The organism is Pseudomonas sp. TE9122, from assembly GCF_056278925.1.
Map to the genome: position 1 here is coordinate 1 of NZ_JBWBQI010000001.1, position 57,248 is coordinate 57,248.

General features: G+C 61.2%; 48 protein-coding genes, 1 pseudogene and 1 riboswitch (1 of these 50 running past the window's edge). Of the genes and pseudogenes, 36 read left to right on the forward strand and 13 right to left on the reverse strand.

From position 1 onward, the window contains the following. Positions 1-923 (reverse strand): annotated as a pseudogene (aceE, locus tag ACZ9BE_RS00005) (pyruvate dehydrogenase (acetyl-transferring), homodimeric type); the annotation flags it as partial. A 262-nt stretch (positions 924-1,185) separates the two neighbouring features. On the opposite strand from aceE, the gene ACZ9BE_RS00010 reads away from it, so the two are divergent. The 18 genes from ACZ9BE_RS00010 (at position 1,186) to ACZ9BE_RS00095 (ending at position 21,306) form a co-directional block, all read left to right on the forward strand. Next, positions 1,186-1,311, forward strand: a complete 126-nt coding sequence (locus ACZ9BE_RS00010) for a hypothetical protein (protein ID WP_256584330.1) — start codon at positions 1,186-1,188, stop codon at positions 1,309-1,311. Next, positions 1,308-4,247: a bifunctional [glutamate--ammonia ligase]-adenylyl-L-tyrosine phosphorylase/[glutamate--ammonia-ligase] adenylyltransferase gene (gene glnE, locus ACZ9BE_RS00015; RefSeq protein WP_095180994.1), complete on the forward strand. Its 2,940-nt coding sequence runs from the start codon at positions 1,308-1,310 to the stop codon at positions 4,245-4,247. Before ACZ9BE_RS00010 ends, glnE begins: the two co-directional genes overlap by 4 nt. 326 nt (positions 4,248-4,573) lie before the next feature. Then, on the forward strand, positions 4,574-5,608 hold the full coding sequence (waaF, locus tag ACZ9BE_RS00020) for a lipopolysaccharide heptosyltransferase II (protein ID WP_236168154.1): 1,035 nt from the start codon (positions 4,574-4,576) through the stop codon (positions 5,606-5,608). A gap of 1 nt (position 5,609) precedes the next feature. Beyond that, positions 5,610-6,671 carry a lipopolysaccharide heptosyltransferase I gene (waaC, locus tag ACZ9BE_RS00025; protein WP_476248774.1) on the forward strand — a complete coding sequence of 354 codons (1,062 nt, stop codon included), beginning with the start codon at positions 5,610-5,612 and terminating at the stop codon, positions 6,669-6,671. Further along, entirely contained in the window at positions 6,671-7,792 is a 1,122-nt protein-coding gene (locus tag ACZ9BE_RS00030) for a glycosyltransferase family 4 protein (protein ID WP_310219249.1), read from the forward strand. Before waaC ends, ACZ9BE_RS00030 begins: the two co-directional genes overlap by 1 nt. Then, entirely contained in the window at positions 7,792-8,598 is an 807-nt protein-coding gene (rfaP, locus tag ACZ9BE_RS00035) for a lipopolysaccharide core heptose(I) kinase RfaP (RefSeq protein WP_056787471.1), read from the forward strand. Before ACZ9BE_RS00030 ends, rfaP begins: the two co-directional genes overlap by 1 nt. Continuing rightward, positions 8,598-9,332: a lipopolysaccharide kinase InaA family protein gene (locus tag ACZ9BE_RS00040; RefSeq protein WP_041477623.1), complete on the forward strand. Its 735-nt coding sequence runs from the start codon at positions 8,598-8,600 to the stop codon at positions 9,330-9,332. Before rfaP ends, ACZ9BE_RS00040 begins: the two co-directional genes overlap by 1 nt. Then, entirely contained in the window at positions 9,329-10,081 is a 753-nt protein-coding gene (locus tag ACZ9BE_RS00045; protein ID WP_252885202.1) for a lipopolysaccharide kinase InaA family protein, read from the forward strand. The genes ACZ9BE_RS00040 and ACZ9BE_RS00045 overlap by 4 nt, the downstream gene beginning before the upstream one ends. Beyond that, positions 10,081-11,532: a lipopolysaccharide kinase InaA family protein gene (locus ACZ9BE_RS00050; RefSeq protein WP_476248775.1), complete on the forward strand. Its 1,452-nt coding sequence runs from the start codon at positions 10,081-10,083 to the stop codon at positions 11,530-11,532. The genes ACZ9BE_RS00045 and ACZ9BE_RS00050 overlap by 1 nt, the downstream gene beginning before the upstream one ends. 180 nt (positions 11,533-11,712) lie before the next feature. Next, positions 11,713-12,042, forward strand: coding sequence for a YceK/YidQ family lipoprotein (locus tag ACZ9BE_RS00055; protein WP_476248776.1), 330 nt, complete (start codon positions 11,713-11,715; stop codon positions 12,040-12,042). Beyond that, complete coding sequence (locus ACZ9BE_RS00060; protein ID WP_256808331.1) at positions 12,002-12,901, forward strand: DUF3800 domain-containing protein; 900 nt, start codon at positions 12,002-12,004, stop codon at positions 12,899-12,901. The genes ACZ9BE_RS00055 and ACZ9BE_RS00060 overlap by 41 nt, the downstream gene beginning before the upstream one ends. Positions 12,902-13,126: 225 nt before the next feature. After that, positions 13,127-14,884 (forward strand): carbamoyltransferase family protein, encoded by a 1,758-nt coding sequence (locus ACZ9BE_RS00065; RefSeq protein WP_056787479.1) that lies wholly within the window; start codon positions 13,127-13,129, stop codon positions 14,882-14,884. Further along, a complete protein-coding gene (locus tag ACZ9BE_RS00070) occupies positions 14,868-15,998 on the forward strand; it encodes a glycosyltransferase (protein ID WP_252887211.1) in 1,131 nt (376 codons plus the stop codon). Before ACZ9BE_RS00065 ends, ACZ9BE_RS00070 begins: the two co-directional genes overlap by 17 nt. Then, complete coding sequence (locus ACZ9BE_RS00075; protein WP_476248777.1) at positions 15,998-16,894, forward strand: antimicrobial resistance protein Mig-14; 897 nt, start codon at positions 15,998-16,000, stop codon at positions 16,892-16,894. The genes ACZ9BE_RS00070 and ACZ9BE_RS00075 overlap by 1 nt, the downstream gene beginning before the upstream one ends. Before the next feature lie 8 nt (positions 16,895-16,902). Further along, the gene (locus ACZ9BE_RS00080; protein WP_252887944.1) at positions 16,903-18,303 is read left to right on the forward strand and encodes a PIG-L deacetylase family protein; all 1,401 of its coding nucleotides are present in this window, start codon (positions 16,903-16,905) and stop codon (positions 18,301-18,303) included. Between the two features lie 81 nt (positions 18,304-18,384). Next, positions 18,385-19,341, forward strand: a complete 957-nt coding sequence (locus ACZ9BE_RS00085) for a glycosyltransferase (RefSeq protein WP_095180987.1) — start codon at positions 18,385-18,387, stop codon at positions 19,339-19,341. Positions 19,342-19,395: 54 nt separating this feature from the next. Then, the gene (locus ACZ9BE_RS00090) at positions 19,396-20,157 is read left to right on the forward strand and encodes a glycosyltransferase family 2 protein (protein WP_252887212.1); all 762 of its coding nucleotides are present in this window, start codon (positions 19,396-19,398) and stop codon (positions 20,155-20,157) included. Between the two features lie 54 nt (positions 20,158-20,211). After that, on the forward strand, positions 20,212-21,306 hold the full coding sequence (locus tag ACZ9BE_RS00095) for a glycosyltransferase (RefSeq protein ID WP_252887213.1): 1,095 nt from the start codon (positions 20,212-20,214) through the stop codon (positions 21,304-21,306). Here ACZ9BE_RS00095 and ACZ9BE_RS00100 read toward each other — a convergent pair. Then, positions 21,301-21,867 (reverse strand): lipopolysaccharide kinase InaA family protein, encoded by a 567-nt coding sequence (locus ACZ9BE_RS00100; RefSeq protein ID WP_224787295.1) that lies wholly within the window; start codon positions 21,865-21,867, stop codon positions 21,301-21,303. The genes ACZ9BE_RS00095 and ACZ9BE_RS00100 overlap by 6 nt on opposite strands. Positions 21,868-22,017: 150 nt before the next feature. On the opposite strand from ACZ9BE_RS00100, the gene ACZ9BE_RS00105 reads away from it, so the two are divergent. The 3 genes from ACZ9BE_RS00105 to hldE all read left to right on the forward strand — a co-directional run bounded on the left by ACZ9BE_RS00105 (position 22,018) and on the right by hldE (position 26,532). After that, positions 22,018-23,190 (forward strand): O-antigen ligase family protein, encoded by a 1,173-nt coding sequence (locus ACZ9BE_RS00105; protein WP_095180985.1) that lies wholly within the window; start codon positions 22,018-22,020, stop codon positions 23,188-23,190. Between the two features lie 15 nt (positions 23,191-23,205). Next, entirely contained in the window at positions 23,206-25,011 is a 1,806-nt protein-coding gene (gene msbA, locus ACZ9BE_RS00110; protein ID WP_016771984.1) for a lipid A export permease/ATP-binding protein MsbA, read from the forward strand. A gap of 99 nt (positions 25,012-25,110) precedes the next feature. Further along, positions 25,111-26,532 (forward strand): bifunctional D-glycero-beta-D-manno-heptose-7-phosphate kinase/D-glycero-beta-D-manno-heptose 1-phosphate adenylyltransferase HldE, encoded by a 1,422-nt coding sequence (gene hldE, locus ACZ9BE_RS00115; protein WP_476248778.1) that lies wholly within the window; start codon positions 25,111-25,113, stop codon positions 26,530-26,532. Positions 26,533-26,616: 84 nt separating this feature from the next. Here hldE and ACZ9BE_RS00120 read toward each other — a convergent pair whose 3' ends face one another. The 4 genes from ACZ9BE_RS00120 to ACZ9BE_RS00135 all read right to left on the reverse strand — a co-directional run bounded on the left by ACZ9BE_RS00120 (position 26,617) and on the right by ACZ9BE_RS00135 (position 30,137). Next, positions 26,617-27,585, reverse strand: a complete 969-nt coding sequence (locus tag ACZ9BE_RS00120) for a hypothetical protein (RefSeq protein ID WP_056787497.1) — start codon at positions 27,583-27,585, stop codon at positions 26,617-26,619. A 32-nt stretch (positions 27,586-27,617) separates the two neighbouring features. Beyond that, on the reverse strand, positions 27,618-28,430 hold the full coding sequence (locus ACZ9BE_RS00125) for an aldo/keto reductase (RefSeq protein ID WP_476248779.1): 813 nt from the start codon (positions 28,428-28,430) through the stop codon (positions 27,618-27,620). After that, positions 28,427-29,602 carry an NAD(P)/FAD-dependent oxidoreductase gene (locus ACZ9BE_RS00130; protein ID WP_476248780.1) on the reverse strand — a complete coding sequence of 392 codons (1,176 nt, stop codon included), beginning with the start codon at positions 29,600-29,602 and terminating at the stop codon, positions 28,427-28,429. Before ACZ9BE_RS00130 ends, ACZ9BE_RS00125 begins: the two co-directional genes overlap by 4 nt. Positions 29,603-29,804: 202 nt before the next feature. Then, complete coding sequence (locus tag ACZ9BE_RS00135; protein ID WP_150638310.1) at positions 29,805-30,137, reverse strand: DMT family transporter; 333 nt, start codon at positions 30,135-30,137, stop codon at positions 29,805-29,807. Between the two features lie 107 nt (positions 30,138-30,244). Here ACZ9BE_RS00135 and ACZ9BE_RS00140 point away from each other — a divergent pair, with 107 nt between their 5' ends. After that, positions 30,245-31,141, forward strand: a complete 897-nt coding sequence (locus ACZ9BE_RS00140; protein ID WP_095180982.1) for a LysR family transcriptional regulator — start codon at positions 30,245-30,247, stop codon at positions 31,139-31,141. An 11-nt stretch (positions 31,142-31,152) separates the two neighbouring features. Continuing rightward, on the forward strand, positions 31,153-32,427 hold the full coding sequence (gene waaA, locus ACZ9BE_RS00145) for a lipid IV(A) 3-deoxy-D-manno-octulosonic acid transferase (RefSeq protein ID WP_476248781.1): 1,275 nt from the start codon (positions 31,153-31,155) through the stop codon (positions 32,425-32,427). 91 nt (positions 32,428-32,518) lie between these two features. Here waaA and ACZ9BE_RS00150 read toward each other — a convergent pair whose 3' ends face one another. Beyond that, entirely contained in the window at positions 32,519-33,952 is a 1,434-nt protein-coding gene (locus tag ACZ9BE_RS00150; RefSeq protein ID WP_122707700.1) for a TolC family outer membrane protein, read from the reverse strand. Positions 33,953-34,156: 204 nt separating this feature from the next. Continuing rightward, positions 34,157-34,262: riboswitch (TPP riboswitch) on the forward strand. Positions 34,263-34,407: 145 nt separating this feature from the next. Here ACZ9BE_RS00150 and thiC point away from each other — a divergent pair. Both thiC and cytX read left to right on the forward strand, forming a co-directional pair. Then, positions 34,408-36,297 (forward strand): phosphomethylpyrimidine synthase ThiC, encoded by a 1,890-nt coding sequence (gene thiC / locus ACZ9BE_RS00155; RefSeq protein WP_476248782.1) that lies wholly within the window; start codon positions 34,408-34,410, stop codon positions 36,295-36,297. Positions 36,298-36,437: 140 nt separating this feature from the next. After that, the gene (gene cytX / locus ACZ9BE_RS00160; RefSeq protein ID WP_056787515.1) at positions 36,438-37,730 is read left to right on the forward strand and encodes a putative hydroxymethylpyrimidine transporter CytX; all 1,293 of its coding nucleotides are present in this window, start codon (positions 36,438-36,440) and stop codon (positions 37,728-37,730) included. Here cytX and ACZ9BE_RS00165 read toward each other — a convergent pair. After that, positions 37,699-38,445 carry an RsiV family protein gene (locus tag ACZ9BE_RS00165; RefSeq protein WP_016771974.1) on the reverse strand — a complete coding sequence of 249 codons (747 nt, stop codon included), beginning with the start codon at positions 38,443-38,445 and terminating at the stop codon, positions 37,699-37,701. The two genes, cytX and ACZ9BE_RS00165, sit on opposite strands and share 32 nt — an antisense overlap. 227 nt (positions 38,446-38,672) lie before the next feature. On the opposite strand from ACZ9BE_RS00165, the gene ACZ9BE_RS00170 reads away from it, so the two are divergent. From ACZ9BE_RS00170 to ACZ9BE_RS00210, 9 genes are all read left to right on the forward strand, one after another. Then, positions 38,673-39,290 (forward strand): NUDIX domain-containing protein, encoded by a 618-nt coding sequence (locus ACZ9BE_RS00170; RefSeq protein ID WP_024011344.1) that lies wholly within the window; start codon positions 38,673-38,675, stop codon positions 39,288-39,290. Beyond that, positions 39,281-39,733 (forward strand): DUF1249 domain-containing protein, encoded by a 453-nt coding sequence (locus ACZ9BE_RS00175; RefSeq protein ID WP_016771972.1) that lies wholly within the window; start codon positions 39,281-39,283, stop codon positions 39,731-39,733. The genes ACZ9BE_RS00170 and ACZ9BE_RS00175 overlap by 10 nt, the downstream gene beginning before the upstream one ends. A 97-nt stretch (positions 39,734-39,830) precedes the next feature. Further along, a complete protein-coding gene (gene cpdA, locus ACZ9BE_RS00180) occupies positions 39,831-40,646 on the forward strand; it encodes a 3',5'-cyclic-AMP phosphodiesterase (RefSeq protein WP_476248783.1) in 816 nt (271 codons plus the stop codon). Positions 40,647-40,936: 290 nt separating this feature from the next. Further along, on the forward strand, positions 40,937-41,545 hold the full coding sequence (locus ACZ9BE_RS00185) for a YqiA/YcfP family alpha/beta fold hydrolase (protein ID WP_095180976.1): 609 nt from the start codon (positions 40,937-40,939) through the stop codon (positions 41,543-41,545). A gap of 41 nt (positions 41,546-41,586) precedes the next feature. Beyond that, on the forward strand, positions 41,587-43,494 hold the full coding sequence (parE, locus tag ACZ9BE_RS00190; protein ID WP_095180975.1) for a DNA topoisomerase IV subunit B: 1,908 nt from the start codon (positions 41,587-41,589) through the stop codon (positions 43,492-43,494). Then, a complete protein-coding gene (locus ACZ9BE_RS00195; protein WP_310219223.1) occupies positions 43,494-44,483 on the forward strand; it encodes an esterase-like activity of phytase family protein in 990 nt (329 codons plus the stop codon). Before parE ends, ACZ9BE_RS00195 begins: the two co-directional genes overlap by 1 nt. Then, the gene (locus ACZ9BE_RS00200; RefSeq protein WP_476248784.1) at positions 44,480-45,004 is read left to right on the forward strand and encodes a retropepsin-like aspartic protease family protein; all 525 of its coding nucleotides are present in this window, start codon (positions 44,480-44,482) and stop codon (positions 45,002-45,004) included. Before ACZ9BE_RS00195 ends, ACZ9BE_RS00200 begins: the two co-directional genes overlap by 4 nt. Positions 45,005-45,011: 7 nt before the next feature. Continuing rightward, entirely contained in the window at positions 45,012-47,276 is a 2,265-nt protein-coding gene (parC, locus tag ACZ9BE_RS00205; protein ID WP_476248785.1) for a DNA topoisomerase IV subunit A, read from the forward strand. Between the two features lie 185 nt (positions 47,277-47,461). Continuing rightward, entirely contained in the window at positions 47,462-48,172 is a 711-nt protein-coding gene (locus ACZ9BE_RS00210) for a PqiC family protein (protein WP_024011350.1), read from the forward strand. Positions 48,173-48,403: 231 nt separating this feature from the next. On the opposite strand, the gene ACZ9BE_RS00215 is transcribed toward ACZ9BE_RS00210, so the two are convergent. Next, entirely contained in the window at positions 48,404-49,915 is a 1,512-nt protein-coding gene (locus ACZ9BE_RS00215) for an AhpA/YtjB family protein (protein WP_095180973.1), read from the reverse strand. Between the two features lie 134 nt (positions 49,916-50,049). Here ACZ9BE_RS00215 and serB point away from each other — a divergent pair, with 134 nt between their 5' ends. Further along, positions 50,050-51,264: a phosphoserine phosphatase SerB gene (gene serB / locus ACZ9BE_RS00220; RefSeq protein ID WP_041477650.1), complete on the forward strand. Its 1,215-nt coding sequence runs from the start codon at positions 50,050-50,052 to the stop codon at positions 51,262-51,264. 103 nt (positions 51,265-51,367) lie between these two features. Here serB and ACZ9BE_RS00225 read toward each other — a convergent pair whose 3' ends face one another. From ACZ9BE_RS00225 to ACZ9BE_RS00240, 4 genes are all read right to left on the reverse strand, one after another. Beyond that, positions 51,368-53,116: a molecular chaperone gene (locus ACZ9BE_RS00225; protein ID WP_476248786.1), complete on the reverse strand. Its 1,749-nt coding sequence runs from the start codon at positions 53,114-53,116 to the stop codon at positions 51,368-51,370. Between the two features lie 66 nt (positions 53,117-53,182). Then, positions 53,183-54,043 (reverse strand): archaetidylserine decarboxylase, encoded by an 861-nt coding sequence (asd, locus tag ACZ9BE_RS00230; RefSeq protein WP_024011354.1) that lies wholly within the window; start codon positions 54,041-54,043, stop codon positions 53,183-53,185. An 18-nt stretch (positions 54,044-54,061) separates the two neighbouring features. Continuing rightward, positions 54,062-54,877 carry a thiosulfate sulfurtransferase gene (rhdA, locus tag ACZ9BE_RS00235; RefSeq protein WP_476248787.1) on the reverse strand — a complete coding sequence of 272 codons (816 nt, stop codon included), beginning with the start codon at positions 54,875-54,877 and terminating at the stop codon, positions 54,062-54,064. Between the two features lie 42 nt (positions 54,878-54,919). Further along, positions 54,920-56,458 carry an HDOD domain-containing protein gene (locus tag ACZ9BE_RS00240; RefSeq protein ID WP_150638291.1) on the reverse strand — a complete coding sequence of 513 codons (1,539 nt, stop codon included), beginning with the start codon at positions 56,456-56,458 and terminating at the stop codon, positions 54,920-54,922. A 166-nt stretch (positions 56,459-56,624) separates the two neighbouring features. Here ACZ9BE_RS00240 and motA point away from each other — a divergent pair, with 166 nt between their 5' ends. Then, positions 56,625-57,248, forward strand: the 5' portion of a protein-coding gene (gene motA / locus ACZ9BE_RS00245) for a flagellar motor stator protein MotA (protein WP_024011357.1). The gene runs 228 nt beyond the window's last position; only the first 624 of its 852 coding nucleotides appear in the window; its start codon is at positions 56,625-56,627; the stop codon falls past the right edge of the window.

Here is a 57,248-nt window from a genome sequence, read left to right on the forward strand (position 1 = left end):
CGGCGTTGCAGGATGCCGTCGACGTCTTTGGCCAGCAGCGGGTCCCAGAAACGGCCCCAGATGACTTTGGTCACGTTCCACTGCGCACCACGGAACACGCCTTCGAGTTCCTGGATGATCTTGCCGTTGCCGCGAACCGGGCCGTCGAGGCGCTGCAGGTTGCAGTTGATGACGAAGATCAGGTTGTCCAGCTTCTCGCGGCCGGCCAGGGAGATCGCGCCCAGGGATTCCGGCTCGTCGCACTCGCCGTCGCCCAGGAAGCACCAGACTTTCTGTTTGCCCGGCTGGATGAAACCGCGGTGCTCCAGGTACTTCATGAAGCGCGCCTGGTAGATCGCCTGGATCGGACCCAGACCCATCGATACGGTCGGGAACTGCCAGAAGTCAGGCATCAGCCAAGGGTGCGGATAGGACGACAGGCCTTGACCATCGACTTCCTGACGGAAGTTGTTCATCTGGTCTTCGGTGATGCGGCCTTCCATGAATGCGCGGGCGTAAACGCCTGGCGAGGTGTGGCCCTGGAAGTAGATCAGGTCGCCGCCATGTTCGTCGGTCGGGGCCTGGAAGAAATAGTTGAAGCCGATGTCATACAGGGTCGCACTGGAAGCGAAGCTGGAGATGTGACCACCCAGGTCCGAATCTCGCAGGTTCGTGCGCATTACCATGGCCATCGCGTTCCAGCGTACCAGCGAGCGAATGCGGCGTTCCATGAACAGGTCGCCAGGCATGCGTGCTTCGTGGGTAACGGGGATCGTGTTGCGGTAAGGCGTGGTGATCGCGTAAGGGAGCTGCGAGCCGCTGCGGGTCGCGAGTTCGCCCATACGGGTCATCAGATAGTGAGCACGGTCTTCGCCTTCTTTGTCGAGAACCGATTCCAGGGCGTCCAGCCATTCCTGGGTTTCGACGGGATCGAGGTCTTGCATGGCTTGCTCCAGGGCGGAAAGGCTTCCAGAATCGGTTGCCTGAGTTTGCGACTGGCCTTGTGGGCAGACGATTTAAAATTCTTGGATTGCCGACAGGTTGTTCCGGCGGCGTGTAGTTTTACTACAAATCTTCCGGCATTTCAGCCTTTCGAATGTATAGACGAGTAGTAAAACTACAGATGAAAGGCTTGTGGCCTCCGACTGCGTTGTGAGAATAATCGTTAAGGCGGGTCGATTTCCATCCGAATAAGGTGAAAGTTTGATGCTGGATGCCAAAGAAGAAGAAATTTCAGCTATTTCTAACTTTTGTTCGACAGTCCTTCACGTAGCGGGTTTTCATCATTCACTACAAGCGGCCCTTATTACGCCGATCAAGGATAGACCATGACCCTGCCCGTGCTTGCCGAACTGCCCGCCATTCTCCTGCCGTTGGTCAGCCGATCCGAGCAGTCGTTCCGTACGTCCGTCGCCGCCCTTGAAGACGATCACGGCCTGTCGAACTGGACGTCGGAGCGCTGGGCGCAATTCGCCCGCGTCAGCGCCGCCAGCGAATTTGTCATTGAACAGAGCATTCGTGACCCTTTGATGTTGCTGTCGCTGGTGGCGTCCGGCGAACTTGATCGGGCGTTCGCGCCCGGCGAACTGTGCGCACAGATCGCCGCCGCCGTGAACTGCGCGCAGAGCGAAGACGAAGTCGGCCGCGCCTTGCGCCGTCAGCGTGCACGGCATCAGGTGCGGATCATCTGGCGCGACCTGACCCGTCAGGCCGATCTGGTGCAGACCTGCCGTGACCTCTCGGACATGGCCGACGCCACCATCGATCAGGCTTATCAATGGCTGTACAGCCGCCATTGCGAGCAATTCGGCACACCCACCGGCCGGCGCAGCGGTGAGCCGCAGCAGATGGTCATTCTCGGCATGGGCAAGCTCGGCGCGGTCGAGCTGAATCTGTCTTCCGACATCGACCTGATCTTCGCCTACCCCGAAGGCGGCGAAACCGTCGGCGTGAAACGCTCGCTGGATAATCAGGAATTCTTCATCCGCCTCGGCCAGCGTCTGATCAAGGCCCTCGATCCGATGACCGTCGACGGCTTCGTGTTTCGCGTCGACATGCGCCTGCGCCCCTACGGATCGTCCGGCGCGCTGGTGCTCAGCTTCAATGCGCTGGAGCAGTATTACCAGGATCAGGGCCGCGACTGGGAACGCTACGCGATGATCAAGGCGCGGGTGGTGGCTGGCGATCAGGTTGCCGGCGCGCAGTTGCTCGACATGCTGCGGCCGTTCGTCTACCGCCGTTACCTGGATTTTTCGGCGATCGAAGCGCTGCGCACCATGAAGCAGCTGATCCAGCAGGAAGTGCGGCGCAAAGGCATGGCCGACAACATCAAGCTCGGCTCCGGCGGCATTCGTGAAGTCGAGTTCATCGCTCAGGCCTTTCAGTTGATCCACGGTGGCCGCGATCTGAGCCTGCAACAGCGTCCTCTATTAAAGGTGCTGAGCACGCTGGAAGGGCAGGGCTATCTGCCGCCGGCGGTGGTCAGTGAACTGCGCGAGGGTTACGAGTTTCTGCGTTACACCGAACATGCCATTCAAGCGATTGCCGACCGTCAGACGCAGATGCTGCCGGACAGCGCGCAGGATCAGGCGCGGATCGCCTTCATGCTGGGTTTCGCCGATTGGCCGGCGTTCCACCAACAGCTGATGTACTGGCGCGGGCGCGTAGCCTGGCATTTCGCCCAGGTGATCGCCGATCCCGACGAAGAAGAGGGCGGCGAAAGCGAAGTGGTGGTCGGTGGCGAATGGCTGCCGCTGTGGGAGGAAGAACAGGACGAAGAGGCCGCGTGCCGACAGTTGCAGGAGGGAGGTTTCGTCGATGCCGGCAAAGCCCTGAAAGCGCTGGCCGGTTTGCGTGGCAGTCCGCAATTGCGCGCGATGCAGCGGCTGGGGCGCGAGCGTCTCGATGCTTTTATTCCGCGACTGCTCGCGCAAGCGGTGGAGCATGAAAATCCCGATCTGGTGCTCGAGCGCGTGCTGCCGCTGGTGGAGGCGGTGGCGCGGCGTTCGGCGTATCTGGTTTTGCTCACGGAAAACCCCGGCGCGCTGCGCCGCCTGCTGACTTTGTGTGCGGCGAGCCCGTGGATTGCCGAGCAGATCACGCGCTTCCCGCTGCTGCTCGACGAATTGCTTAACGAGGGCCGGCTGTTCAAGCCGCCGCTGGCGCCGGAACTGGCGGCCGAGTTGCGCGAACGCCTGACGCGAATTCCCGAAGACGACCTCGAGCAGCAAATGGAAGCCCTGCGCCATTTCAAACTGGCGCACCGCTTGCGCGTCGCCGCCTCGGAAATCGCCGGCAGTCTGCCGTTGATGAAAGTCAGCGATTACCTGACCTGGCTGGCCGAGGCGATTCTCGAACAAGTGCTGGCCCTGGCCTGGCGGCAGACCGTGGCCAAGTACGGCACGCCGCTGCGCACCGACGGCACGCTGTGCGATCCCGGCTTCATCATTGTCGGTTATGGCAAAGTCGGCGGTATCGAATTGGGGCATGGTTCCGATCTGGATCTGGTGTTCATCCATGACGGCGATCCGCAGGCGGAAACCGACGGGCCGAAATCCATCGACGGCGCGCAGTTCTTCACGCGCCTGGGGCAGCGGATCATTCATCTGCTCACAGCGCAGACCAATTCCGGCCAGCTGTATGAAGTGGATATGCGCCTGCGGCCGTCCGGCGCTTCCGGGCTGTTGGTGAGCTCCCTCGGCGCATTCGCGCGCTATCAGGAAAACGAAGCCTGGACGTGGGAGCATCAGGCCTTGGTGCGCGCGCGCGTGCTGGTGGGCAGTCAGGATGTTGGCCAGGCTTTTGAAAAAGTCCGCGCGCAGGTGTTGGGCAAACCACGGGATCTGGCCAAACTGCAACAGGAAGTCAGCGAGATGCGCGCCAAGATGCGCGATAACCTCGGCACCCGCAGCACCGCAGCCGGCACGGCGGCGAATGCGTTCGACGCGGGCGTGCCGTTCGACCTCAAGCAGGACGCCGGAGGTATCGTCGATATTGAATTTATGGTGCAATACGCGGCCCTGGCGTGGTCGCACAGCCATCCGCCGCTGCTGCGCTGGACCGATAACATCCGCATTCTGGAAGAGCTGGAACACGAAGGGCTGATGCCCGCAGAAGATGCCAGTCTGTTGCGCGAGGCCTACAAAGCCTATCGCTCCGCCGCCCACCGGCAGGCCTTGCAGAAGGACGCCGGGGTGATACCGGGCGACCAGTTTGCCGACGAACGCCGGCAGGTTTTGCGGATCTGGAAAGAGATGGGGCTAAGCTGAAAGCGGTTTATGCAGCACCCAATACCCTGTGGGAGCGAGCTTGCTCGCGAAGGCGGAGTGTCAGACGACACCGATGTCGGATGTGATGGCCCCTTCGCGAGCAAGCTCGCTCCCACAGTGATCTGCGCTGAAATGCAGATGTTGAAACAGATGCAAAACCCTGTGGGAGCTGGCTTGCCAGCGATAGCGGAGTATCAGACGACAATAATGTTGAATGTGAAGACCCCATCGCGGGCAAGCCCGCTCCCACAGTAGATCTACAGTGTTTGTAGAATTCTCGAGGCGGGGAGGCGTAAATGCCTCCCCGGTTCGTTTTTGGAAACCACATGAATATTCTGATCGTTGGGCCCAGTTGGGTCGGTGACATGGTGATGGCGCAGACACTGTTTCAGTGTCTCAAGCAGCGCCACCCACAGTGCGAAATCGACGTGCTGGCCCCCGAGTGGAGCCGGCCGATCCTTGAGCGCATGCCCGAGGTACGCAAGGCCTTGAGCTTCCCGCTCGGCCATGGCGCGCTGGAACTGGCGACGCGCCGGCGCATCGGCAAATCTCTGCGCGGTCAGTACGATCAGGCGATCCTGCTGCCCAACTCGCTGAAGTCGGCGCTGGTGCCGTTTTTCGCCGGCATCCCGAAACGCACTGGCTGGCGCGGCGAATTCCGCTATGGCCTGCTCAACGACGTGCGCACTCTCGACAAAGAACGCTACCCGCTGATGATCGAGCGCTTCATGGCCTTGGCCTATGAAGCCAACGCCGAGCTGCCGAAGCCGTACCCGCGCCCGAGTCTGCAAATCGACCCGGTGACCCGCGAGGCGGCACTGGTCAAGTTCGGCCTGAGCCTCGATCGCCCGGTCCTGGCCCTGTGCCCCGGCGCCGAGTTTGGCGAATCCAAGCGCTGGCCGTCCGAGCATTACGCCAAGGTCGCCGAAGCGCGCATCCGCGAAGGCTGGCAGGTGTGGCTGTTCGGCTCGAAAAACGATCACGCTGTCGGTGAAGATATCCGCGCACGTTTGATCCCGGGCCTGCGCGAAGAATCGGTCAACCTCAGCGGCGGCACCTCGCTGGCCGAGGCCATTGACCTGCTGTCCTGCGCCGATTCCGTTGTGTCCAATGACTCCGGCCTGATGCACGTCGCTGCGGCATTGAATCGTCCGCTGGTCGCGGTATACGGCTCGACCTCGCCGGGCTTCACCCCGCCGCTGGCTGAGCAGGTCGAGATCGTGCGCCTGGGCATCGAATGCAGCCCGTGCTTTGATCGCACTTGCCGGTTCGGCCATTACAACTGCCTGCGTCAGTTGATGCCGGAAGCGGTCAACGATGCCTTGCAGAAGTTGCAGGGCTCCGTGGTCGAGGTTCATTAACTTGCGGGTATTGTTGATCAAGACCTCATCGCTGGGCGACGTGATTCACGCGTTGCCGGCGCTGACCGATGCTGCACGCGCGATCCCGGGGATCAAGTTCGACTGGGTGGTGGAAGAGGGCTTCGCCGAGATTCCGAGCTGGCACCCGGCGGTCGATAAAGTGATTCCGGTGGCGATCCGCCGCTGGCGCAAGAATCTTTGGAAAACCATCACCAGCGGCGAGTGGAAACGCTTCAAGCAAAGCGTGCGCGCCAATAAATACGATCTGATGATCGACGCTCAAGGCCTGCTGAAAAGTGCCTGGCTGACCCGCTACGTCAAAGCCCCGGTGGCCGGCCTCGATAAAACCTCCGCGCGCGAACCGATAGCCGCGCGCTTCTACGATCGCAAACTCGCTGTCGCCCGTGGTCAGCACGCCGTCGAGCGCGTACGCCAGTTATTCGCCATCGCTCTGGGTTACGACTTGCCCAAAGGCCTCGGCGATTACGGCCTCAACGTCGAGCGACTGGTCGAGTTGCCACGCAAGAACGCTTACGTGGTGTTCCTCCACGGCACCACTTGGGACACCAAGCACTGGCCGGAACACTACTGGCGCGAGCTGACCGAGCGGGTCGGCTACCTCGGCGTTGGCGTGAAGCTGCCGTGGGGCAACCCACAGGAAAAGGCCCGTGCCGAACGCATCGCCGCCGGCTTCAAGCACGCTGAGGTGCTGCCGAAACTCAATCTGGCTGGCGTTGGCAAAGTGCTCGCCGGCGCGCAGGCTTGCGTGGCGGTGGACACCGGGCTCGGCCATCTGGCCGCTGCGCTGGATGTGCCGACCATCTCGTTGTTCGGCCCGACCAACCCGGGCCTGACCGGCGCTTACGGCAAGCTGCAGATTCATCTGGCCAGCGACTTCCCGTGCGCGCCCTGCATGCAGAAAAAATGTACCTATCAACCGACCGCGCAGGATGCCCGTCAGTTTGACCTGAAACGCGAGCAGCCTTTGTGCTTCACGCGTGTGAACCCCGAGCGTGTCGCCAGCCGACTGAGCACGTTGTTAATGGCTGAGGAGCTGCGCTGATGCAATTGGCATTTGTCCTGTACAAATATTTCCCGTTCGGTGGCTTGCAGCGCGACTTCATGCGCATCGCTCTCGAATGCCAGAAGCGCGGCCATCAGATTCGCGTCTACACGCTGATTTGGGAAGGCGACGTGCCCCCGGGTTTCGAGGTGCTGGTGGCGCCGGTCAAAGCGTTCTTCAACCACCGTCGCAACGAAAAGCTCAGCGCGTGGATGGCAGCGGATCTGGCCAAGCGTCCGGTCGATCGCTTGATCGGCTTCAACAAGATGCCGGGCCTGGACGTCTACTACGCCGCCGACGGCTGCTTCGAAGACAAGGCGCAAAATCTGCGCAACTCGCTTTATCGCCGCTGGGGTCGCTATCGCCACTTCGCCGAGTACGAGCGCGCGGTGTTCGCCAAAGACGCGAAGACCGAAGTGCTGATGATTTCCGAAGTGCAGCAGCCGCTGTTCATCAAGTATTACGACACGCCGCTCGAGCGCTTCCACCTGCTGCCGCCGGGCATTGCCCAGGATCGTCGGCGGCCGGCGGATGCCGATGAGATTCGCGCCGGTTTCCGCGCGGAATTCAATCTCAAGGACGACGACCTGCTGCTGGTGCAGATCGGCTCCGGCTTCAAGACCAAGGGTGTCGATCGCAGCCTCAAGGCGCTGGCCGCGCTGCCGGCCGAGTTGAGAAAACGCACCCGGCTGTTTGTAATCGGCCAGGATGACCCCAAATTGTTCCAGATGCAGAGTGCGACGCTGGGCATGGGCGACAATGTGACCTTCCTCAAAGGCCGCAGCGATATCCCGCGTTTCCTGCTCGGTGCCGACCTGTTGATTCACCCGGCCTACAACGAAAACACTGGCACCGTGCTGCTTGAAGCACTGGTGGCCGGTTTGCCGGTGCTGGTCAGTGCGGTCTGCGGTTACGCCCATTACATCGCCGAGGCTGATGCCGGGCGAGTGCTGGACGAGCCGTTCGAGCAGGCGCAGCTGACCCGATACCTGACCGAGATGTTGAGCGACGACGCTGCACGGGCGGCCTGGAGCCGCAACGGTCTGGCCTTCGCCGAGACGGCCGACCTCTACAGCATGCCGCAGCACGCGGCGGATGTGATTCTGGCGGAGCACGCTTAATGAAGTTGATGCTGGCTGAACCGTTCAAAAGCCTTTGGGCCGGACGCGACCCGTTCGCCGAAGTCGAAGGCTTGCAGGGCGAGGTGTACCGCGAGCTGGAAGCGCGCCGGACATTGCGCACGGAAGTCGACGGCAACGGGTTTTTTGTGAAAATCCACCGTGGCATCGGCTGGGGCGAGATCTTCAAGAACCTGCTGACCGCCAAGCTGCCGGTGCTCGGCGCGGGTCAGGAGTGGAAAGCCATTCAGCGTCTGCAGGAAGCCGGCGTGCCGACCATGACTGCCGTCGCCTACGGCGAGAAAGGCAGCAACCCGGCGGATCAGCATTCGTTCATCGTCACCGAAGAACTCGCGCCGACCATCAGCCTCGAAGACTTCAGCATTGACTGGGTCAAGCAGCCGCCGGAGCCAACACTCAAGCGCGCGCTGATTGCCGAAGTCGCGCGGATGACCGGGATGATGCACCGCGCCGGGGTCAATCACCGTGACTGCTACATTTGCCATTTTCTGCTGCACACCGACAAACCGGTCACGCCGCAGGATTTCAAACTCTCGGTGATCGATCTGCACCGAGCCCAGACCCGCGCAAAGATCACTCAGCGCTGGCGCAACAAGGATCTGGCGGCGCTGTACTTCTCGGCGCTGGACATCGGCCTGACCCGTCGCGACAAACTGCGTTTTCTCAAAGGCTATTTCCAGCAACCGCTGCGGCAGATTCTGGCGGAAGAAGCGCCATTGCTGAGCTGGCTGCAAGGCAAGGCCGACAAGCTCTACGAGCGTAAACAGCGTTACGGGGATGCGCTCTGATGGCGGGTTGGACACTTGAGCCGCAGTACGGCGAACTCGCCGAAGATTTCGGCAGCCTCGAAGCCGTATTTGCCTTGCAGGGCGAACGCCTGACCCGCGATCCGCTGTCGGAGGTGGTTCGGGTGCAGCGCGACGGCGTCAATTATTACGTCAAACGCTACGTCGGCGCCGGTAAGGGCCTGCGCCGTTACCTCGGCAAGCCGCGCGTAAAAATGGAATGGCAGAACCTCAAGCGCTTCGCCAAGTGGGGCATCCCCACTGCCGAGGTGGTGGCCTGGGGGCTGGAGCGGCGGGGCGCGGCCTACGATCGGGGCGCGATGATCACCCGTGAACTGCCCAATACCGAAGACCTCTCGGCGCTGGCCGAGCGCAAGGATCCCAGGCTCAAGGATCGCGCCTGGGTCGACGGTGTCAGCCAGCAATTGGCCGGTTACACCCGGACCATGCACGACCATCGGTTTACGCATAACGATTTGAAATGGCGCAACCTGCTGATCGACGATCAGGCGCGCATCTTCCTCATCGACTGCCCCAACGGCGAATTCTGGCGCGGCTTCTGGCTCAAGTACCGGATCACCAAGGACCTCGCCTGTCTCGACAAACTGGCCAAATATCACCTGTCCAACACCCAGCGCCTGCGCTTCTACAAGCAGTATCGCCAGTGTGATCGGCTCGATGTCGCCGACAAGAAGCGGATTCGCCACGTGGTGAGATTTTTTGAGGGGCGCGAATGACTGATTTTCTTGCCGAACAGGACCGCGCACTGCTGGAGCGCCACGGTCTCGGCAATTTCGATGCACTGTGGGCCAAACAGCTTGAAGCTGTGGATGAGCCCAACACTGCCGGTGGCGGCTGGAGCAGCGTGTTCCGTCTCGATCTTGAGGGCCAGGGCTATTACCTCAAGCGCCAGAGCAATTATCTGACCCGAACTTTGCAGGCGCCGTTTGGCGAGCCAAGCTTTGCCCGCGAATTTCGCAACATCAGCCGTTACCGCAAGTTGGGCATTCCGGCGTTGCAGGCGGCGTTTTTCGGTGAGCGCAAGGTCGCCGGGGAAGTACGCGCCATTCTGCTCACCCGTGCACTGGACGGCTGGAGCGACCTGGATTCGTTGCTGACGCGCTGGGCGCAGCTCAGTGCCGCTCAGCATTCGGCGATTCTCAAGGCTTGCGGGCTGCTGGCGCGGCGGCTGCACGGCGCGCGTCAGGTGCATGGCTGTTTCTATCCCAAACATATTTTCCTGCGCGCCACCGGCGACGGCTATGAGGCGCAGCTGATCGATCTGGAGAAAACCCGGCCGTTGCTGTTCGGCATGCGTGATCGGGTCAAGGATCTGGAACCGTTGCAACGGCGAGCGCCGCAATGGAGCGAGGCAGACTTGCGCCAGTTGCTCGCGGCTTATCTCGATCAGCCGACTGACAGCTCGCTGCTCGACAGCTGGCTGACCCGACTGACAGCGCGGCGCAGCCATAAGGAGACCCGCTGATGCAATTGTCCGAGCTGGCCCGCTCCGGGCGTACCCCCTCACTGCCGCTGACCGTGACCCTGGCGGACGCCGCCGGTGTTGCGGATTTGCAGTTGCTGAGCCTGCTGCGGGTGTTGCCCGGGCAGCGCTATGTTGGCGCCGGCGTCTGGCGCGGTCGGCCGGTATTGGCCAAGTTGCTGGTCGGCAGCAAGGCCGCCCGGCATTTTCAGCGTGAGCTGGACGGTGTGCGCCTGCTCGCAGCGCAAGGCCTGACCACGCCGCTGCTGTTGGCCGATGGACTGAAAGACGGTGAGGGTGGCTGGCTGCTGTTCGAATTCCTCGAGGGTGCCGAGAGCCTCGGTGATGCCTGGGCCGAGGTCGAGTCTCTGCCGGCACTGGCCGATGAGCAGACCGCCGTTCTGGCCGAAGCGCTTGACGCTATCGGTCGGATGCATGGCAAAGGACTCTGGCAGGAGGATCTGCACCTGGACAATCTGCTGCGTCACGGCGGTCAGTTGTACCTGATCGATGGCGCCGGAGTTCGTGCGGAAGCGGCGGGCCAGCCACTGTCCCGACAAAAAGTGCTGGAAAACCTCGGGGTGTTTTTCGCTCAGCTTCCGAAGTCACTTGAGCCGTTCACCGAAGAGTTGCTGGTCTATTATCTGTTGAGCAACAGCGAACATGCTTTGCCGCTGGAGGCTCTGCAGAAACAGATCGACAAGGTGCGCAGTTGGCGGCTCAGGGACTACCTGAACAAGGTCGGCCGTGAATGCACGCTGTTTGCCGTACAGCGCGGTGCATTTGCCCTGCGCGCCGTTCGCCGTGAAGAAGCAGCGGCCATGCTGCCGGTGCTTGATCAGGCCGACGCCTTGCTTGATCGGGGGCATCTGTACAAGACCGGCGGCGCGGCCAGCGTCGGCAGAGTCGAGGTGGCCGGGCGAGCTCTGGTTATCAAACGCTACAACATCAAGAATTTCGCCCATTGGCTCAAGCGCTTCTGGCGCCCGAGCCGGGCCTGGCATTCGTGGCGTGAAGGCAATCGCCTGGCGTTCCTGGGCATCGCCACGCCGAAACCGCTGGCGGTACTGGAAAAGCGTTTTTTGTGGCTGCGCCGCAGTGCCTATCTGGTCACCGAGTTCCTGCCCGGGCCGGACATCATCAAGCGCTTTGCGCCGTACGTGGAAAATGGCCAGGCACCGGAAGCCGAGTTGCTGGCGCTTGATCAATTGTTTGCCCGATTGATCGCCGAGCGCATCAGTCATGGCGACTTCAAAGGCCACAACCTATTCTGGCAGGCGGATCGCTGGGCGCTGATCGACCTCGACTCCATGTGTCAGCACTCATCGGTCGGCAGTTTTGCCCCAGCTTACGCCCGCGATCGCGCGCGGTTCATGCGCAACTGGCCTGAAAGCAGCGCGTTGTACCAGGTCATTGATCAGCGGTTGCCGAAAGAAGTCTCCAGCGCAGGGTGATTCCTTCTCACGAGCAGACTCGTTCTTGCAATGGACCTGGTCCACTGCGAAACGGAGTCTGTGGGCAGTAGCGGACAAAATACAGCGATCTGTCCTACAACTTCTCCAGAAGCCATGAACTGTGCCCTGCTCGGGCTCGATGCTAATTTGCCTGACGATCTCGGAGGGCGAATCTTGAGCATGAAAAAAATTCTGATGCTGGGCGTAATTTCTGTGGTGCTCTCAGGCTGTGGCAGTGTCTCGACCGTTTTACAGGGCGACGCCGATGCTGCCCGTGACCTGCGCAAAAAGAAGACCTACTGCCAATCGATTCCGCGCATCTACAGTGGCGTGGCCTTCGATTTTTGCACTTTGAATGCGCCGCCCGATCCTACGGGTATGCTGGCGCCCTTTGTGTTGCTTGATCTTCCTCTATCCGCCGTGTTCGATACCGTTTCCTTGCCCTATACGATTTACCGGCAAATCGAGGATGGCAATCTCAGTATCTATTGGCGCCCGAATCGCGGGTGACGTTGTGCAGTTTTCTCGTTTTGAAAATCGGGGCGAGGTGCGGGAGGTTCTTGAAGGCGTAGAGCCTCAGCACGCCGACGCGAGATACAGTGATTTCGTCATTTATGTTGATGAAAGCGGTGATCACGGAATGCAGCGGTTGGACCCTTACTATCCGATTTTCGTACTCGCCTTTTGTGTGTTTCATAAGCGCCACTATTGCGAAAAGGTCATCCCAGCGGTTCAGAAGTTCAAGTTCAATCACATGGGACATGATCTGATCGGGCTGCATGAGCTTGAGATTAGAAAAGAAAAAGGCGCTTTCTCTAGTTTGTTTACCTCAAAGGCGCACAAGCATGCGTTTCTTGCCGAATTGACCGGCATCATTGAGGCCAGCAATTTCGTTTTGATCAGCTGTGTCATCGATAAGGCTCCACTCTGCGAGAAGCAGGGTTCTCTAGAGAATCCGTATCATCTGGCGCTCGGCTTCTGTCTTGAAACTTTGTACGATTTTTTATCTGAGAAGGGTCAGCACCGCGCATCAACACATGTGATTTTTGAACGCCGAGGAAAGCGGGAAGATAACGAGTTGGAGCTAGAGTTTCGCAGAATGTGCGGTGGTGCCAATCGAATGGGCGTGCAACTGCCGTTCGAAATAGTCTTCGCCACAAAGCAGGTCAATTCCACCGGCTTACAGCTGGCTGATCTTGTTGCGAGACCCATTGGTATGAGTGTTTTGAGGGCGGGTCAGGAAAATCGCGCTTTTGAAGTGCTCAAACGCAAGTTTTATTGCAGCGGTGGGCGCATAAACGCTGGAGAAGGTTTCGAAAATTGGGGCTTGAAGATTTTCCCGCCTCCAAAAAGCGAAAAGCCCCGGTGATCTCACCGAGGCATTAGCGCCGACCGGGATCCCCCAGTCCATTTGAGTTGGAGTCTATTGCGACGTCCAAAGCCTGTCAACGTGGCGACTGCCTGTTCCTGCTAGAGGCTTGCGGGCGCTTTTACGCTATAATCCCGCCCTTTAGCTGCCACTCGCCCTGTGCGAGGGCACATCAATTTTCAAGGCGCATCGCGCCTGCATGCAGACTAAAGAGGCTAGACCCCTGTGGCATTGACGATTCTTGGCCTGTCCGGCGCCCTTAGCCATGATCCTTCCGCAGCCTTGTACATCGACGGCAAGCTGGTCGCGGCGGCTGAGGAAGAGCGCTTCGTACGCGATAAACATGCAAAGAACCGCATGCCCTACGAATCGGCGAAATTTTGCCTCGAGCAGGCCGGTATCAAACCTTCCGACGTTGACGTGGTGGCGATTCCATTCGCCCCGATCAGCCTGTTCGGCAAGGCCCGCTGGCACTACGCCAAGCGCTACTGGTACGCCCCGGATCGTGCTCTCGATGCGATCCTGATGGGTAACCGTCGCTACAAGCGCTACCGCAACAAGATCGTCTGGTGCCTCGAGCAACTGGGCTTCGATCCGAAGAAAATCAAGATCGAGCCGGTCGAGCATCACCTGGCTCACGCCTCCAGTGCTTATCACTGCTCCGGTTTCAAAGAGAAAACCGCGATCCTCGGCATCGACGGTAAAGGCGAATACGCCACGACCTTCTTCGGTTACGGCGAAAACGGCAAGATCCACAAGATCAAGGAATTCTTCGACCCGGATTCCCTCGGTGGTCTGTACGGTGCGATCACCGAATTCCTCGGTTTCGAGATGCTCGACGGCGAGTTCAAGGTCATGGGCATGGCGCCATACGGCGATGCCAGCAAGTACGATTTCTCACGTCTGGCCTCGTTCGAAAATGGCGAGCTGGTGATCAACACCGACTACGCCAACGTGATCGGCCTGCGTCGCTATAAAGAGAAGGGCAAGGGTTTCTACTTCTCGCCGAAGCTGATCGAGTGGCTGGGGCCGAAGCGTGAAGGCGACATCGCCGATGAACCTTACATTCACTACGCCGCGAGCATGCAAGCGCTGTTCGAGAAGCTGGCGTTGCAGATGATCGACTACTACCTGGGCGACGTGCTCAAGGAAACCGGCAAACTGGCTTTCGCCGGTGGCTGTGCGTTGAACGTCAAGCTGAACCAGAAAATCATCGCCCGCGACGACATCAAAGAGCTGTTCGTACAGCCTGCGTCCGGCGATGCCGGCACCGCAGTCGGCGCTGCCGCTTACGTGTCGCACGCCCGTGGCGTACCGGTCGAGAAGATGGAACACGTCTATCTCGGCCCGTCGTACAGCAACGAGGACGTGATTGCTGCGTGTGCCCGTCACGAGAACAAGCCGACCTGGCGCAAGCTCGACAACATGCCGGAGCAGATCGCCCAAATCATGGTCGACGGCAACCCGGTCGCCTGGTTCCAGGGCCGTATGGAGTTCGGTCCGCGTGCGTTGGGTGGTCGTTCGATCATCGGTTGCCCGAGCGTGGCCGGTGTCGCCGACCGCATCAACCATCAGATCAAGTTCCGCGAGCGCTGGAGGCCTTTCTGCCCGTCGATGCTCGACACAGTCGCTCCACAGATGATCAAGATCGATCACCCGGCGCCGTTCATGACCTTCACCTTCGAAGTCGCCGAAGAATGGAAAACCCGCGTGCCGGAAGTCGTCCATGAGGACGGTACTTCCCGTGCTCAGGTGCTCAAGCGCGAATACAACCCGCGCTACTACGACATGATGAAGGCGCTGGAAAACCTCACCGGTAACGGCGTGTCGCTGAACACTTCGCTCAACCGTCGTGGCGAACCGATGATCTGCTCGCCGACCGACGCGCTGAACATGTTTTTCGGCTCGGATCTGCAGTACCTGATCATGGAAGACATTCTGGTGGTCAAAGAGGGCGCCAACGCTTATGACTCGCTCGGCTGAACGCCATGTGCTGCAGTTCTGTCACGGCTATGACGGGCCGTTCCTGGACTGCGCGCGGCAGTACGCCAGCCTGTTTGCCGGCACCGGCTATCGGGTGACCACGGTGTTTCTGACCGGGGCCGCCGATAGCGAGGTGGCCGCAGCGTGTGCTTCCGATGAAGTGTTGTTCATGGAGTACAGCTCCAAGGCCATTCGTGGCCTGAAACTGGGGGCTATCGGCGATCTGCGCAAGATCGTCGCCTCACGCAATTTCAGTCTTTGCATCGCCCATCGCTTCAAGCCGATCTATATCGCCTTGCTCGGCACATCGCTGCCGGTCATTGGTGTGCACCACGCGTTCGGCGATTACCAGCGTGGGACGCGCAAGTTGTTCGCGCATATTTTCCGCCAGCGCCTGAGCCTTCTCGGCGTGTCGGATGCAGTGCGTGACGACATGCGACGCTGCCTGCCGAAATGGCCGGCAAGCCGAATCCAGACGTTGTACAACCGCATCGATGTGCCTGCACTGCAAGCCCGTCAGGTACCTTCCGAAGAAGCGCGGCAGATCCTCGGGCTGTCGCCGGATGCCTGGATTGTCGGCAACGTCGGCCGCCTGCACCCGGACAAGGATCAGGCCACGTTGCTGCGCGGGTTTGCCCAAGCGCTGCCAGGCCTGCCGGCCAACAGTCAGCTGGTCATTCTCGGCAGTGGTCGCCTGGAGCAGGATCTCAAGGGGCTGGCCCGTGAGCTGGGCATTGCCGACCGAGTGCTGTTTCTCGGTCAGGTGCCCGATGCGCGCAATTATTTCCGCGCCTTCGATGTGTTCGCCTTGAGCTCCGATCATGAACCGTTCGGAATGGTCTTGCTGGAGGCCATGGCCGCCGGCTTACCGTTGCTGGCCACCGCGTGCGGCGGGGCGAAGGAAGTGGTGGAGGGTGTGGGCATCCTGTTTCCATTGGGCGATGCCGAGCATCTGGCTCAGGGGCTGCAACATCTGGCCGCGATGGATGAGCCGCAGCGTCGTCAATGTGCGCAGATGATGCTCGAGCGACTGCATGAGCGTTTCTCCGACCGTGCGGTGCGCGAGACCTTCTGGCGCCTGCCGCCAGTTACCGATCTGGCAACGAGGGGCTGATGCTCAACCGATTTCAAGGCTGGCGCGAACGTGGCTGGTCGCCCGTTGACGCCTCGACCTACGCCACTGCCTGGCAACGTTATGGCGGCAGTGTCGCGACACATCCGCTGGTCATCGAGCGCCTGGCGGACCTGGCCGGGATCCCGGTGCGTTATCTGGCCTGGCAGCAGCAGGGCGAGGTTGAAGCCGCCATCGCTACTTGGGGACGCGACCTGGCGTTGTCCAAGGACGTGCTCAAACGCAACGGCAAGAAAGGCCTGTTCGACCTCGGCAATGCCGAGCTGATTCTGCCGGCCGCCGTCGATGCTCAGGCACCGCTGCGGCATCGGGCGCGCTATCTGTCGGCACTCAACGAAGGCCGTTTCAGTGGCCTGAAGTTGCAGGCTGAGCAACTGGCCATGGCCCGCACGCCGGAAGAGTTGTCGAAAAAGTTTCGCTATAACCAGCGTCGAGAGCTGCGTCTGCTGGAAGAAGCGGGCGGTGTGGTGCGAGCGGTCAGCGAGTTTTCCAGCGTTGAGCTGGCCGCGATGTACTGCGATCTGTTTCAGCGCCGCTGGGGCTTTCCGGCGACCGGCGCGGCGCGCATGGCCGAGGTCATCGAGTTGCTGCGCGAGCTGTTGATCGGCTCGGTCATTTTCCTCAACAATGCGCCGATTGCGATTCAATTGGTCTACCGCGTTGAGGCGGCAGAATGGATCAGTGTCGAATACGTGAATGGCGGCGTGGATCCCGAAACCCGCGAGTTCAGCCCCGGCAGCGTGCTGAGCTTTCTCAATACGCAAAGCGCCTGGGAACACGCACGGGCACTCGGCAAGCCGTTGCGTTTTTCGTTCGGTCGCGCTGACCGTGAATACAAGGACCGCTGGTGCAACCCTGTGCCGGTGTTCACCGTATGAGTCAGACCATGAGCCGCAAACAGCAATTGCTCAGACGCCATCGACGCAACAAGCGCGTGGCCATGTTGGTCGCGCTGGCCGCCATCATCGCGCTGAGCGTGCTGGTCGCCTGGTGGCTGGCGCCGGTGTTGCTGATTGGCGGCTGGATCGCCCATGAGGCGTGGTTTGCCGATCATCTTTTCTACGCGCCCGGCGACGATTACCAATACAGCTTCCCGGCGTATACGCCGCAGCCTAAGGTGCATCTGAACGGCGAGCAGTTGCGTCTGGATGAAGGGGTGATGCTGGCTGACGAAGCCGTGCTGATTCTGGCTGTACAGGTCAAAAGCACTTGGCTGGGACGTTTTCTTGATCCTTTCATCGAGTTGTCGGGTGGCGCCAATCCTGACGTGCAGACCTTTGAACGCGGTGTCGGCGGCCTGCGCTATCTGAACCTGAGCGGTCAGGCGCAAGCGTTGTCCGAAGGAGTATTGCGTCTGCGCGGCCGTTTCTGTCGAGTGTCGGGCGAGCCGGTACTGTGGGCGCTGGAACACGCTGATTATCGTCGCCAGCGGGTCATGGTCATTGCCCCTCACGCCGACGATGCGGAGCTGGCGGCGTTCGGGTTGTACAGTCAGGCCGATGAAGCCTGGATCGTCACCCTGACCGCTGGCGAAATCGAGGCCGAACATTATCAGCAGATGGGCATGAGCAAGGTCGACGCCGCGCGGCTGAAGGGACGCTTGCGCGCCTGGGACAGCCTCACCGTACCGCAATGGGCCGGTGTCCCCCAGGAACGCTGCGTGCAGTTGGGCTATTTCTGCCTGCAACTGGCCGCGATGCGGGACAAGCCGGAGCAACCGGTGGGTTCGCGCGAAGCGGATTTGAGCGATACCCGTCTGTTCCGTCAATTCAATCGGTTTGTTCTGCCAAGTGACGCCGATGGCGCGCCGACCTGGAGCAATCTGCTGGCTGATCTGCGCGAAACAATGCTGCGCGCGCGTCCGGACGTTATCGTGCTGCCGCATCCGACGCTGGACCCGCACCCCGACCACATCTGTGCGCAGCAGGCTGTACTTGAAGTGTTGGGGGGGCTGGACTGGCAGCCGACGCTGCTCGGTTATGCCAACCATCTGCACGATAACGACCGGTGGCCGATGGGCAATAGTGGCGATGGCGTGGCGCTGCCGCCAGCCTTTGATGCTGGCGTGCCGGTGCAGCCTGTATGCCTGACGTTGTCCGTGGATCAGCAGCGTGACAAGGCAATGGCCCTGGGCATGATGCATGACCTGCAGCCGCCCGCGCCGTTCAAGCGTCGCTTGCGTCGAAGCCTGCAGCGATTGCTGGCTGGGCGCGCCGGTTCGCCTTATGGCGAAAACGAATTTTTCCGCAAGGCGGTTCGGCGACACGAACTGTTCTGGCGTTTGTAACGACACAGGAGCCCGCGCAAGACTGTCTTGCAGGCGGGCATGTTCAGGTTTGCTCGGGTTGCTGTTGCGGCAAGGAAGACAATGAAAGTTCTATTTCTGGTGCAGAAAGATCAGCGGGCCATCCTCGATCGCTTGTATGAGGGTGTCGCCGCCCATTGTGATTGCGACCTGCGCTGGTTGAGCGGCGAGGAGCAGCGCAATCTGCGGCGATATTTCCGCCGCGAAGTCGACGTTTCCCGCTATGACCGCATCGTATTTTTCCTGCGCTTCAAGCAGGAGATCCGGCAGGTCGGGTTTATCCGCACCATCCCCAATCTGGTGATTCTGGAGCACGATGCCTATCAGAATTACATCCCCTGCAAGTACACCGGCAAGTTCAGTGCGCACTATCGGCGTTTGCCGTGGGCACGGGTGATCAGTTCCGGTTTCGTGGTGGCCGAGCGCCTGCGCTCGGAGGGCTTCGACGCCGTGTTCGTGCCCAAGGGCTACGATCAGACGCAATTGCAGGACCAGGGGCGCGAGCGGGATATCGAACTCGCCTTCGTCGGCAGCACCAACAGTGTGGCCTACAGTGGCCGCAAGGCGCTGCTGGATGAACTGGGCCAGGTCGAGCCGCTGCTGGTGACGCGGACCAAGTCCGGGGCTGAATACCTGGAAACGCTCAACCGTATCCGCTTTTTTGTCAGCGCGGACGTGGGCATGGGCGAGTTCATGATCAAGAACTTCGAAGCCATGGCTTGCGGCTGCGTCCTGCTGGCCTATGATCAAGGCGCCGCCGAAGCTGCGGCGCTGGGTTTGCAGGACATGCACAACGTGGTGTTCTATCAGACGATCGCGCAGTTGCAGGAAAAGCTGGCCACGCTGCGCGAGGATCCGCAACTGGCGCAACGCATCGCTGACAACGGTCGCGAACTGGCGGTGGAGCAGTTCAGCTTCGCGCGGATCGGTCAGCGCATCGTTGAAGAACTTGAGCCGCCGTTGCGTGATCGGGCGCCGCTGAGCCTGCTGGAAAAAATCCGCCTGAAAGTGGGCATTTGACAAGTGTCATATAGCCAGTGATATTGCTGGCGACTTCTGATTAACGAGATATCGGTGCAATTTTCCAAAGAAAGCCAGATTACATTGGTGGTTACCAGCTGCGGTCGACTCGATCTGCTCAAGGCCACTCTCGATAGCTTCGACCGGTACAACACGGCACCCATTCGTGAAGTGTTCATCACCGAAGATGCCGGCGACGAAGGCGTTGCCGGGATTCTGCCTGCCCACTGGAAAGAACATTGCACGGTCTTCGTCAATCGTCCGAAGCTGGGCCAGTTGGCATCGATCGACCTGGCCTACGGACACGTCAGCACCCCCTACATTTTTCATTGCGAAGATGACTGGGAGTTCTACCGTCCGGGGTTCGTCGAAGACTCGATGACCATTCTGCAAGCGCGGCCGGAAATTCTGCAGATCTGGTTGCGCAGCTATAATCACGATCTGCGGGTTCACAGTCCTTACATCCATTTGGGCGCGCGCGAGATTGTCGATGGCGTTGCGTGTTATCCGCTGATTTCCGACAAGCCGGAGTGGCAGGGGTTCTCGCTGAACCCTGGGTTGCGTCGACTTGAGGACTATCGGTTGTGTGCGCCTTTCGCCGGCCATGGTGGCGAGAAGGCCTTGTCACAGCGCTACTCACAACTGAACAGGGACGCCTTGATACTCGAGGCAGACGCGGTCATGCACACCGGTTTCGGTCTGCACGTGCAAACGGATGTCGAGCGTGAACGCAAAGCGCGCCGCAATCGCCGCGAACAGATCAAATTTGCCTTGTTTCTGTTGCTGGGAGTCTGCATTGGCTGGTTCATCAACTGAGTTCGAGTACCGCGCAGCTTGTCCCCGCAAATCCGTGCAACGGCTTTCTGCCCTATGAATATTCTCAATATCATGTGGGCCGGTGGCGCTCCGTTCGCATCAATCCATAAAGTGCATCAGCAGATACTCTCTCAGGCTGCGCCGTCGGCGGTGGTCAAAACCTGGCTGCTCCAGGGGCAGGGAGCCGAGTGCGGCGTGGATGTCGGTGAGGTCCGGGAGTGGCAGTTATCGTCAGCCCGCCTGAAGGGCCGGCATTTCTGGCGTTTGGCCAAACCCGTGATGCGGGCGAGGTTTCGCCAGGCGCTCGTGGACAGTGACGCTCGATTGCTGCTGCTGGACGGCATGGGTGTCGCACGCACGTTATTACCGGTCCTCAAGAAACTGCCGCATATCCGCGCGGTAGTGATCTTCCACGGTTCGGCGCGTTTGAATGCCGGCGACCAGGCTCTATTCCAGGCAATCCCTGCGTCCCGGCTGACATTGGTTGCCGTCTCCAGCACCCTTGCCGATTCACTGGCCCGCGATCTGCAGATGCCTGTCACCGCGCTGCGAAGTGCGTTCGATCCTGAGGCGTTTCGCGCTGACCTGTTCACCCGCGAGCACGCCCGGACACGGTTGGGTTTGCCGCAAGGCGATGCGCCAGTATTGGGCGCCGTAGGGCGGCTGGTCTCCGAGAAGGGGTTCGGTTATCTGCTGGATGCCTTTGCCGCAGCACTCGACAGCCGCCCGAACTTGCGCCTGGTCATTGTTGGCGAAGGCTCCAAACGCGCGGCGCTGGAGCAGCGCATCGACGCGCTTGGCTTGCAGGAGAAGGTCTTGCTGACTGGCCATCTGAGCGAAGCAGCGCAGCTTTATCGTGCGTTCGACTGGGTTGCCATCCCTTCGCTGGAAGAGGGCTTGGGTCTGGTGATGCAGGAGGCGGTGATGGCCGGCGTACCGGTGCTGTGCAGCGATCTGGAGGTGTTCAGCGAACAGCTGGGCAGCGCCGGCTGGTATGCGCCGGTCAATGACACGAAAGCCTGGGCCGAGGCCATCGACCGCGCCTTCAGTGCCTCATCTCAAGCGATCAATGCCGAGCAGTACAGGATGCTCGCTCCGGACGAGGCCTGGTCGAGCTTCAGCCAGGCTGCCCGCGCATTGTTTTCATGACGACAAGACCGCGCGCTCCAGTGCCTGCATCGGAAAGCTGTCGTTCAGCTTTTCGCGCGCAATATAGCGGGCGAAATGTTGCAGGTTGCGTTTGATCAAGCGCTTTGGCAGCGGTCCGCGAGTAAAGCGCATGTCGGCAACATCGATCAGGCCCATGCGGTTGTCTGGTGTGACCACGATGTTGCCAAGATGCAGGGAGCGGAAATAGATGCCCGAGCGGTGCAGGCTGCGTATCAGTTCGGCCAGATCCGGCAATGCCTGAGTCCAGTTGAAACCTTGTTTTGCGGCGATCTGGCGCAGCGTTTGCCCTGGCAGAGGCTCATACAGCACGGCGGTCATGCCTGGTTTCTCAAGGCGAAAGAACTGCAGGATCTGCAAGGTCGGCACGCCGAGTTTGTGCAGCTCGACGGCATTGTCGATGAATCGCTTCGAGTAGGGGCGAAACAAGGCGGATGAAAAAAACCTTTTGCGACGAAACAGTTTGAGAATTTTCCCATCCTGCAGCAGGTAGACTTTCGGCCCATAGCTGTCCGCTTCCAGAACTTTGGCGGCGTCGATCATTTGGTCTAGAGCGGCTTGTGAGAGCCGGGAGCATCGCATCGTAGGAAGCCTTGTCGAAAGTGCGGGGTGTAGTAGCGGGCAATGATGCCGAAAAGTTTCGATTTTAACCATGCCGCGTCGCATGGGCGAACCCTTGTCAGGAGCAGATTGATGCAGGAAACACGCTGGGCGCAACTATGGATGGCGATGGGGCTCTTGTGGTTTTTACTGGCTATTGCCGTAGCGCCCACCAACAAGGTCTACCAGCAGGGGCTGGTGGCTCTCGTCTGGTTGCCGGCGCTAGTGCTGGGCTGGGCCGCGCGGCACCGCGTCAGAGAAGTGCTCCATGAACAACGCTGGATCTACCTGCCATTGCTCGGATTGCTGGTCTGGTCGCTGATCAGTCTGGCATGGACAAACGCACCGGAAACGGGGCGCGAGGCCAAGCGTCTGTTGTATATCGTGGTGTTCCTGCTGTTTTTTCCGGTGTTTGCCAGCGGACGCCCCGAGCGATTGATTCGTCTCATGCAGTGGGGCGGGCTGGGATTGGCAGTAACTGCGCTGGTGGCCATCGTCAGGTTTTACGTCATCGAAGGTAACGCCTGGTCTGCCCGGGTGGAAGGGCTGGGTGAGCTGGCGCATCCGATCCTCGGCGGCTATGTCATCGGCCTGGCGGCGGTGTGGCTGGCCCTGTGGGCGCCGCGTGGCGTGATGTGGCAAGGGGTCTGGACACTGGCGTTGGCGGTGCTGGGTATCTTTGTACTGATGAGTCAGAGTCGAGGCGCGGCGCTGGCGTTGTTTCTGACCATCCTGGCCATGCCGATCTGGTGCCGTGACCGCCACAGCCGAATCGTCGCAGCCGTGGCCCTGGTGGTGGCGATTGTGGCGCTGTGGCTGTTCGAGCCGTTGGTGCTGGCGCGCGGAGTTTCCTTTCGTCCGCAGATTCTGATGGCCTCTCTGGATATGATTGCCCAACATCCCTGGGGTGGGTTGGGCCTGGGTGGGGACTACCGGGTTTTCTGGTCGGGCATGACTTTCGATCACGCCCACAATCTGTTCACCCATGTTGCGATCGTACTGGGTCTGCCGGGACTGCTGTTATGGTCTGCCGTCTGGTTCGCCGTTATTTTCCAAGCGTGGAAAGTTCGGGAAACGCTGTATGCCCGGGGGATCATCGGTATCTGGCTGTTCTCGACACTGGCGATGCAATTCGACGCTGCCAGCCTCACCGGCACCCCGCGCGCCGAGTGGTTCATCAGCTGGCTGCCGTTGGGGCTTGCCAGCGTTTTGGTATGGGCGCGGGCCAATGGCAGCGCTTGTGATAAAATTTCGCGTTCTTCTTAACCAGTGAGCTCTACGATGACTGACGCACCGCCCAAAGCGGAACAGGAATCCAGCCTGAAAATCTACTTTCGGCTGTTGGGGTACGTAAAACCCTATATCGGTCTTTTCCTGCTGAGTATCGTGGGCTTCGTGATCTTTGCTTCCACGCAACCAATGCTGGCCGGGATTCTCAAGTATTTTGTCGATGGCCTGAGCAACCCGGAAGCGGTGCTCTTCCCCAACGTTCCCTATCTGCGAGACGTGCAATTGCTGATGGCTGTGCCGTTGCTGATCATCCTGATCGCAGCGTGGCAAGGCCTCGGCTCGTTTCTCGGCAACTATTACCTGGCGAGGGTTTCGTTGGGGCTGGTGCATGACCTGCGTATCGAACTGTTCAACAAGCTGTTGGTGCTGCCCAATCGCTATTTCGATACCCATAACTCGGGTCATCTGATCTCGCGTATCACTTTCAACGTGACCATGGTCACTGGCGCCGCCACGGATGCCATCAAAGTGGTGATCCGCGAAGGCCTGACCGTGGTTTTCCTGTTCGCCTATCTGCTGTGGATGAACTGGAAACTGACTCTGGTGATGCTGGCCATTCTGCCCGTGATCGCGTTCATGGTCGGCAACACCAGCAAGAAATTCCGCAAGCAGAGCAAGAAGATTCAAGTGGCCATGGGCGACGTCACCCACGTGGCTTCCGAAACCATTCAAGGCTATCGCGTTGTGCGCAGTTTCGGTGGCGAGGCTTATGAGCAGCAGCGTTTTGCGGCGGCCAGCCAGAGCAACACCGACAAACAGTTGCGTATGACCAAGACTGGCGCGGTGTATACGCCGATGCTGCAGCTGGTGATCTACACCGCCATGGCGGTGTTGATGTTCCTGGTGTTGTTCCTGCGCGGTGATGCAACGGCCGGTGATCTGGTCGCGTACATCACGGCTGCCGGTTTGCTGCCCAAACCGATCCGGCAATTGTCCGAAGTCAGCTCGACCATTCAGAAAGGCGTGGCCGGTGCTGAAAGCATTTTCGAGCAACTCGACGTTGAACCGGAAATCGATACCGGCACGATCGAGCGTGATCGGGTCAGTGGCCATCTGGCGGTGAACAACCTCAGCTTCACTTACCCGGGCACTGAACGGGAAGTGCTGAAAAACATCAGCTTCACCGCGTCGCCAGGTCAGATGATCGCCCTGGTCGGGCGTTCCGGCAGCGGCAAATCGACGCTGGCCAGTCTCATTCCGCGCTTCTATCACCACGAGACCGGCGAAATCCTGCTCGATGATGTCGAAATCGAGGACTATCGTCTGCGCAATCTGCGCCGCCATGTAGCGCAAGTGACCCAGCACGTGACGCTGTTCAACGACACCATCGCCAACAACATCGCTTACGGCGATCTTGCAGGCGCGCCTCGCGAAGATATCGAGAAAGCCGCCAGGGATGCATTTGCCATGGACTTCATCGCGCAAATGCCTCAGGGCCTTGATACCCAGGTGGGCGAGAACGGTGTGTTGTTGTCTGGCGGACAGCGTCAGCGTCTGGCGATTGCCCGGGCCTTGCTGAAAAACGCCCCGCTGCTGATCCTCGACGAGGCGACTTCGGCCCTTGATACCGAGTCCGAGCGGCACATTCAGGCAGCACTCGACCATGTCATGAAAGGCCGCACCACGCTGGTGATTGCCCACCGTTTGTCGACCATCGAGAAGGCCGATCTGATCCTCGTCATGGATCAGGGCGAGATCGTCGAACGCGGCACTCATGCCCAATTGCTTGCTCACAATGGCTATTACGCGCGGCTGCATGCGATGGGGCTGGATGCTCCGGCCGAAGACATTGCCTGATCTGCGGACCAGGGTGAGCCAGCCTCACCCTCGTGTATTCCCGGTGCGCGCGATCCTGTTAATATCGCGCCCCTGTTCATTTTGTATGTGGGTTGCTCCATGAAATTGTCGATGCCGCGATTCGATCAAGCCCCTGTCTTGGTGGTCGGCGATGTCATGCTCGACCGTTACTGGCATGGCGGAACCTCACGGATTTCCCCTGAGGCACCGGTGCCGGTGGTCAAGGTCGAGCAGATCGAAGATCGCCCGGGCGGTGCCGCCAACGTGGCGCTGAACATTGCCGCGCTGGGTGCACCGGCATCACTGGTGGGCGTGACCGGCGATGACGAAGCCGCCGACAGCCTGAGCAACAGTCTCAAGGGCGCCGGCGTGCGCGCCTTGTTCCAGCGCATCGCCCATCAACCTACCATCGTCAAGCTGCGGGTCATGAGCCGGCACCAGCAGTTGCTGCGTATCGATTTCGAAGAAGTGTTCGCCACCGATGCTCTGGCACTGGCCGCGCAGGTTGACGGGTTGCTTGAAGGCATCAAGGTGCTGGTGTTGTCGGATTACGGTAAAGGCGCACTGAAAAATCACCAGGCCCTGATCCAGGCCGCCCGTGCCAAAGGTATACCGGTATTGGCTGATCCGAAGGGCAAGGACTTTTCGATCTACCGCGGTGCCAGCCTGATCACACCGAATCTCAGCGAGTTCGAAACCATCGTCGGTGGTTGCGCCGATGAGCACGAACTGGTGAGCAAGGGCGCCGTCCTGATGCGGGAGCTCGACCTCGGCGCGCTGCTGGTGACCCGTGGTGAACACGGCATGACCTTGCTGCGTCCGGATCATCCGGCGTTGCATCTGCCGGCCCGCGCCCGCGAAGTGTTCGACGTGACCGGTGCCGGCGATACGGTGATTTCGACCCTGGCCGCGGCCATTGCCGCAGGCGAAGAACTGCCGCACGCCGTGGCGCTGGCCAATCTGGCAGCAGGCATCGTCGTCGGCAAGTTGGGTACCGCAGCGATCAGCGCCCCGGAACTGCGCCGCGCCATTCAGCGCGAAGAAGGTTCGGAGCGAGGCGTGCTGGGACTTGAGCAGCTGCTGCTGGCGGTTGACGATGCCCGTGCGCACAACGAGCGGATTGTTTTCACCAATGGCTGCTTCGATATCCTGCATGCCGGCCATGTCACCTATCTGGAACAGGCCCGTGCTCAGGGCGACCGCCTGATCGTCGCAGTCAACGATGACGCTTCGGTCAGCCGCCTGAAAGGCCCGGGCCGGCCGATCAACAGCGTGGATCGCCGCATGGCGGTACTCGCCGGTCTCGGCGCGGTGGACTGGGTGATCAGCTTCTCTGAAGGCACACCGGAAAACCTGCTGCGCGAGGTCAAGCCGGACGTGCTGGTCAAGGGCGGCGATTACGGTATCGATCAGGTGGTCGGCGCGGATATCGTCACCGCCTACGGCGGCACCGTGAAAGTGCTGGGGCTGGTGGAAAACAGCTCGACGACAGCGATCGTGGAAAAGATCCGCGGCCAATAAGATCAAAAGATCGCAGCCTGCGGCAGCTCCTACAGGGGAATACATTCCAATGCAGGAGTCGTCGAAGGCTGCGATTTTTTGCTTTCAGGAATTCACTTTCTTGCGCGGTACGATTTTCTTCAGCAGCTGCCTGGCCTTGCCGCGCAGGCGTGCCAGTCCAGTGGCTTTCTCCGCTGGCGTCAGGCCCTGTTGGCGCAACCAGTCTTTCCAGCGAATCCGCTCATCACGCACCAGCCAGCCATCCTGTCGCGCGAAGCTTTCGGCCAGATACAGACCGCGGGTACTCGCCGGATACAGTTGATCCTTTTTCAGGGTGTACAACTCAGGCAGCGGCTGGCCGTCGTGCAATGGCATCAAGTACAGGTCTGGCCGTTTGCGATCGAGCCGCGCCACCAGTTGATCGCCTTCCAGACGCTCGTCGACATGAAACAGGCTCAAGGACTTCGCCTCCTTGGGCACGTCCAGGCGCAAGTCATAGATCAATTGCAGGGACGCCGTCGGCAGATGCACGTACGCCCGTGGTCGCTCCAGCAATTGCAGGTTGGCGCAGCGCACCGGACGCGCCGAACCGGACAACGGCGTCAGGCGAAACGGCAACGCCTCACGGTAATGCAGCGCAGCGGAGTAGGGCGCCGGCAACCAAGTCTCGTTGAAACGCCCGCCGAGCCAGCCTTCCGGGGTTTCCAGCAGACACTCTTCGGCGATCTCCTGAATCGCCGTGTGCAGAGGAATGTTCAGCTCATGAGCAGGCACATAGCCGGAAATCAGTTTCAGCACCACGTCGCCGCGATCCTGCCGACGCTGGCGCACCAGCACCCAGTAATCGCGATTCTGCCAGTGCAGGGTCAGGCGCACGGACACGCCGAGGTTGGCCAGCTCCAGGGCAAAGCGCTCGCTGTCGGCAACACTGACCGGTTTGCGCCGTTGCAGGGTCTGGGCGAAGTTCAGCGGCATGCCGACGCTCTGATAGCTCAGGCCTTCGGGCGTGGCTTCGACGAACAGCGGCAGTGTTTTGAAGTTGCTCGGGTTCTTGCGGATGAGCGTGCGCGGCATATCGGCTCCTGGCTTAAGGCCGCGGGGCGGCGTCAGTGACTACGCAGGACCTGGGCAACGGTCGCTACGTTATGGGCGAGGTGCAGCGGATTGATCGTGCCGACAATAGCACTGGCGACACCTGGCTGAGTGAACAGCAACTCGAAGCTGGCGCGCACCGGATCGACTCCCGGACTCAGACAGACATGACCGCTGGCCAGGGCTTTTTTCACCAGAATGGCTTTGCCGTGGGCAGCAGCATAGTCAATGACCGCCTTTTCGTTTTGTTCGTTCAGATTGTAGGTGACCATCGCGCAGTCGCCTTGCTCCAGCGCTTTCAAGCCGCCTTCGACGGTTTTGCCGGAAAACCCGAAGCCGCGAATCTTGCCCTCGGCCTTCAGCGCCGCGAGGGTGGCGTAGACCTCTTCGTGCTCGAGGATGGCCATGTCGTTGCCGTCGGAGTGCACGAGGACCAGATCGATAAAATCCGTTTCCAGACGTTGCAGGCTGCGCTCGACCGACATTCGCGTGTGCGCGGCGCTGAAATCGTGACGCGACAGGCCATCGGCAAACTCTTCACCGGCCTTGCTGACGATCACCCAGTCCTGACGCTGACCGCGCAGCAGCGGGCCGAGGCGTTCTTCGCTGCGCCCATAGGCCGGTGCGGTGTCGATCAGGTTGATGCCCAGATCGCGCGCCTGGCGCAGCAGCATGCGCGCTTCGTCATCACCGGGAATCTGAAAGCCGTTGGGGTATTTCACCCCTTGATCGCGGCCGAGTTTGACCGTGCCCAGGCCCAGCGGCGAAACCGTCAGGCCGGTGCTGCCCAGTGGGCGATGCAGTTCGTGCAGAGTGGCTATGGTCATGGCAGCAGTTGCTCCCATGCGGGGACGCCGAGCGGCGGTTTCGGCAGCGGCGGCAGCGGCTCGGTCGCCTGCGGCTGGATGCCGTCGCGTTGCAGCGAGCCGATAACGCGGTCGGCGAAGTCTGGCGCCAGTGCCAGTTTGGTCGGCCAGCCGACGAGCAAGCGACCTTCCTCGGCGAGGAATGCGTTGTCCGGACGGGTCAGGCCGGTTTGCAGCGGCTCCGCGCGGTCGACGCGCAGGGTGGCCCATTGCGTGGTGCTGAGGTCGATCCACGGCAGCAATTGGGCGATTTCCTTTTGCGCGGTGGCGATCTGTTCGGCTGGTTCGCGGGCCACGCCTTCGCTTTCGGCGATGTCGCCGCCCATGTACCAGACCCACTGGCCATCAGCCGCCGGATGCGTGGTCACGGTAATGCGCGGCTTGGTCCCGCCGCCCAGGCAGTGCGCGTACAGCGGTTTCAAACCGGGGCCTTTGGCGAGGATCATGTGCAGGGGGCGGCGCTGCATGGCCGGACGGCTCAGGCCCAGGGCTTCAAGCAGTTCGGCCGTGCCGGCGCCGGCGCTGAGGACGATGCGCTGAGCGCGGATCTCACGGCCATCGACTTTCAGGCCGACCAGCACGCCGGCTTCCAGCAACGGTTCGATGACCTGCCCGGCGAGCAGACCGTCACCGGCCAGCTCGGCCAGGCGCTGGATCAGGCTCGGGACATCCACTACCAATTCGGCGAGGCGATAGACCTTGCCCTTGAAGCGCTTGTCCTGCAGGGCCAGCGGCAGTTCATCGCCCTTGACCTGATCGACCCGGCCACGCACGGCTTTGCTGGCGAAGAAACTGGTCAGGTTGCCGGCCAAAGTGCCTGGCGACCACAGGTAATGGGCTTCGGACAGCAGGCGCACGCTGGACAGATCCAGCTCACCATTACCGGCCAGCGCCTCGCGCCAGCGGCGCGGCATGTCGGCGATGGCTTCCGAGGCCCCGGTCAGCGCGCCGTGCAGCGCGTACTTGGCACCGCCGTGGATGATGCCCTGGGACTTCACGCTCTGCCCGCCACCGAGGCTGGCGCTTTCCACCAGCACGGTCGAGAAACCCTGACCGCGCAGGCGCGCATTCAGCCAGAGGCCGGCGACACCAGCGCCGACAATCAGAACGTCGGTGGAAATAACGGATGGCATGCAACGACCTCAGTGCTCAAGACGAGGGCGCAGTATACAGACTCGGGAAAGGGGCGGATTTGTCGATGATCAACATGCCGAACATATGGGCCAATGTGGGAGCGAGCCTGCTCGCGAAGAGGGAATGCCAGTCGACATATGTGTTGACTGATGTACCGCATTCGCGAGCAGGCTCGCTCCCACAGGGGATTGTGTCTGGCAGTTAATGGCCGGCGGTTTTCGAGAACAATTGAATCACCACCACGCCCAGCACGATCAACGCCATCCCCAGCATCGCCGGGATATCCAGCTTCTGCCCATAGATAAACAGTGCCGCCACGCTGACCATCACAATGCCCATACCGGCCCAGACCGCGTAGGCAACGCCCACCGGTACGGTGCGCACCACCAGCGTCAGCATCCAGAATGCGATCCCGTAGCCGACAATCACCAGAATCAGCGGCAGCGGCGTGCTGAAGCCCTTGACCGCTTTCATCGAAACGGTGGCGATCACTTCGGCGCAGATGGCGATGGCCAGATAGACGTAGGCGTTCATGGTTTGATCCTCAAATAAATCATTGCTTGCTGGAGTGACATTCTAGGGATTGCTCAGATGGGGTAAAGTCATTACCTATCTGTTCAGTAGATAGGTTGAAAAATCGTATGCAATGGAATCTTGAGCACCTGCGGGTATTTGTCGACGTCGCCGAACAGCGATCGTTCTCCGCCGTGGCACGTCGACAACGCAAGGCGCAATCGGCGATCAGCAGTGCTGTCGCGATGCTCGAAGAGGATTTGCGCGTGAGCCTGTTCGAGCGCAGCAGTGGCCGTCAGCCCAGTCTCACCGAGGCGGGCGAGGCATTGCTGGAAGAGGCGCGGGAAGTGTTGCGCCAGTGCGAGCGCCTCAACGGCCGCGCGATGGCCATGCTGCGCGGCCAGGAGGCGCAGTTGCGCGTGGCCCAGGACGAGGCGATGCCCTATCAGGCGCTGGTGGAAAGTTTCGGCGAACTGGCCGAGCAGTTTCCCAGCCTGGAAGTGCAACTGACCAGCGCCGCCCAAGGCGAAGTCGCGCGCAAACTGGTCGAACGCCGGGCCGATCTTGGCTTGTTGTTCTATCACGATGAAATCCCCGAAGCCCTTGAGCGCCGCGTGCTGGGTCGAGTGGAAATGGTCACGGTCTGTGGCGTCAATCATCCGCTGGCGCAGCATTCCTATGTGACCTGCCAGCAACTGGCGCAGCACCGGCAATTGCTGATGTCGACGCAGACCAGCGTCTATCCCGGCAACGAGCCGGCCAGCCCACAGGTGTGGCGCGCCGACAGCTTTTACGTAATGTCCGAATGGCTGGTGCGCGATCTCGGCTGGGCTTGGTTGCCGCGCCACGTTGTGCAGTACTCGGCGTACCAGGGCCAGATGATTGAGCTCGACAGCGAATGGACGCCGCCAGCGCTGGTGGTGGAACTGGTCTGGCGCCGCGACGAACCGCTCGGCCCGGCCGCGCGCTGGCTGGCGGAACGTTTTGCCGTGCACTTGCGGGCGATCGGCGACAAAAGCCGATAAACTCCGCCGCCATGAATAGAACTCTCTACACCGCGCTGTTTTACCTGGGGCTGCCATTGGTGGCGATTCGGCTATGGCTGCGTGCGCGCAAGGCGCCGGCGTATGCCAAACGCATTGGCGAGCGCTTTACTTATGGCATGCCCACCCTGCAGCCCGGTGGCATCTGGGTGCACGCGGTGTCGGTCGGCGAAAGCATTGCCGCCGCGCCGATGATCCGCGCGCTGCTGGACCGCTATCCGACGCTGCCGATCACCGTGACCTGCATGACCCCGACCGGTTCGGAGCGGATTCAGGCACTGTTCGCCAACGAGCCGCGCATTCAACACTGCTATCTGCCGTATGACTTGCCTTGTGCGGCGGCGCGTTTTCTTGATCGCGTGCAGCCCAGGCTTGCAGTGATCATGGAGACCGAGTTGTGGCCTAATCATATTCATCAATGTGCCAAGCGCGGGATTCCGGTGGCGTTGGCCAATGGGCGGTTGTCGCAGCGCTCCGCCAAAGGCTATGGCCGCTTCAGCAAACTCACTGCGCCGATGCTTGCCGAGATGAGCCTGTTGGCGGTGCAGACCGAAGCCGAGGCCCAGCGCTTCCGCGATCTCGGCGCGCGTTCGGAAACCGTTGAAGTCACTGGTTCGATCAAGTTCGACCTGACCATCGACCCGCAACTGTTGCAGCGTGCAGCCGAACTGCGTAGCCAGTGGCAGGCACAGGATCGTCCCGTGTGGATCGCCGCCAGCACTCACGAAGGCGAAGACGAAGTGGTGCTCGACGCCCATCGTCGTTTGCTGGGCAGGCATCCCGATGCGTTGCTGATTCTGGTGCCGCGTCATCCCGAGCGTTTCAATTCGGTGTTCGACTTGTGCCAGCGCGAAGGTTTCGCCACGGTACGTCGCTCGACCGGGGCCAATGTCGATGCGCAGACGAGCGTGCTGCTCGGCGACACCATGGGCGAGTTGCTGTTTCTCTATGCCCTGGCTGACAGCGCTTTTGTCGGCGGCAGTCTGATGCCGAACGGCGGGCACAACCTGCTTGAACCCGCCGCGCTGGCAAAACCGGTACTCAGCGGCCCGCACCTGTTCAACTTCCTCGACATCGCCGCGCAATTGCGCGAAGCCGGGGCATTGGCCGAAGTGGATGATGCCGAAGGCCTCGCAGTCGAGGTGCAGCGCTTGTTCGAACTGCCGCGTGATGCGCAGCGCATGGCGGAGGCCGGGCTGGCGGTGATGCGGCGCAATCAGGGCGCGTTGCAGCGGCTGCTGGATAGCTTGGGCAGATTGATCAAGTAAGCAAAAAGATCGCAGCCTTCGGCAGCTCCTACAGTTGGAATGCATTTCCCTGTAGGAGCTGCCGAAGGCTGCGATCTTTTGTTTTTAGCGCTTAAGGCCGGGCCTTGAGCTGCGCCTCAGCCGCCGACGCCAGATCCGGCGGCAGGAAGTCCTTGTCCGGGTTGTAATCGGCTTTCAGATAGCGCCGCAGATCTTCCAGATCACCCGGGTTCAGCGTCCCCGCCGCCTGCTTCAGGCGCAGGTTGTCGAGGATGTAGTCGTAGCGGGTGTTGTTGTAGTTGCGCACCGAGGTGTACAGCTGGCGCTGCGCGTCGAGCACGTCGACGATGTTGCGCGTGCCGACCTGATAACCGATTTCCGTGGCTTCCACCGCACTCTGGTTGGAGATGATCGACTGGCGGCGCGCCTGCACCTGCTCGACGTCGGTGTTTACCGCTCGGTGCAGATTGCGGGTGTTTTCCACCACTTGCCGGCGCAGCGATTCGCGCTGCTGTTCGCTCTGATCCAGTTGCGCATAGGACTGACGCACTTGCGAACTGGTCAGCCCGCCGCTGTAGATCGGGATGTTCAGTTGCAGGCCCAGCGTGCTCTGCTCGACGTTGCCGCCGTAGGGCGCGCCGAACGAGTTGGGGTTGGCGAAGCCGAGGGCGTCGTTGTCGCCTTTCTCGTATTTCGCCACGGCGTCGAGGGTCGGCAAGTGGCCGGCCTTGCGCTGCTTGAGCGTCTGCTCGGCGGAGCTGACCGCGTAGTTGCTGGCGAGCAGATTGAGGTTCTGCCGCGCCGCCGTGTCGACCCAGGATTTCGCATCGTTGGGCGAAGGCGGCAGAATCGGCAGCGTGTGGACGATGCCCTGAATCGAGTTGTACTGACGGTTGGTCAGGGTGATCAGCGCCTGGAACGCATCATCGACCTGACGCTGGGCGACGATGCGGTTGGCTCGCGCGGTGTCGTAGCTGGCTTGCGATTGCAGCACGTCGGTCTTGTCCGAAAGGCCGACATCGAAGCGCTCGTTGGACTGATCGAGCTGACGTTTGAACGCCGCTTCTTCAGCCTTGGTCGAGGCCAGATTGTCCTGGCTGCGCAGCACGTTGAAGTAGCTTTCGGCCGATTGCAGGATCAGGTTCTGTTCGGTCGCCGAGAGCTGCAGCGCGGCCTGCTCGTTAACGTCCTTGGCTGCTTGATACTGGAACCAGCGATCGGCGCGGAACAGCGGCTGCGCGAGTGTCGCCTGATAGGAATGCGCGCTGCGGTTGGCGATGGCCGAAGGCTGGTCGATCGAGGTGCGCACGTCGGCGACTTCGGCGCCACCGGACAGGTTCGGCAGCAGACCGGCGCGGGCCTGCGGCACCACTTCTTTCTGCGCGCCATACTGGGCGCGGGCCGCCGCGAGGTCGGCGTTGTTGTCGACCGCTTCCTGATAGACGCTGACCAGATCGGTTTTGGTCGACAAGGGTGCTTCCGCTGCCCAGGCCATTGTGTTGGACGCACAGGACACGGCAACAGCCAATGAAAGTTTGCGCAGCATGAGGCGATCCCTAGCATGAATATTATGGAAGTAATCCGGGCGCCAAAGGTAAGGCGCAGCCCACACAGCGTCAAGGCTGGGCAGGCCAAGCGAGTGTAGTTGCGCATTGCTCCGGCAACAATCGGCCAGCCTGGGTATTTACGCCATTCATCATGGCGTTCGCTGCGGTGTTGGCGTTCCTTGATGGTTGTGTCTAGACTGGCCGGGTTCTTGTCGGGGTGCCTTGCTATGAGGCTGAGATCGAATAATTTCGGATCCCGTTGAACCTGATCAGGTTAGCGCCTGCGTAGGGAACAAGATTTCTCGTCACCCGGCGAGTCCTCTTGTGCTTCGTCCGGGATATTGTTCGACAATCGAACGCTCATGACGAATGCACAGCACCGGTCCTGGTGCGTCCGTGCCTTTCAGGTTCTGCTCCGACAATCCACTGCTGGATGCTGTCTGGAGAGCCCGTGATGACAACAAAAGAAAAAAACGCGATCAACCTGAGTGACTCGGCCAAGGTCGACGAGCAATCGGTCAAGCCGTTCACCCGTTCGCAAAAAATCTACGTTCAGGGCTCGCGCCCGGACATCCGCGTGCCGATGCGCGAAATCAGCCTCGATGTAACCCCGACCGATTTCGGCGGCGAGATCAATGCGCCGGTCACGGTCTACGACACTTCCGGCCCGTACACCGATCCGAACGTGGTCATCGATGTGCGCAAAGGCCTTGGCGATGTGCGTTCAGCGTGGATCGATGACCGTGGCGATACCGAGCGCCTGCCGGGCCTGAGCTCGAACTTCGGCCAGCAGCGTCTGGCCGATGCCGAACTGACCAAACTGCGCTTCGCTCACGTCAACAACCCGCGCCGCGCCAAGGCCGGGGCCAACGTCAGCCAGATGCACTACGCGCGCAAAGGCATCATCACCGCCGAGATGGAATACGTCGCCATCCGCGAAAACATGAAGCTGAAAGAGGCCCGTGCGGCCGGTTTGCTCAAGCAGCAACATGCCGGCCACAGCTTCGGCGCAAGCATTCCGCAAGAAATCACCCCTGAATTCGTCCGCGAAGAAATCGCTCGCGGCCGCGCGATCATTCCCGCCAACATCAACCACGTCGAACTGGAACCGATGATCATCGGCCGTAACTTCCTGGTGAAGATCAACGGCAACATCGGCAACAGCGCCCTGGGTTCTTCGATCGAAGAAGAAGTGGCGAAACTGACCTGGGGCATTCGCTGGGGCTCGGACACGGTGATGGACCTGTCCACCGGCAAACACATTCACGAAACCCGCGAGTGGATCATCCGCAACTCGCCGGTGCCGATCGGTACCGTGCCGATCTATCAGGCGCTGGAGAAGGTCAACGGCGTCGCTGAAGACCTGACCTGGGAGTTGTTCCGCGACACCCTGATCGAACAGGCCGAGCAGGGCGTCGACTACTTCACCATTCACGCCGGCGTGCTCCTGCGCTACGTACCGCTGACTGCCAAACGCGTCACCGGCATCGTCTCCCGTGGTGGTTCGATCATGGCCAAGTGGTGCCTGGCGCACCACAAAGAGAACTTCCTCTACACCCACTTCGACGAAATCTGCGAAATCATGAAGGCCTACGACGTCAGCTTCTCGCTGGGCGATGGCCTGCGTCCGGGCTCGATTGCCGACGCCAACGACGAAGCGCAATTCGGCGAACTGGAAACCCTCGGCGAGCTGACCAAAATCGCCTGGAAACATGACGTGCAATGCATGATCGAAGGCCCGGGCCACGTGCCGATGCAATTGATCAAAGAGAACATGGACAAGCAGCTCGAATGCTGCGATGAGGCGCCGTTCTACACCCTCGGCCCGCTGACTACCGACATTGCTCCGGGCTATGACCACATCACCTCGGGTATCGGCGCGGCGATGATCGGCTGGTTCGGTTGCGCGATGCTCTGCTACGTGACGCCGAAGGAGCACTTGGGCCTGCCGAACAAGGATGACGTGAAGACCGGGATCATCACTTACAAGATCGCCGCCCACGCAGCGGACCTGGCCAAGGGACACCCGGGCGCGCAGATTCGTGATAACGCACTGAGCAAGGCGCGTTTCGAATTCCGCTGGGAAGACCAGTTCAACCTCGGCCTGGACCCGGACACCGCACGTTCCTATCACGACGAAACCCTGCCAAAGGACTCGGCCAAGGTCGCGCATTTCTGCTCGATGTGCGGGCCGAAATTCTGCTCGATGAAGATCACCCAGGAAGTCCGTGAATACGCGGCCAACCAACGCATCAACGCGGTCGACGTGGACGTCGCCAAAGGCCTCGCGGAACAGGCCGAGCGGTTCAAGAAGGAAGGCAGTCAGCTGTACAAGAAAGTTTGACCCCGTACTGATCGTTCCCGCGCTCCGCGTGGGAATGCAGCCCGTGACGCTCCGCGTCACTGGACGCGGAGCGTCCCGAGAGGCATTCCCACGCAGAGCGTGGGAACGATCACAACAAATGTCCCTTTGAGATAACACCCTTGAGCATTCAACCCGGCACCTATTCCCCCGATCTCGCCGTCCCCGCTGCAAAGCGTGTGTTCGGCGGGCGCGATCTGTTTTCCCTGTGGTTCTCCCTCGGCATCGGCCTGATGGTTTTGCAGACCGGCGCATTGCTCGCGCCGGGTCTGGGTCTGTCCGGTTCTTTGCTGGCCATCTTCCTCGGCACGCTGGTCGGCGTGCTGTTGCTGGCTGCTGTCGGCGTGATCGGCAGCGACACCGGCCTGTCATCGATGGCGGCGCTGAAGCTCAGCCTCGGCAGCAAAGGCGCGAGCCTGCCGGCGCTGCTCAATCTGCTGCAACTGATCGGCTGGGGCTCGTTCGAAATCATCGTCATGCGCGACGCCGCCAGTCTGCTCGGCAGCCGCGCCTTCAGCGAAGGTTCGCTGTGGGCCAATCCGATTCTGTGGACGCTGTTCTTCGGTGCGCTGGCGACCTTGCTCGCGGTGAGCGGGCCGTTGACGTTCGTGCGGCAGATTCTGCGCAAGTGGGGCATCTGGCTGTTGCTCGCCGCGTGCCTGTGGCTGACCTGGAACCTGTTCGCCAAAGCCGACCTCGCGGCGCTGTGGGCGCGCGCCGGTGACGGTTCGATGCCGTTCGCCGTGGGCTTCGACATTGCCATCGCCATGCCGCTGTCGTGGCTGCCGCTGATTGCCGACTACTCGCGTTTCGGCAAGCGTGCGAAGAATGTTTTCGGTGGCACGGCTGTCGGTTTCTTCATCGGTAACTTCTGGCTGATGAGCCTTGGCGTGGCCTACACCCTGGCGTTCGCGCCGAGCGGTGAAGTCAATGCGTTGCTGCTGGCCTTGGCTGGCGCCGGCCTGGGCATTCCGCTGTTGCTGATTCTGCTCGACGAGTCGGAAAACGCTTTTGCCGATATACATTCGGCAGCGGTCTCGAGCGGGATTCTGTTGCGTCTGAAAGTCGAGCATCTGGCCTTGGCCATCGGCGTGATCTGCACGCTGATCGCACTGCTGGCGCCATTGGCGCAGTACCAGAATTTCCTGCTGTTGATCGGCTCGGTGTTCGCGCCGCTGTTCGGCGTGGTGCTGGTGGATCACTTCATCCTGCGCAAACGCAGTGCTCAGGTCGCGTCAGCCGCATTGCGCTGGCCGGCGTTGCTGGCGTGGCTGGGTGGTGTGAGCACCTACCACTTGCTGGCGAATCTGTATCCGGATGTCGGCGCAACCCTGCCGGCGCTGGTGCTGGCAGGATTGCTTCAACTGGTGCTGGGCCGGGCCTTCAGTTACGGCCGGGAAACAGCTCAGGCTTGAGAATGCCGTTCAGGCGCGGGTAAGGGATCTTCAGTTCGACGTGGCCCAGCGCATATGGCGCGATAGTGGTCACGTCGTACTTGAGGATCACGCCGCCGTAGGTCAGCGCCACGTGCGGGGTTTTCACGAACGGCCAGTTCGCGACGAATTCCGCCTCCTGATCGAGTTTGGTACTGATCAGCCAACTGTTGTGCGCCACTTGCGCGGCTTTCCAGAACGCCTCTTCCTGCCCCGGCAGCAACATGTCGGACAGGTTCAGCACCTTGTGCTGCTGGCGCGAATAGTTGATGAAACCGCGACCCGGCGTGCCGTGGGCGCCGCCGGTGTCGAGGTAGCTCGACAGCTCGATGATCACCAGTCCGTCATGCTGCTCGCGTACTTTCGCTTGCAGATAGCTGCTGTTGCGCGGGCCGGCGCTGGCGAGGAACTGCTCGCGGTAGGCGGCCAGGGTTGGCGCTACCGGCGCGTTCTTCTCGGTGCGGGTCATTTGCAGCAGACGTTTTTCGATGATGCCATCCAGCGCCGGTTCGTCCGGGAAGCGCAGGGTGTCGATGTTCACCAGCGGGCAATCGGGGTTGGAACAGCCGGGTTTGAGTTGTTCCGAGGCGTCGCGGGTGGTTTCCAGCGGCGTGCGATAGTTGGGCTGGAACAGGCTGGCACAAGCGCCCAGAGTCAGGGCAATAGCGGCCACAGAGGCAATTTTGAAAAGCGACATGGGCGTCCTTTCGAAAGCAGGGGAAGGCAAAAAGATACCGCTTCGACTCTCAACGGAGCAGTCAGTTCGCCACTAAGCTGATTAGAGTGTGTTTCACCGTCACCGTCCATCCCGCTGACGGTAAAGGGGCTGCATCAAACGGTGCGGGCGCGTTAGGATGGCGCGAAGTCGAGGTTGCCGGTTGTACACAGCAACCTCGTAATGGATGTGCAGTAAAGAGGAAGATTATGACTGACTTTGCCAACGCCATTCCGACCGCCGTCGATATCGTGCGGCGCGAAAAATGCTACGAGGGCTTTTACAAGCTTGACCGTGTGCACCTGCGCCATGAGTTGTTCGCCGGTGGCATGAGCCGCGAGATCAATCGTGAAATCTTCGTGCGCCACGATGCCGTGTGCGTCCTGCCTTACGATCCGCAGCGCGATGAAGTGGTGTTGATCGAGCAGTTTCGTGTCGGCGCCATGGGCAAGGCCGACAACCCGTGGCTGGTCGAACTGGTCGCCGGTCTGATCGACAAGGATGAGCAACCGGAAGAAGTTGCTCACCGCGAGGCGCAGGAGGAAGCTGGGCTGGACATCAAGGCGTTGTGGCCGATGACCAAGTACTTCCCCTCCCCGGGTGGCAGCAACGAATTCGTGCATTTGTATCTGGGGCGTTGCAGCACCGACGGTGTCGGCGGTCTGCACGGGCTGGAAGAAGAGGCCGAAGACATTCGCGTAACGGTCTGGGCATTTGAAGATGCCTTGCAGGCCGTGCGTGACGGACGGATTGCCAACGCGGCGAGCATCATCGCCTTGCAGTGGCTGGCGCTCAACCGCGCCGAAGTGAGGGGGCTATGGTCGTAAACAAGCTGCGCGATCGTTATCGGGTTGACCTCGTAGGGCTGCAAGCCGCCTGCGAGGCCAACTACGCGCGCCTGATGCGACTGCTGCCGGACATGCGCAACGAACCCGAGGCGCGGCGTATCGCTGTGACCCAGGGCGAGCAGATGCTTGGCGTGCTCGCTCTCGAGGTGTTGCAGACCTGCCCGTACACCACGACCTTGCAGGTGCGCCAGGAGCACAGTCTGCCGTGGTTGCCGGTGCCGCAACTGGAAGTGCAGGTCTACCACGACGCGCGCATGGCCGAAGTGGTCAGCGCCGAGCATGCACGACGCTTTCGCGGCATCTATCCTTATCCGAACGCCGCCATGCACCAGCCCGATGAAAAGGCCCAGCTCAATGTGTTTCTGGGCGAATGGCTGAGTCATTGCCTGGCGTTGGGGCACGAGTACGAAGTCGTTCGCTAGTTGTGAACTGCGTCCGCTTCGGCGGTTTCCCCTTTGTGTCATCCCCCAGCATAATTGCCGCACCCATCCATTGCGTGCTTAGCCCCGGGAGAGCGCCTTGCCCAGCGTATCGACATTGACCAGCGCCGACCCGGCGCTGCTGGTGCAGTTGTCCGACAGCCACCTGTTCGCCGAGGCGGACGGCACGCTGCTGGGCATGAAGACCCGCGAGAGCCTGCAACAGGTCATCGACCTGGTGTTGGCGCAACAGGCGCAGATCGACCTGGTGCTGGCCACCGGAGATATTTCCCAGGACGGCACGCTGCAGTCGTATCAGGCATTCCGCCAACTGAGCGCGCAGATCAGTGCACCCGCGCGCTGGATTCCCGGCAATCACGACGAGCCGATGGTCATGGCCGAGGCGGCGGTGCAAAGCACGCTCCTGGAGCCGGTGGTCGATATTGGCAATTGGCGGGTGACGATGCTGGACTCGGCGGTGCCGGGTTCGGTGCCGGGCTATCTGCAGGATGATCAATTGCAACTGCTCGCGCGCGCGCTGAGCGAAGCGCCTGAGCGCCATCATCTGGTGTGCCTGCATCATCATCCGGTGTCGATCGGCTGCGCGTGGATGGAGCCGATCGGCTTGCGCAACCCGGAAGCGTTCTTTGAAGTGCTGGATCGCTTTCCACAGGTTCGCGCGGTGCTGTGGGGGCATGTGCATCAGGAAATCGATCGCGACCGCAATGGCGTGCGCTTGATGGCCTCGCCCTCGACGTGTATCCAGTTCGAGCCGGGGAGTGCGGATTTCAAAGTGGGCGAGCAGGCGCCGGGGTATCGCTGGTTGCGATTGTTGCCGGACGGGAAATTGGAAACGGGCGTCGAAAGAGTCAGCGACTTCGAGTTCACAGTCGATTACGGCTCCAACGGTTACTGAACTGACAATCAAAGACCCTCACCCCAGCCCTCTCCCAGAGGGAGAGGGGGCCGACCGCGGTGTCTTTGGCTGTGCATCGACCTGAAACAGCGATATCGATTATGGATTCGCAGCAAAACGCTCAGGTCGGTGTAGCTCTCGAATATCCCCCAGTCGGTTCCCTCTCCCTCCGGGAGAGGGTTAGGGTGAGGGCAGCTTGTGCTGTCACACCAATTTATTGAACCCACCCCCAATCCCGGTCCTTCTCCCTGTAAACTCCGCTATCTTTCGCCGACAGCCAGGGAGCTCAAATGTCCGGTTCGATCCTCTATATCCACGGTTTCAACAGCGCGCCGGCCTCGAAGAAGGCCTGTCAGCTGGTCGCGGTCATGGAGCAGCTGGGTTTGAGCGGGCAATTGCGCGTGCCGGCGCTGCATCACCATCCGCGTGAAGCCATCGGTCAGCTCGAGCAGGCAATCGCCGAGCTGGGCCGGCCGTTGCTGGTGGGAAGTTCGCTCGGCGGCTACTATGCGACTCACCTGGCCGAGCGCCATGGCCTGAAAGCCCTGCTGGTCAACCCGGCGGTCAGCCCGCACCGGATGTTCGATGGTTATCTGGGCACGCAGCAGAACCTCTACACCGATGAAACCTGGGAACTGACCCACGACCACGTCACGGCGCTGGCCGAACTGGAAGTGCCACCACCGCAGGATCCGCAGCGTTATCAGGTCTGGTTGCAAACCGGCGACGAAACGCTGGATTATCGCCTCGCCCAACAGTATTACCGCGCCTGTGCCTTGCGCATCCAGGCCGGCGGCGACCACAGTTTCCAGGGCTTTGCCGGGCAATTGCCGGCGTTGCTGAGTTTTGCCGGCATGGCTGCCGATATGTATCAGGCAATCGATTTCACCACGCTGTGAAGTCTTGCCCCTCTTTCATGAATGACTGACGACGAGACCTTATGGCCACTCCCAGCGCTAGTTCTTATAACGCCGACGCCATCGAAGTCCTCTCGGGCCTCGACCCGGTGCGCAAACGCCCCGGCATGTACACCGACACCAGTCGGCCGAACCACCTCGCCCAGGAAGTCATCGACAACAGCGTCGACGAAGCCCTGGCCGGCCACGCCAAATCGGTGCAGGTCATCCTGCACGCCGACCATTCGCTGGAAGTCAGCGACGACGGCCGTGGCATGCCGGTCGACATTCACCCGGAAGAGGGTGTGTCCGGCGTCGAACTGATCCTCACCAAGCTGCATGCGGGCGGCAAGTTCTCCAACAAGAACTACCAGTTCTCCGGCGGCTTGCACGGCGTGGGTATTTCCGTGGTCAACGCGCTGTCGACCGAAGTGCGCGTACGGGTCAAACGTGACGGCAACGAATACCAGATGACCTTCAAGGACGGCTTCAAGGCCTCCGAGCTGGAAATCGTCGGCACCGTCGGCAAGCGCAACACCGGCACCAGCGTGTACTTCGCGCCGGACCCGAAATACTTCGACTCACCGAAATTCTCCATCAGCCGCCTCAAGCATGTGCTCAAGGCCAAGGCTGTGTTGTGCCCGGGCTTGCTGGTCAGCTTCGAAGACAAAGGCACCGGCGAGAAAGTCGAGTGGCATTACGAAGATGGCCTGCGCTCCTACCTGGTCGATGCGGTCAGCGAATTCGAACGTCTGCCGAACGAGCCGTTCTGCGGCGCTTTCGCCGGTAATAAGGAAGCGGTCGACTGGGCACTGTTGTGGCTGCCGGAAGGTGGCGACGCGGTGCAGGAAAGCTACGTCAACCTGATCCCGACCGCCCAGGGCGGTACGCACGTCAACGGCCTGCGTCAGGGTCTGCTCGACGCGATGCGCGAGTTCTGCGAGTTCCGCAGCCTGCTGCCACGCGGCGTGAAACTCGCGCCGGAAGACGTCTGGGAGCGCATCGCTTTCGTCCTGTCGATGAAGATGCAGGAGCCGCAATTCTCCGGCCAGACCAAAGAGCGTCTGTCTTCCCGTGAGGCAGCGGCGTTCGTCTCGGGTGTGGTGAAAGACGCTTTCAGCCTGTGGCTCAATGCCAACCCGGAAACCGGTCTGGCCCTGGCCGAACTGGCGATCAATAACGCCGGTCGTCGCCTCAAGGCGAGCAAGAAAGTCGAGCGCAAACGCGTCACCCAAGGTCCGGCGCTGCCAGGCAAACTGGCTGACTGCGCCGGGCAGGACCCGATGCGTTCCGAGCTGTTTCTGGTCGAGGGTGATTCCGCCGGCGGTTCGGCCAAGCAGGCGCGGGACAAGGAATTCCAGGCGATCCTGCCGTTGCGCGGCAAGATCCTCAACACCTGGGAAGTCGACGGCAGCGAAGTACTCGCCAGCCAGGAAGTGCACAACATCGCCGTGGCCATCGGCGTCGATCCGGGCGCGGCGGACATGAGCCAGCTGCGCTACGGCAAGATCTGCATCCTCGCCGACGCCGACTCCGACGGTCTGCACATCGCCACTTTGTTGTGTGCGCTGTTCGTCCAGCACTTCCGCCCGCTGGTGGATGCCGGTCACGTCTATGTGGCGATGCCGCCGCTGTACCGTATCGACCTCGGCAAAGAGATTTACTACGCCCTCGACGAAGCCGAGCGCGACGGCATTCTCGATCGCCTGGTGGCCGAGAAGAAACGCGGCAAGCCCCAGGTCACCCGATTCAAAGGCCTGGGCGAAATGAACCCGCCGCAACTGCGTGAAACCACCATGGACCCGAACACCCGGCGTCTGGTGCAGTTGACGCTGGGCGAAGACTTCGCCGAAACCTCGGAAATGATGGATATGCTGCTGGCGAAGAAACGCGCCGGTGACCGCAAGACCTGGCTCGAATCCAAAGGCAACCTCGCCGAGGTGCTGGCCTGATGCAGTTTGGCTGGGCCTTGGCGGGTGCGTTGCTGCTGAGTGCGCTGAGCGTGTCGGCCGAGCCGCTGCAACAATTGCGGCTGCTTTCCGAACACCCGGTCGAAGGCATGCGCGGCGGTAACCTGTCGGGTCTGGCCATGTGCGGCAATGAGCTGTGGACGGTTTCCGATCGCGATGACGAGCAGATCTATCGGCTCGATACCCGCGATCCGGTCTGGCAGGCGCAAACCGTGCACATCGACGTGCCGCCCGTGCCCGAGAGCGGCTTGCCGTGGGGCTTGAGCTCGCGTACCTGGGCGGCGTCGTTCATTCGCGGGGGCGAACTGGATTTCGAAGGCATCAGTTGCGACAGCGCTGGCAATCGCTACATCGTCAGCGAAGCCCATGCGGCGGTGTTGCAGGTGCCGGTCAGTGGCCCGGCGAACTGGCTGAAAATATCGCCGCTGCTGGTTCGCGAAGCACGGGCGAGCGGCCTGCTGCTGAAGTTCAATTCGATCTTCGAAGGCCTGGCGATCAACCCGGCCGGTGATCAGATATGGCTGGCCGCCGAACGGCAAAAGCGCGGCCTGCTGCTGATCAAGCGCCAGCAGACGGTGTGGGATTGTGACGGTCGCTGCGTGCTGCTCAGTGAGGGCGGCAAGGAGATGCAGCCGCCACAGTTTCCCAAGGCGAAAGCGGTGCATCGCGACTTTTCCGACATTTCCTTGTTCAACGGCAAGCTGTTTACCCTTGAACGCAACGCTTTCGAGATCTGCCGTCGCGATGCACAGACGGCCAAGGTCGAACAATGCTGGTCTTATGCTGGCGAACTGTTGCAGGAAAATCGCCGTTACTCGCAGAACTACGGACTGGAGGAAGCGCTGATCATCGACGTCGAGGGTGCGTGGATCGGCGTCGACAACAATTTTGGCCCGCGTGCCGACGGCGAAGTCCGCCCGGTGGTCTGGCGCTTCGCCGCGCCGGACGGTGGCTGGAGTGCCAGGCCATGAGCCAGCAACCGCCGGGCAAGCGTGCCGGTCGGGTGCTAATGGTCCTCGCCTGGTGCGCGGCACTGTTTCTCGCGACGAAATTTTTTGGGCAGTGGGAGCAGCGCCAGCAGAATCCGAACATCGTGGTCACGTCGGAGCAGGGCGAAGGATTTATCGAAGTGAAACTGGCGAGCAATGCCCAAGGGCATTTTGTCGCCAGCGGCCAGATCAACGGCGAGCCGGTGGAGTTCATGCTCGACACCGGCGCGACCGATGTCGCGATCCCGGCGGATCTGGCCAAGCGTTTGAAGCTGCAAGAAGGTTTCGGCGTGGCCCTGAGCACGGCCAATGGCCTGAGCCAGGGCTATCGAACGAAGATTGCCCGCCTGCAATTGGGCGACATCGTGCTGCGGGATGTCCGTGCACTGGTGGCGCCGGGGCTGCATGGCGACCAGGTGCTGCTCGGCATGAGCGCCCTGAACAGACTTGAATTTACCCAGCGCGGTGGCACCATGCTGCTGCGCCAGACAACGAACCGATGAGGCCCGCATGAGCGACTCCCTTGATCTCAGCCTGGACGGTGTAGAACGCCGATCGCTGGCTGACTTCACCGAAAATGCCTACCTCAACTACTCCATGTACGTGATCATGGACCGCGCCTTGCCGCATATCGGCGACGGCCTGAAGCCGGTACAGCGGCGTATCGTCTACGCCATGAGCGAACTGGGGCTGGACGCCGATTCCAAGCACAAGAAATCGGCGCGTACCGTCGGTGACGTGCTCGGCAAGTTCCACCCCCACGGCGATTCGGCGTGCTACGAAGCGATGGTGCTGATGGCGCAGCCGTTCAGCTATCGCTACACGCTGGTCGACGGCCAGGGCAACTGGGGTGCGCCGGACGATCCGAAGTCCTTCGCCGCCATGCGTTACACCGAAGCGCGGCTGTCGCGCTATTCCGAAGTGCTGCTCAGCGAACTGGGCCAGGGCACCGCGGACTGGGGGCCGAACTTCGACGGCACCCTGCAGGAGCCGCTGGTGTTGCCGGCGCGCCTGCCGAACATTCTGCTCAACGGCACCACCGGTATCGCCGTGGGCATGGCCACCGATGTGCCGCCGCACAACCTGCGTGAAGTCGCCACCGCCTGCGTGCGCTTGCTGGATGAGCCGAAAGCCACGGTCGAACAGCTCTGCGAACACATCCAGGGTCCGGATTATCCGACCGAAGCGGAAATCATCACGCCGCGTGCCGACCTGCTGAAGATGTACGAAACCGGCAAGGGCTCGGTGCGTATGCGCGCCGTGTACCACGTCGAGGACGGCGACATCATCGTCACCGCGCTGCCGCATCAGGTCTCCGGCGCCAAGGTGCTGGAGCAGATCGCCGCGCTGATGCAGGCCAAACCGTCGAAAGCGCCGCAGATCGCCGATCTGCGTGACGAATCCGACCACGAAAACCCGTGCCGCATCGTGATCATCCCGGTCAACAGCCGCGTCGATCACGAAGCGCTGATGCAGCACCTGTTCGCCAGCACCGAGCTGGAGTCGACCTACCGGGTCAACGTCAACATCATCGGTCTGGACGGCAAGCCGCAGCTGAAAAACCTCCGTGCGCTGCTGGTCGAATGGCTGGAATTCCGCGTGCTGACCGTGCGTCGCCGCCTGCAATTTCGCCTCGACAAGGTCGAGCGTCGCCTGCACCTGTTGGACGGTTTGCTGATCGCCTACCTCAACCTGGATGAAGTAATTCACATCATCCGTACCGAGGAGCATCCGAAAGCCAAGCTCATTGAGCGTTTCGCCCTCAGCGAGATTCAGGCCGACTACATCCTCGACACCCGCTTGCGTCAGTTGGCGCGACTGGAAGAGATGAAGCTGCGCGACGAGCAGGACGAACTGCTCAAGGAACAAGCCAAGCTGCAAGCCCTGCTGGGCAGCGAAGCGAAGCTGAAGAAACTGGTGCGCACCGAGCTGCTCAAAGACGCCGAAACCTACGGCGACGACCGCCGTTCGCCAATCGTCGAGCGCGCCGAAGCCAAGGCGTTGAGCGAGCACGATCTGCTGCCGAACGAGAAAGTCACTGTCGTGCTGTCGGAAAAAGGCTGGGTGCGTTCGGCCAAGGGCCACGACATCGACGCTACCGGTCTGTCGTACAAGGCCGGCGATGGCTTCAAGACCTCGGCGGCGGGGCGCTCCAACCAGATTGCCGTGTTCATCGATTCCACCGGTCGCAGCTACTCGGTCGCCGCGCATACCTTGCCGTCGGCCCGTGGCCAGGGCGAACCCTTGACCGGCCGTCTGACGCCGCCACCGGGCGCTTCGTTCGAATGCGTGCTGATGCCCGAAGACGATGCGCTGTACGTGATTGCGTCCGATGCCGGTTACGGCTTCGTGGTCAAAGGCGAAGACCTGCAAGCGAAGAACAAGGCCGGCAAGGCCCTGTTGAGCCTGCCGAACAACGCCAAGGTCATCGCGCCGCGCCCTGTGGCCGATCGTGAGCAGAACTGGCTGGCCTCGGTCACGACCGAAGGTCGCCTGCTGATCTTCAAAATCAGCGATCTGCCACAATTAGGTAAGGGCAAAGGCAACAAGATCATCGGTATATCCGGTGAACGCGTGGCCAGTCGCGAAGAATATGTCACGGACATCGCCGTCCTGCCGGAAGGCGCCACCCTGGTATTGCAGGCTGGCAAACGGACCCTGTCGCTGAAAGCCGACGACCTCGAGCACTACAAAGGTGAGCGTGGACGGCGCGGAAACAAACTTCCGCGGGGCTTCCAGAGAGTGGATGCGCTGCTCGTCGAAAACCTCAATTAGGCGAGAACGCCTTACTAGAGCGTTCGATCTGCGATTAAACGCGTAGATCGACGCTTTGGCGCTGGAGTCGGAACGCATATTCACGGATGATATGGCCTTTCAAGCGCCGGCGTGGCCGAGCGTTCTTCATATTTATTGAGTATTTTCACTGTGGTCAGCCTTGTGGCGGCCACCTGGACGGGATGATGACTGCTCTACGCCCCCTTATTTTGTTGCTCGCCGGCGTTCTTGGCCTGGCGGGTTGCAGCGTTCACCAGCCGGTGTCGCTGTACCAACTGGACAGCGGAAGTCCGGTTCAGCCTGCGCAAAGCGCAGGCATGGCGGTTTTGCTGGGGCCGGTAGTTGTTGCCGATTACCTGCAACGCGAAACCCTGCTGCAACGTCAACCCGACGGCAGCCTGCAAGCGGCGACCGACGGTCGTTGGGCTGGCAGCCTTTCGTCGGATATCGATCAACTGCTGATGCGTCAGGTGGCTGGTCACCTGGACAGCCAGCGTGTGGTGCTGGCGCCTGCTACTGCCGGATTCACGCCGGATGTGCAGGTTCTGCTGACCATCACCCGTCTGGATTCCGGGGCGAAACAACCGGCGATTCTCGATGCGCAATGGCGTTTGATCGATCGTCGCGGCAAGGTGCGCGATAACCGCATCATTCACCTGCAGGAAACGCACGCCGGCAGCACCGCGTCCCAGGTGCAGGCACAAGGGGTTCTGTTGCAGCGTCTGGCCGAGCAGTTGTCGGTGGCGCTCAAGCCACTGGCCAACCAGCCGCCCGTGGCCGAGGCACCGCGTAAAGCCGCGCCGAAACCCGCAGCGCCGGCGGCGGATGCCGAGAAGCAGCCAAAGATTCCGATGGCCTCGCCTATTCGTACCGATATGGAAGTGTTTCGCTTCTGAGGCTGGAACGCGTCAGAACAGAGCCCGCCTTGTGCGGGCTTTGTTGTATCTGGGGGGCAGAGATTATTCGTCTTCAACGCTGGCCACTTCGCGAGCAGGCTCGCTCCCACATTTGATCGGCGGCGAGCAGACCTGGTGGGAGCGAGCCTGCTCGCGAAGGGGCCAGCGCAGGCAACAAAAAGCCCGCAGACAATCACTCATCTGCGGGCTTTTGCGTATCTGGCCTAAGCCTTACGCCCGGCGCTCATGCATCCGCGCCAGTTGCCGTTCGAGCATCGACGGATAAGGCTCCATCAACCGTTCTACACAGCAAGCGCCTTCAGGGCTGGCGATCGGCCGGATCCGCGCACGCTGGCGGATCAGCGTGTCATCGCTGATCTTGCGCTCGACCAGCAGCAGATTGCGGCTGTGTTGCGACAAGGCCAGTGCATCCTGGGCCGAATCGGTCAGCAGCAGATCAATCTGGCTCAGACCGAACAACTCATCGCCCAAGGTCAGGCCCAGCTGCAATTGCAGGGTGATGCCGCTGTCTGCGACCTCGATCTGCAATTGGTGGCCGAGTGCACGCAGCAGTTCGCCGCAGCAGATGGCATTGGTCAGGTAATCGTCGCCGCAGTCTTCGGTGTGGAACAGCAACAGCGTGCTGCCATCGTTGAGGGTTTCGATTTCGCCCTGATACAGCGACGCGGCCTGCTCGAGGCAGTCGCGATAGCGTTCCTGCAATTCTTCCAGACGTGCGCGAGGCAAACGACGCAATTGTTCCTGCGAGCCCAGTTGCACGGCCAGTACGGCGGTGTGCTGTGGCACGTCAGGGCTCGGTTTGCGCGTGAGCGGTTGGGCGGCGCCGTTCAGCGATTCGTCGCGCAGGTCGGCGAAAGCGTCATCGTCGTCATCGTCTTCGACGGTGCTGACCAGGTGACGCGGTGCCGGTTTCTTCGCGGCCAGCGGGCGGCTTTCGTCGAAGCTCGGATCGCGCAGGTTACGCACCTCGAATTCAGGCTCGTCTTCTTCCTCGGCGAATTCCGGCTCGGGTTCGGGCTCAGGCTCCGGTTCCGGGGCGTAGCTGGCATGTAGCTGGCGCGCCAGATCGCCGATTTCATCCTGGCGGTCGATGCCCGGGGTGTGCGCGTCGATGCGGCGCAGCCACACGCGCAATTGCAGCAACGGCGTCGACAGATAGCGGCCCATGCGCAGACTCAGAGCCAATGACAGCGCCAGCAGAATTGCGCTCAGAATGCCCATGCTTTGCAGGCTGATGGTCATCGGCTGCTGGAACTGATCCATGTCCAGGCTGATGCGCAGTTGCCCGGCAGTCACGTCCTGGAAAGTGATCTTGCTCTCGTACATGCCCTCGGCTTCGCCCAGCAGGCTGTGCTTGGGACGCTGACCGGACTCGGCGAGGATGCGGTTGTCCACACTGTAGATCGCCGCGTGGGCGACCAGTTTGTTCTTGGTCAGGTTGTTGAGCAGCACGTTGAGGCTGAGGATGTCGTTGGACACCAGCAGCTCGGTGGCGGAGGTGGCGGTCTGCGTGGTCAGGCTTTCGCCCAGCGCATCGGCCTGCTCGTGCATGGCCTGCTTGAATTGCAGACCCATCACCCCGGCATAGATCACCAGGGCCAGAGCGACCAGGATCACGTTGTGGCTGGCAATGCGCAATGCAATCGGTACACGGCGATGGCGCAGTGCACGGAAGATCAGCAGGAAGAAGTTATCGGTTTTGACTGGCGTGGGCCGGTTCACTTGAGCTCGGCTCTTTGTCCGTGAAGTTGACGCGCAGTATAGCGACAGGCCCCAGACCGGCAAAGCGCTCGCGGTGCCCGATGGTCACTGAAAGTGGGTAGAATGCGGTTTTTTTCCAGTTGCGGGGGTGCGCGTTGCGCGAAATCGTCCTGATTAACATCACGGGAGTCGACCGTCCCGGTCTGACAGCGGCCATCACCGGTGTTCTGGCACAAGGTGGTGTGAACATTCTCGACATCGGTCAGGCGGTGATCCACGACACCCTGTCGTTCGGCATCCTGGTTGAAATTCCCGATTCCGAACAGGGCAAGTCAGTGCTCAAGGACATCCTGTTCAAGGGCTACGAACTGGATCAGCAAGTGCGTTTCACCCCGGTGTCCGAAGAGGATTACCAGCAGTGGGTGGGCAATCAGGGCAAGAAACGCCATATCGTTACCCTGCTGACGCGCAAAGTCACAGCCGGCCAGTTGCAGGCGGTCAGCGCGATCACCGCCAAATATGGCTTGAACATCGACCATATCGACCGTCTGTCGGGGCGCATGCCGCTGGACACGCCGGCCGACAAGGGCAAGGGTTGCATCGAGTTTTCCGTGCGCGGCGAAGCCGCCGATCCGCAGGCTTTGCGCGCCGAATTCCTCAGCGTTGCCCAGGAATTGAACGTCGACATCGCCTTCCAGGAAGACTCGCTGTTCCGTCGCAACCGGCGTCTGGCGGTGTTCGACATGGACTCGACGCTGATCGAAGCGGAGGTCATCGATGAGCTGGCCAAAGCGGCCGGCGTGGGTGACCGGGTTTCGGAAATCACCGAGCGCGCCATGGCCGGTGAACTGGATTTCCGCGCCAGCTTCAAGGAGCGTCTGGCGCTGCTCAAGGGCCTCGACGTCAGCGTGCTCGACTCGATCGGCGCCTCGCTGCGCCTGACCGAAGGCGCCGAAACCCTGTTCGCCGAACTCAAGCGCCTTGGCTACAAAACCGCCATCCTGTCCGGCGGCTTCACTTATTTCGCCAAGCAGCTGCAAGCCAGGCTTGGCATCGACTACGTGTTTGCCAACGAGCTGGAAGTGGTCGACGGCAAGTGCACCGGCGTGGCGATCGAGCCGATTGTCGATGCGCAGCGCAAGGCAGATCTGCTCAAGGAGCTGGCGCACAAGGAAGGCCTGCGTCTGGAGCAGACCATTGCCGTCGGCGACGGCGCCAACGACTTGCCGATGCTGGCGATTGCCGGGCTGGGCGTGGCGTTCCGCGCCAAACCGTTGGTCAAGCAGTCGGCGAAGCAGGCGATTTCAACGCTGGGGCTGGATGGTGTGTTGTATCTGCTGGGTTTCCGGGATCGCGACGGGCAGCTCTGAGATCTCCATAAGCTGATCTGGCCTCTTCGCGAGCAGGCTCGCTCCCACAGGAAATCTCATTCCAGTGTGGGAGCGAGCCTGCTCGCGAAGGCCGCGCCTCGGTCTAGAGCGAATTCCACAACGAATCAAAATCCTCCTCACCTCCGCCATTCTGCGCAGGATCCAGCGAGCGGTAGGCGAACTGGTTGAAGCTGTGCGTACTCGCCACCCGCCGATCCAGCCCGGCGCGGTGTTCTTCGCCCTGGGTGTTGATCAACACCTTGTTGCCTTCCTGGAACGGCAGGCGCGGCGCAAGCACGGTGGCCGGCACATCGATCGCACTGATCTCCGGCAACAGCAAACCGCGCAGATAATGGCTGTGATCGTCCTTGGAACGAACCAGTTGCAGCCCGCACGGCTGCGCGTGTGGCGCAACCAGTTCAATGCCCATCTGCGTGCCGCTGCCGCGCACCTGACGGATCCAGCGAATCACCGCAATGCTCCAGCCTTTGCTCTCGCTGTCCTGAATGCCGAGCATTTCCCCGGCCTGCAATTCCGCCGGCACCTCGCTCGGCCAGGCCAGGCAATAGCCGCCGGGGCTATGGTTGATCACCGGCAAGGCGTAAGTCGGATAGTTCGGCGCGTTGCCGGGGCCTTCATCCTCGCTCAGCTGGTCGTACTGGATTTCCTCGTACGGCAACAGCTCATCGTTACTTTGCGGGGCAGCGTCGAACGCCTGACTCCAGCTGTCCTTTTCGCCGTTGGCCACGACGCTGCTGAAATTTGCCGCGCGGGCACCGGGATGTTTGAGCAACTCGCTGAAGGTGCGCTCGCCGCCGAGGTAGAAGTGCAGGGCGCTCATGCCGACGCACACGGTCAATGTGCCCTGGCCGGCGCTGCGCTGAAAACTGCGTTCGGCAGCCTGGCCCCAGGTCGCGTGCAGATGTTGCAGGGTATCGATGCTGAGACCGGCGGAAACAGGCAGGGGGGGCAAAGTCGGCTGCTGCAGCAGGTGCGTTTCGAGCTGCTTGACCAAGGGCTGCGGGTCGAAGCCCAGGAGCCCGCTCTGTTGTTCGCTGCGAAACATCTTGCGGTAGCGTGGACCAACATCCAGTTCCGGGCTGATGGCGAACAAACCGTCGTCGGCGCTGCCGGGATGCAGTTTGAGCAGGGCGCTCCACGGCTCGATCACCTCGGCCAGCCGAGCAATCTGACTCTGGCGTAATTGATTGCAACGGGCACTGCCCAATAGCAGCGCGGCGATGTAGGTCTGTTCGACGCTCAGTTCGCTGGTCAAAAACGCCAGATCATCGCGCAGCCGCCGTTGTTGCAGCTGTAATTGCGCAGCGCTGCGATACAGCTGATGCAATTCCAACCACACGTGTTCCGGCGGTGAACTGTACAGCTGCGTGGCGCGCACCAGTTGCGCCTTGAGGGCATGCGCGGCGCGTTGCAAGGCGGTGCCGACCAATGTCGCGCGATCCTTGCTGTATTTGGGCAGGATGCGCAGAACGATCTGTTTGTAGCCGATGGCCAATTGGCCTTGCAGCGCCTGACACAGGTTGCTGACTTTGCGCGAGCGCTCGTCGAGCATGATCGCCTGATGCAGAAAGTGCCGTTCCAGATGCTGGCAGACGAAATACACCTCGGGCCGCAGCAGTTCCAGGAGTTGCAGGCGATTGTCGCTGGGGGTGAGCAACAGGTTCAGTTCGCCGAGGCCTTGGTAGAGCAGGCGGGCGGTTTCGCCGATGTTGGCCTTGGGCAGGCCGGCGATCCAGCGCTTGAGGTCGCGCGGGCTGGCGTCGCAGAACGACAGGCGCGTTTGCGTGGGAGTCGGAGCGCGCAGCTTGGGAGAAAAGTTGGTCTGGCTCATGAGCAAAACCATAGCAGCAAATGCCGCAGTTTGCGGAAGCAGCCTCGGCTGCTTCCACGAACAGGGTCACGCTTTTGGCAGTGCCAGGCCTTGGCCCATCTGCACGGGTGAACCGGCCACCAGCTCTTCGGCCCACTTCACCTGATCCGGGCCAAACAGCACGATCGCCGTCGAACCGAGCTTGAAGCGCCCAAGTTCCGCGCCTTTTTCCAGATGAATCGGTGCGCGTGCGGCTTCGTCGTAGCGGAAGGTTTTCAGCTCGCGCTTCGGTGGCGTGACCAGACCGGCCCACACGGTTTCGATCGAAGCGACAATCATCGCACCGACCAGCACCACGGCCATCGGCCCGCGTTCTGTATCGAAAATGCACGCCACGCGCTCGTTGCGGGCGAACAGCTCCGGGACGTTTTCGGCAGTGGTCTGGTTCACCGAAAAAATGCGGCCCGGGATGTAGACCATTTCGCGCAGGGTGCCGGCCAGCGGCATGTGCACGCGGTGGTAGTCCTTAGGCGACAGGTAAATGGTAGCGAAGTCGCCGCCCATGAACGGCGCTGCGTTGGCCGCATCCCCGCCGAGCAACTCCAGCACGCTGAAGCTGTGGCCCTTGGCCTGGAACACACGACCGTGCTCGATCGGGCCGAGCTGGCTGACCGCACCGTCGGCCGGGCTGAGGATTGCGCCCGGGGTCTCGTCCAGTGGACGCGCGCCGTCTTTCAGGGCACGCGTGAAGAAGGCGTTGAAGTGCTCGTAAGCGGTCAGGTCTTCGACCAGCGCTTGCGACATGTCCACTTGATAACGCTTGGCAAACCATTGGGTGAAGGCATTCTTGAACCAGCGCACGCGGCATTCGGCGATGCAGCCGGCCAGGCGCGACAGCAGGTGATGCGGCAGCAGGTACTGGCTGAGGATAAACAGACGCTCTTTCATTAGTTGTCCTTAAAAACCTTAAATCTCGACTGGCGTGTCAGGGTGGTTGCCCCATTCGCCCCAGGAACCGGCGTAGCCCTTGACCCGCGGATAACCGAGGGCTTTGGCCACCAGATAAGTGAAGCCCGACCGGTGATGGGTCTGGCAGTGGGTAATGATTTCCTTGTCCTTGGTGATCCCGAGGTTTTCGAGGATCTGCGGCATGTCGCTGCGGATACGCAACTGACGCGTCTGGTCCATGCCGGCAGTCCATTCGAAATTGACCGCACCGGGGATGTGGCCACCCTTGGCGGCGAGGACTTTCGCGCCGGAATATTCCAGCGGCCCACGCGCGTCCCAGATCGCCAGATCGGCGGCGCCGAGACGGCTTTGCAGGTATTCGCGGGTGGCGGTCGGTTCGTCGTGCAGGGTCAGCGACACTGGGCCACCGACGGCGGCCGGCACCTGGATCGACATCGGCATACCGTCAGCCAGCCAGGCCGGCAGACCACCGTCTAGATAGTGGTACTTGTCGTGGCCAATGACATCGAGCAGCCAGATGAAGCGTCCGGCCCAGCCACCGCCCTCATCGTCATACACCACGTAGACCGCGTCTTTGCGATGACCGAGCTCACCAAACAACGCTTCCAGATCGGCCTTCGCCGGCATCAGCCCGGGCGCCGGTGGCTGGCCGAGCTGTGTGCGTTTCGGGTCGACAAAACGTGCGCCGGGCAAGTGACCTTCGGCATACCGGGCAGGGCTGGTCAGGTCCACCAGAATCAGTTCCGGGGACTCCAGACGCGGCAGCAGGTCGCTCGGCTCGATGACAAGCGGCAAGCCAGAGAAGTCAGACATGTGAGGTCTCCAGAGCACAAAGGGGAGGATTGTAGCGCAGGCTCATTGGCCACGGCTGCTAAAGCTGTGCAGGGCTTTTTCGATGCACTGCGCGGTTTTGCCGAAGGCTTGCACAGTGATGTCGGCGAAGGGGCCGCCGCCCTGATCGGCAACGACGATCATGATCACCCGACCATTGTTGACCAATGAACGCAGAAACAGATGTTCGCCACGAAACAGCGTGCGCAGGCTCGCCGGTAACAAGGCCGAGAATTGTGCGTTGTTCTCCGGCGTGATCCGCACCTGCGCCTGCTGAGCGAGCAGGCGTTGCAGGACTTTGCTCTGGCTGACGACAAAACTCAGCGCCGCCGCATCCTTCGGCAAACCGGCGGTCTGGTGTACGCGCAGGGTCGAGTGCGTGCGGTCGGCCATCAGAATCATCACCCGGCGCATGCCGCTGGCCACCAGTGCCTCGCGGGCGGCGACGGTCAGGCTCATGGCATTGGTGAAGCGGCTGGGTTCGGCGAGCAGTTCGGCGCATTGCCGACGCCACTGGCCCAAGTCATCCGCATTCGGCGCTGCTGCCGGGAGCATGCCGGCCGGCAAGCGACGAGTGCCCCACGGCCAGATCAGCGAAACCGCCGGGTGCCACAAATCGGGCATCGCATGCTGACGCGCGCTGTTCGCCGCTTGCTGGTGCAACTGTTGCTGCACTTCGTCCATGGAAATCTGCAGATAGAGGCTGGTCAGGTACTGCCAGCGCTTGCTGTGCGGACTGTCCCAGGCCTGTTGCGCCGACAGCGCCAGCCCATTGGCCAGCAGCACGGTATTCGCCGGCTGGTTGAGCCAGCGGCGCAATGTCGGGTCATCGTCGAGGCGATTCTGCTGGCGCAGCGGGTGTTCACTGTCGCGGGCGATGCGCAGCACTTTGACCAGTTCGCGTTGTTCGCTGAGCAGCAATTTGTAGCCTTGCTCGACCCAGATCGGCAGATGCCAGGCGTGGACCAGTGCCTCGGCGATCTTCAACAGGCGCACGCCGAACAATTGCTTTTCGACCACCCGTGCCGACTCGCCCTTGTGGATCACGCGCAGTTCCCACTCCTCGAGCAACTGCGGATACGTCAGTGCCAAGGGCCACAGCGGCGACAAAAACAGCAAGCTGCCCCAATGAATGTCCTGCCACAGCCGCGCGAGGCGACTGGCAAAAAAACCGTTGGCCTGTTGTGTCGCGTGTTGGCTGATCAGTTGCAATTGGCGCAAACCCTTGGGGATTTGCCGGTGCGGTTCGGCGGGCAGGCGCGCGAGCAATTCTTCGGTGCGGGCAAGGCCCAGGCGATTGATTGCCACCTCAAGATTTTCCGCCGGCGCGGCCATGGTGCCGTGGGTGTGACGATTCGCCTCACGGATGACGCTCAAGGCCAGCGCCGGGCTGTCCTGCATCAGATCGGCGATGTCGCGCAGCGAGCTGCGATTGTCGCGGATCGCCCGGCAGACTTTGTCGTGAGCCTCTTGTGGTACGGGCAGGCGGACGCTGTCGAGCAGCTTGACCCAAGCCTGGAGCGTGGTCGGTATTACCGATGGAATGTTCGTTTCATTAGCCATGTCTGGACGAGATCTTCACTGACTGTAGACGCGCCCGGCATGGGCTAAATTGGCTTTTCGCCTGAACTGGCTATAGTCTGGCGCAGTTTTGCCGATAAGTAGAAGAAGAGATTTTTTAACTTCCGAATATGACCTTGAACCCGACTTAAACAAGTACCTTCTACCTATGGCTAAAATTATCGGCATCATCGTCGTATTCGCGAGCGTGCTCGGCGGATACGTGCTCTCCCACGGCAAGATTGCCGCTCTGATCCAGCCCTTCGAGGTGATGATCATCGGCGGTGCGGCCCTCGGCGCATTTCTCCAGGCCAACCCCGGTTACATGACGATGCACGTGCTCAAGAAATCCCTGAGCATGTTCGGTTCGCGCTTCACCCACACCTTCTACCTGGAAGTGCTCGGGCTGATCTACGAAATCCTCAACAAGAGCCGCCGTGAAGGCATGATGGCGATCGAAGGCGACATCGAAGATGCCGCCGCGAGCCCGATCTTCGCCAAGTACCCGGCGGTGCTCAAGGATGAACGCATGACCGCGTTCGTCTGCGATTACCTGCGCATCATGTCCTCCGGCAACATGGCTCCGCACGAACTGGAAGGCCTGTTCGACATGGAGCTGTACAGCCTCAAGGAAGACCTCGAGCACCCATCGCACGCAGTCAACGGCATCGCCGACGGCATGCCCGGTTTCGGTATCGTTGCGGCGGTACTCGGTATCGTGGTGACCATGGCCTCGCTGGGCGAGGGCGACCAGGCGTCGATCGGTCTGCACGTGGGTGCGGCACTGGTCGGT

Excerpts from the sequence above, each read along its gene's own strand:
- ACZ9BE_RS00010 (WP_256584330.1), top strand. The coding sequence starts at position 1,186 with ATGCTGGATGCCAAAGAAGAAGAAATTTCAGCTATTTCTAACTTTTGT.
- parC (WP_476248785.1), top strand. The coding sequence starts at position 45,012 with ATGAGCGACTCCCTTGATCTCAGCCTGGACGGTGTAGAACGCCGATCG.
- msbA (WP_016771984.1), top strand. The coding sequence starts at position 23,206 with ATGACTGACGCACCGCCCAAAGCGGAACAGGAATCCAGCCTGAAAATC.
- waaF (WP_236168154.1), top strand. The coding sequence starts at position 4,574 with ATGAATATTCTGATCGTTGGGCCCAGTTGGGTCGGTGACATGGTGATG.
- hldE (WP_476248778.1), top strand. The coding sequence starts at position 25,111 with ATGAAATTGTCGATGCCGCGATTCGATCAAGCCCCTGTCTTGGTGGTC.
- rfaP (WP_056787471.1), top strand. The coding sequence starts at position 7,792 with ATGAAGTTGATGCTGGCTGAACCGTTCAAAAGCCTTTGGGCCGGACGC.
- ACZ9BE_RS00050 (WP_476248775.1), top strand. The coding sequence starts at position 10,081 with ATGCAATTGTCCGAGCTGGCCCGCTCCGGGCGTACCCCCTCACTGCCG.
- ACZ9BE_RS00055 (WP_476248776.1), top strand. The coding sequence starts at position 11,713 with ATGAAAAAAATTCTGATGCTGGGCGTAATTTCTGTGGTGCTCTCAGGC.
- ACZ9BE_RS00040 (WP_041477623.1), top strand. The coding sequence starts at position 8,598 with ATGGCGGGTTGGACACTTGAGCCGCAGTACGGCGAACTCGCCGAAGAT.
- ACZ9BE_RS00030 (WP_310219249.1), top strand. The coding sequence starts at position 6,671 with ATGCAATTGGCATTTGTCCTGTACAAATATTTCCCGTTCGGTGGCTTG.
- ACZ9BE_RS00045 (WP_252885202.1), top strand. The coding sequence starts at position 9,329 with ATGACTGATTTTCTTGCCGAACAGGACCGCGCACTGCTGGAGCGCCAC.
- parE (WP_095180975.1), top strand. The coding sequence starts at position 41,587 with ATGGCCACTCCCAGCGCTAGTTCTTATAACGCCGACGCCATCGAAGTC.
- ACZ9BE_RS00120 (WP_056787497.1), bottom strand. The coding sequence starts at position 27,585 with ATGCCGCGCACGCTCATCCGCAAGAACCCGAGCAACTTCAAAACACTG.
- rhdA (WP_476248787.1), bottom strand. The coding sequence starts at position 54,877 with ATGTCTGACTTCTCTGGCTTGCCGCTTGTCATCGAGCCGAGCGACCTG.
- ACZ9BE_RS00125 (WP_476248779.1), bottom strand. The coding sequence starts at position 28,430 with ATGACCATAGCCACTCTGCACGAACTGCATCGCCCACTGGGCAGCACC.
- ACZ9BE_RS00150 (WP_122707700.1), bottom strand. The coding sequence starts at position 33,952 with ATGCTGCGCAAACTTTCATTGGCTGTTGCCGTGTCCTGTGCGTCCAAC.
- ACZ9BE_RS00130 (WP_476248780.1), bottom strand. The coding sequence starts at position 29,602 with ATGCCATCCGTTATTTCCACCGACGTTCTGATTGTCGGCGCTGGTGTC.
- ACZ9BE_RS00135 (WP_150638310.1), bottom strand. The coding sequence starts at position 30,137 with ATGAACGCCTACGTCTATCTGGCCATCGCCATCTGCGCCGAAGTGATC.
- ACZ9BE_RS00185 (WP_095180976.1), top strand. The coding sequence starts at position 40,937 with ATGTCCGGTTCGATCCTCTATATCCACGGTTTCAACAGCGCGCCGGCC.
- ACZ9BE_RS00140 (WP_095180982.1), top strand. The coding sequence starts at position 30,245 with ATGCAATGGAATCTTGAGCACCTGCGGGTATTTGTCGACGTCGCCGAA.
- ACZ9BE_RS00080 (WP_252887944.1), top strand. The coding sequence starts at position 16,903 with ATGAGCCGCAAACAGCAATTGCTCAGACGCCATCGACGCAACAAGCGC.
- ACZ9BE_RS00095 (WP_252887213.1), top strand. The coding sequence starts at position 20,212 with ATGAATATTCTCAATATCATGTGGGCCGGTGGCGCTCCGTTCGCATCA.
- ACZ9BE_RS00210 (WP_024011350.1), top strand. The coding sequence starts at position 47,462 with ATGACTGCTCTACGCCCCCTTATTTTGTTGCTCGCCGGCGTTCTTGGC.
- ACZ9BE_RS00105 (WP_095180985.1), top strand. The coding sequence starts at position 22,018 with ATGCAGGAAACACGCTGGGCGCAACTATGGATGGCGATGGGGCTCTTG.
- ACZ9BE_RS00240 (WP_150638291.1), bottom strand. The coding sequence starts at position 56,458 with ATGGCTAATGAAACGAACATTCCATCGGTAATACCGACCACGCTCCAG.
- asd (WP_024011354.1), bottom strand. The coding sequence starts at position 54,043 with ATGAAAGAGCGTCTGTTTATCCTCAGCCAGTACCTGCTGCCGCATCAC.
- ACZ9BE_RS00165 (WP_016771974.1), bottom strand. The coding sequence starts at position 38,445 with ATGTCGCTTTTCAAAATTGCCTCTGTGGCCGCTATTGCCCTGACTCTG.
- ACZ9BE_RS00060 (WP_256808331.1), top strand. The coding sequence starts at position 12,002 with ATGGCAATCTCAGTATCTATTGGCGCCCGAATCGCGGGTGACGTTGTG.
- ACZ9BE_RS00175 (WP_016771972.1), top strand. The coding sequence starts at position 39,281 with ATGGTCGTAAACAAGCTGCGCGATCGTTATCGGGTTGACCTCGTAGGG.
- ACZ9BE_RS00070 (WP_252887211.1), top strand. The coding sequence starts at position 14,868 with ATGACTCGCTCGGCTGAACGCCATGTGCTGCAGTTCTGTCACGGCTAT.
- ACZ9BE_RS00170 (WP_024011344.1), top strand. The coding sequence starts at position 38,673 with ATGACTGACTTTGCCAACGCCATTCCGACCGCCGTCGATATCGTGCGG.
- ACZ9BE_RS00200 (WP_476248784.1), top strand. The coding sequence starts at position 44,480 with ATGAGCCAGCAACCGCCGGGCAAGCGTGCCGGTCGGGTGCTAATGGTC.
- glnE (WP_095180994.1), top strand. The coding sequence starts at position 1,308 with ATGACCCTGCCCGTGCTTGCCGAACTGCCCGCCATTCTCCTGCCGTTG.
- thiC (WP_476248782.1), top strand. The coding sequence starts at position 34,408 with ATGACAACAAAAGAAAAAAACGCGATCAACCTGAGTGACTCGGCCAAG.
- waaA (WP_476248781.1), top strand. The coding sequence starts at position 31,153 with ATGAATAGAACTCTCTACACCGCGCTGTTTTACCTGGGGCTGCCATTG.
- ACZ9BE_RS00225 (WP_476248786.1), bottom strand. The coding sequence starts at position 53,116 with ATGAGCCAGACCAACTTTTCTCCCAAGCTGCGCGCTCCGACTCCCACG.
- ACZ9BE_RS00085 (WP_095180987.1), top strand. The coding sequence starts at position 18,385 with ATGAAAGTTCTATTTCTGGTGCAGAAAGATCAGCGGGCCATCCTCGAT.
- ACZ9BE_RS00100 (WP_224787295.1), bottom strand. The coding sequence starts at position 21,867 with ATGATCGACGCCGCCAAAGTTCTGGAAGCGGACAGCTATGGGCCGAAA.
- ACZ9BE_RS00195 (WP_310219223.1), top strand. The coding sequence starts at position 43,494 with ATGCAGTTTGGCTGGGCCTTGGCGGGTGCGTTGCTGCTGAGTGCGCTG.
- ACZ9BE_RS00075 (WP_476248777.1), top strand. The coding sequence starts at position 15,998 with ATGCTCAACCGATTTCAAGGCTGGCGCGAACGTGGCTGGTCGCCCGTT.